We start from the raw sequence: 57,444 nt of genomic DNA, 5'->3' as shown, positions 1-57,444 counted from the left end.
CACCGACCAGGCGCGCTACTCGCTGTTCCGCAGGAAGCTGCTCGACCGCATCGAGGGCATCGTGCGCGAGAGCGTCAAGCCGATGGAGAAGATCGAGGGCATCCGCATCCTCCAGGTCGACGGCCTCAACGGCAACGGCCATGGCGGCAACGGCGGCCGCAGCGCCACCGACGAGGTGATCGATTCGGCGCTGCGCTACCGCGTGCAGGCGCCACTGATCGACTCCATCCTGGCGGATATCGGCGTCGAGGGCGGCAGTTTGGCAAAAATGCCGGGTCTGATGCGCGAGGCCCGCGACATGCAGGGCATCAAGGAGTCCGCGCGTAAGAGCGGCGGTGGCGGCGACAAGCCGGCGGCCTCCCCGCCTGCCACGGAGGGCGGCGGCGAACCGCCGGCCGAGCGTGGTCCGCGAAAGAAGAGCTGAGGTCTGATCCATGCCCCGCGTCTACGTCTCCACCGTCGTCAATGCGCGCAATGACCGCGTCTGGGCCCGTGTGCGCGACTTCAACGGCCTGCCGAACTGGCATCCCGCGATCGCCGAAAGCCGGATCGAGGGTGGCGAGCCATCCGACAAGATCGGTTGCATCAGGGACTTTCGCCTGCGCAACGGCGATCGCATCCGCGAGAAGCTCCTGGGCCTGTCCGACTACGACATGTTCTGCACCTACTCGATCCTGGAATCCCCGATGGGCGTCGAGAACTACGTCGCGACCCTGCGGCTGACACCCGTCACCGACGGTGACCAGACTTTCGTCGAGTGGACGGCCGAGTTCGACTGCCCGGCGGAGCGCGAGACCGAGCTCGTCGGCAATATCGGCGGCGGTGTGTTCCAGGGTGGGTTCGATGCCCTGAAGCGCGTGTTCGGAGGCTGATGGCTTTGCCGCATATCGTCAAAAGCACGATCCTGGACGCGCCGACCGATGCGGCGTGGGCGATGCTGCGCAATTTCAATGGGCACGATCGCTGGCATCCCGCTGTCGCGACCTCCTCGATCGAGCGCGCGCACGCGTCCGACAAGATCGGCTGCGTCAGGCGGTTCAAGCTGAAGGACGGCGCCGAACTGCGCGAGCAATTGCTGGCGTTGTCCGACCTCGAGCAGAGTTTCAGCTATTGCCTGCTCGATACCCCGATCCCGATGTTCAACTACGTCGCCCATGTCCGCCTGCTGCCGGTGACCGACGGCGACCGCACCTTCTGGCACTGGGAGTCGCGTTTCACGACCAGGCTAGAGGACCGCGACCGCATCACCCACATGGTCGCCGAAGACATTTACCAGGCCGGATTCGAGGCGATCCGCCGGCATCTGAAGGAGGCCGCTTAAGCCATGGCCGTGACAGTGAAGAATTTTGCGAGCGCCAGCGAAGCCGCCGGGGCGCTGTCCTCGGACCGCAGCGCACGCTATCTCGGCGGCGGCACGCTGGTGATGCGGGCGCTGAACGAGGGCGATGTGTCGATCTCGACCGTCGTCCGCGCCCAGGACCAGGCGCTGACCCGGATCGACGCATCCGGCCCCCGCATCACGCTGGGCGCCGGCGTCACCTTCGCACGCGTGCTCGCCGAACGCGACCTCGGCTTCCTGCACGCCCCGGCACGTTCGATCGGCGGCCCCGCTGTGCGCAACATGGGGACTGTCGGCGGCAATCTCTTCGCGCCAAACCCTTACGGCGATTTCACCGTCGCGCTGCTGGCGCTCGACGCCACCGTCGCCGTGCAAGGCGGTTTCGGTTCGCGCGACCTCCCGATCGAAGAGTTTTTGCAGGCACGCGAGCGGCAGGCGGGGACATTGGTGCTGTCGGTATCCTGCGCCCGGCCGGCGAGCACTGAGGCGTTCCGCTATCGCAAGATCGCGCGCATCAAGCCGAAGGGCGGCTCGGTGATCACGCTCGCGGCGCATCTCCCGGTCAGCGGTGGACGGATCGCAGGAGCGCGCATCGCGCTGGGCTCGATGGCGCCGACGCAGATCCGCGCGCGCGCCGCCGAACGCGCGCTCGAGGGCCGCTCGCTCGACGCTGCGACCATCGCGGCCGCAGCATCCGCCGTGACCGAAGGAACCTCGCCATCCGACAACGCGCTCGGCAGCGCCTGGTATCGCCGTGAAATCGTCGGCGTGCATCTGCGCCGTCTGCTGTCAGGACAGGAATAGAGCCCCATGTCCAAGATCCCCCTGCAATTTCGTCACAATGGCCGCGACGTCGCGATCTTCGTCGATGGCGGCACCAATCTCCTGATCGCCCTGCGCGAGCTGATCGGCGACATGACGCCGAAATTCGGCTGCGGCCAGGGCGGCTGCGGCACCTGCAGCGTGCTGATCGATGGCGAGCTTCACCTCTCCTGCCTGACGCTGGCGGAAACCGTCGCCGGCCGCTCCATCGAGACGCTTGACGGCATGAAGCAGGGCCCGAACCTGCATCCGCTGCAGCGTGCCTTTGCCGACAATTTTGCCGCCCAGTGCGGCTATTGCACGCCGGGCATGCTGATGGCCGCCAAAGCCCTCCTCGACCGCAATCCCTCGCCGAGCCGCGACGAGGTGATCGAGGCGATCTCCGGCAACATCTGCCGCTGCACCGGCTACGAGCCGATCATCAACGCCATCCTCGCCGCCGCCGGCGGCCGGGTCAGCGCGTAAGGGAACGGGACCATGCTGGAACTGCGCAAGGACATTTTCGCCGACGAGCGCGACGACAATCTCAAAGAGATCGGCAAGGGCACCCAGCGGCAGGACATGCTCGGCCATGTCACGGGGACGTCGCCGTATTTCAACGACCACAAGCTCCAGGGCATGCTGCATCTGAAGGTGGTCCGGTCGACACAGTCCCATGCCCGGATTCGCCGCATCGACACCACCGAGGCCGAGCGCTCAGCCGGCGTGCGCCGGATCATCCGCGGCGCCGACGTGCCGGTCAATCTCAACACGCTTCTCAGCCTGATCAATTTCGGCAAGGACGACGAGCCGTCGCTGGCGGTCGACAAGGTCCGCTACAAGGGCGAGCCGATTCTTGCCATCGTCGCCGACACCGAGCGCGAAGCGTTCGAGGCGATCGCAAAGGTCAAGGTCGACTATGAGCCACTGCCGACGGTGTTCGACGTCGAGGATGCGCTGAAACCGGGCGCGCCCGTGGTCAACGAGACATATCCGAAGAACACCTTCACCTATCACGATATCTATGACCACCAGAAGCTTCGCTTCGGCGATGCCGACGCGGCGCTCGCGACCGCCGATCACGTGCTGGAGCAGCGCTACCAGATGTCGCCGATCGAGCACGCGCCGACCGAGACCAACGGCGCCATCGCCGCGCCCGACACCAACGGGCGCTACGTGGTCTACACCTCGACCCAGGCGCTGTTCTTCTCGGTCGACACCTGCGCCAAGATTCTGGACGTGCCCTCCAACACCTTCCACTTCATCGGCGGCACCGTCGGCGGTGGCTTTGGCGGCAAGGTCGACACGCTGACCGAGCCGCTTGCGATCATCGGCGCGATGCTGACCGGGCGGCCTGTGCGCTACGTGTTCGGGCGCGAAGAGGAGATGCAATACGGTCCGCCGCGCGGTGCCGAGCGCATCTACATCAAAGACGGCGTGATGCGCGACGGCCGCATCGTCGCGCGAAAGATCCGCGCCTATTTCGACAGCGGCGCCTACACGCGGCTCTCCAGCTACGCCGCCGTGAAATGCGCCGCGCATCTGCCGGGGCCCTACACCATCCCGAACGTCTACGGCGACGTCTATTGCGTCTTCACCAATCGGACGCCGGCGACCGCGATGCGCGGCTTCGGCGTCACCGCGATGGATTTTGCGATCGAGTGCCAGATGGACAAGCTGGCGCAGCTCATCAACATGGATCCGATGGAGTTCCGAATTCTCAACGCCTATCGCGACGGCGACATGAAGGCGCACCGGCGCGAAGCGAAGAACACCGCATTGATCGAATGCGTTCAGGTCGCGGCCGAAAAAGCAAAATGGCCGCTCCGCGAGGAGTTCAAGCGCGCATCCTCGCGCAAGGATGGCGGCGGCAGCCGTGCCGTGATCCCGCCGACGTCTACGGACTCTTCGCGTACCAGACCCACGGCTCCAGCGCAGCAGCGCACCAGCTATGACCGGCTTCCGCCCACCGTCACCCGCGAACCACCGCGTGAGCCGCCACCACCTGCTCCGCCGCCGCCCCCATCGCGGCCGGCCGCGCCGTCTCACGGCGCGACCCGTTTCTCCTCCGTCTTCGGCACCAGGAGGCGCTAGATGACCCGGCATCGCGGACGCGGCATTGCGTCGATCAACTATCCCATCGGCATGAATCTCGGCGGCGACCCCAGCCAGGCCCTGGTCCATTCCAACTCGAGCGGCAAATTCACCGTGGCGCTGTCGTCGATCGATCTCGGCCAGGGCATGAAGTCAGTGACCCGGCAGATCTGCGCGGAGACGCTGGGCGTACCCGTGGAGGACGTCTATGTCGACACCGCGGATTCCGACACCGGCCCGCACTGCATGGGCTCGTTCGCCTCGCGCGGCACCCACCGCGTCGGCAATGCCGTGATGGCGGCGGCCCGCGAGGCTCGCGGCGTCATGATGGAGGCCGCGGCCGAGGAACTGGAGGTCAACGCCGCGGACCTGGAGACCGACGGGCGCGGCAACATCCACGTCAAGGGCGCGCCGCACCGCTCGATTTCGACCAAGGACGTCGCGATCGCAGCGCAGTTCAAGCAGGGCAAGACCATTTCGGGGCGCGGCATCTTTCTGGTGCCGCTGTCGAACGTCGATCCCGAAACCGGCGAAATGTCGCCCGCGACCTGCTATGCGCACGCCTGCCTCGTCGCCGAGGTCGATGTCGATGACGAGACCGGCGAGGTCGCGATGGTGCGGATGGACTCGGCTTATGAGCTCGGCCGCGCGCTCAACCCGCGCCTCGTCGAGCAACAGCTCGTCGGCGGCGCCTGGATGGGCGTCAGCCACGCGCTGTACGAGACGCCTGAGCCGTATTACCCCGAGCCCGTTCACGGCCCGCGCGACTTTGTCGAATATCTGATGCCCGGCCCTGGCGACATCTGTCCGCACGATATCGCCGTGCTGGAGCGCCCTGCTCCCGATGGTCCCTTCGGCGCCAAAGGACCGGGCGAGATGTGCGCCAATCCGGTGCTGCCGGCCGTGGCGAATGCGATCTTCAACGCCGTCGGCGTGCGCATGGACGACCTCCCCATCACCCCGGAAAAAGTGCTGCGCGCGATAAAAGCCCAGGGCGGCGCGCGGCCGCAGGCGCGGCGCTAGAGGTTTCGTCCATGGCGGTCCGCAGCAACATCGTCGGAATCGACAGCCCGGAGGCACTGGAGAAGGCGCTGCGCGCGGCCTATTACCTCGCCGACGAGGGCCTTGCGACCGCCGCCTATCTCGGCCTTGCGCTCGGCAAACCGCTACTACTCGAAGGCGCGCCGGGCGTCGGCAAGACCGAGGCTGCCAAGGCGATCGCCGCCGTGCTCGGCCGCCGTCTGATCCGCCTGCAATGCTACGAGGGCATCGACGCCTCCGCCGCGCTCTACGAGTGGAATTATCCGCGCCAGATGCTCGCGATCCGCCAGGCCGGCGACGAAAGCATCGATATCTATGGTGAAACGTTCCTGATCGAACGTCCGATGCTGGCCGCGCTGCGTGCGCCCGACTCCACTGTGCTGCTGATCGACGAGATCGACCGTTCCGACCAGGAATTCGAGGCCTTCCTGCTCGAATTTTTGTCCGACTTCCAGATCTCGATCCCGGAGCGCGGCACGGTGCGCGCCGTAGAGCGTCCCGTCGTCGTGCTGACCTCGAACCGGACGCGCGATTTGCACGAGGCGCTGCGTCGCCGCTGCGTCTATCACTGGATCGATTATCCCACCGAGGAGCGCGAAGCACGGATCGTGATGCTGCGGGCCTCCAGCGTCGCCGAGGCGACCGCGCGGGCCGTCGTCGCCGCCGTCGGCAAGCTCAGGCGCGAGCCGCTCAGCAAGGCCCCGGGCATCGCCGAAGCCGTCGACTGGGCCGAAGCTGCGACGCTGCTCAACAAGGGAGGCGCGCGCTGGCCGGATGCCTTCAGGCGGTCGATCGGCGTGGCGCTCAAGGACGAGGAGGACCTGCACTTCATCTCGCCCCGGCTCGACGCCATGCTCGCGGAGGCAACCGCATGAGCGCCGAACCGCAGCTTCCGCGCGCCGCCCGCATCTTCATGTCCTTTGTTGCGCTGCTGCGCGCCAACGGGTTTGCCGTTGCGCCAGAGCAGACCACTGCGTTCCTCACCGCGATCGAGCTGCTCGGCCCGCGCGACCTCAGGGATATCAGGCTGGCGGCACTGGCCACCCTCGCCCCGCCGCCGGAACGACGCGCGACCTTCGACCGGCTGTTCGACCTGCACTTCCGCGGCAGCGAGGCCATCGAGCACGCCGACGACGGCGAAGATGACGAGACGGCTCGGCTTCAGGAGGAAGGCCGTGGCGACGAAGAGCCGCTACTGTCCGACGAGGCCAGCGAGTCCGGCCTGACCGCGACCCGCACCGAGGCGCTGGTCGAGCGCCGCTTCGCCCAGCTCTCCACGACCGAGGCGCTGCGCCGCCTGACGCGTGAGGCGCCACGCCGCCTGCCCCGGCGGCGTGGCCATCGGCGCATGCGCGCCCGCCGCGGGCCGTTTGCCGATCTCCGCCGCACGTTGCGCGACTCTGTCCGCAGCGACGGCGAGATCCTGCGGCTCGGACACATGAAGCGGCGCCAGCGCCCGCGAAAATTCCTGCTGCTGATCGACGTCTCCGGGTCGATGAAGAGCCGCACCGAAGAGAACATGAAGCTCGCGCACGCGCTGGTGCAGGCCGCGCCCAATGTCGAGGTCTTCACCTTCGGCACGCGGCTGACCCGCGTCACCCGCGCGCTCCGGCTGAAACGGCGCGAGCAGGCTCTGAACGCGGCCGCAAATCTCGTCAGCGATTGGGATGGCGGCACCCGCATCGGCGATGCGCTGCAGGCCTTTCTCGCGGTGCCCCGCTTCGGCGGCTATGCGCGCGGGGCGGCGGTGGTCGTCGTCTCCGACGGGCTGGAGCGCGGCGAAGTCGATGCGCTCCGCGATGCGGTGGCAAAGCTGTCGCGGCGGGCCTGGCGCGTGAGCTGGCTGACGCCGCTCGCAACAGGGCCGGGTTTCCGTCCGCAGACCGAAGGGCTCATTGCGATCGCGCGCCATGTCGACGACCTCGTCGACGGCGGATCGAGCGCGTCGATCGTCGCGCATGTGCTGGCACTGGGACGAAGGAGAGTTGCGTGACCGCGATTGTCGACGGGCATCACCACATCTGGCGGCAGGCCGACCTGCCCTGGCTGACCGGTCCCATGCAGCCCCGCATCTTCGGACCCTACGAGCCGATCCGGCGCGACTATCCGATCCAGGAGTATATCCACGACCTCAAGGGCACCGGCGTCACCCGCTCCGTCTACGTCCAGACCAACTGGGCCAACGACCGTTTCGAGGACGAGACCGCCTGGGTGCAGCAGACCGCCGACGAACATGGCTGGCCGCACGCGATCGTCGCCTACGCCAATTTCGCCGTGGACGACGTGCGCCCGCAACTCGACCAGCTGAAGCGTTATTCCCTGGTGCGCGGCGTCCGCATGCAGCTGCATTGGCATGAGAACCCGCTCTATCGCTTCGCGGCCAAGCCCGACCTCTGCATCGATCCCGTGGTTCGCCGCAACATTGCGCACCTTGCCGACTATGGCTGGAGCTTTGATCTCCAGGTGTTCACACCACAGATGCCGGATGCGGCGCAGCTCGCCGAATCTTGTCCCAAGGTCACGTTCATCCTCCAGCACGCCGGCATGCTCGAAGATCTCTCCCCCGCGGGGCGCGCGGCCTGGCGCGCCGGGATGGCGCGGCTCGCGGCCTGTCCGAACGTGGTCTCGAAGCTGTCGGGGCTCGGCACCTTCATCCATCGTAACGACCCCGCCCATATCGCCGCCGTGGTCATGGATACCGTCGCAATCTTCGGCGCTGAACGCTGCCTGTTCGGCTCCAATTTCCCGATCGAGAAATTGTGGACCAGCTACCGCGAGCTCGTCGATGCGTTTCGCGCCGCGGCTGCGCCACTCACGACTGAACAGCAGGACGCGATCTTCAGAGGCACCGCCACGCGCGTCTATCGGCTTTGACAGACAAGAAACAGATCAGGGAGGGCAACGAATGGCGCTGGAGATCAAGATCCTCGACTATGGCGATATCGAGCTGGAATCGAGCTTTCTGGTGCTCGGCCGCGACTGCGGCCGCACCCGCCGCGTCCTCACGCTCGGCTTTTTGATCCTCGGCGGCAAATATCCGGTCGTGGTTGACACCGGCTATCGCTCCAACCAGATCATGGAGACGCTGGGCATGCGCGGCCTGCAGTACCACGAGCACATGATCGAGAACCAGCTCGCCCGCCACGGCGTGCGCATGGGCGACGTCCGCTTCGTCTGCCACACCCATCTGCACATCGACCACGCTGGCAAGGACGATCTGTTCCCGATGAACACGACCGTCGTCCTCAACCGCAAGGAGCTGGAATATTCGGTCTCCGGCCTGATGCACCCGCAATATCCGGCGCCCGACATCAAGCACCTGATCGACCGCCTGCACACCAGAAGCGCGCTGCGCTTCCTCGACCTCGAGATCACCGGCCCGATCGAGCTGATGCCCGGCGTCTATTGCGACGCCGCCAACGCCCATACCGAGGGCTCGATGAACGTCATCGTCGAGACCGCCGACGGCATCGCCACCATCTGCGGCGACGTCATCTACGACTTCAACGACCAGATCGTCACGCCCTTCAACGAGATCCACGACTGGGAGCCGCGCACCACCGGCAATCACGGCACCAGCAAGCGCGCGGAGAAGGCCTCGATCAAGAAGCTGCTGAGCAATTCGCGCTATCTGCTGCCGGTGCACGATCGACCGGCGAAGATCGAGGGCGGCAATGTCGTAGGGCGACTGCACGACCAGGTCCCCGGACCGATCGTGCAGTCGCTGCCTCCGCGCAACTGGTTCCCGGCTTGAGATCAACCGATGACGCACGTCACCTTGCGCTCCGAATTCGAGACCCTGATCGACCCCTACGCACCGGTCGCGCAGGTCGGAACAGGCTTTGACTTCACGGAAGGCCCGATCTGGCATCCGGTCGATCATTATCTCCTGTTCTCGGACATGCCTGCCGACGTGCGGCGGCGCTGGGATGCACGGCGGGGCGTCGTCGAGGTCAAGCGCCCGTCGAACAAATGCAACGGCATGACCTATGATGCCGAGCTCAACCTGATCGTCTGCGAGCACGCGACCTCGTCGCTGGTCCGGGAGCGGCCGGACGGGCGGCGCGAGGTGCTGGCCTCGCACTTCCAAGGACAGGAGCTCAACAGCCCCAACGACGTCTGCGTGCACTCATCGGGCGCGATCTTTTTCTCGGATCCCTGGTACGGCCGCATGCCGGTCTATGGCGTCGAGCGGCCGCGCCAGCTCGGCTTTCAGGGCGTCTATCGCCTCGTGCCGGGCAGCGAGCCGAAGCTCGCGGTCGAGCGCAACCTGTTCGATCAGCCCAACGGGCTGTGCTTCTCGCCGGACGAGAAGCTGCTCTATGTCAACGACACCGTGCAGGCGCTGATCCGCGTGTTCGACGTCAATGCGGACGGCACGCTGTCGAGCGCACGCGTGTACGCAAGCGGCATCCGGTCCGAGCTCGAGCCCGGCCTGCCCGACGGCATGAAGTGCGACCAGCACGGCAATGTCTGGGTCACCGCGCCCGGCGGCGTCTGGGTCTATTCGCCGCGCGGCGAGCTGCTCGGGAAGGTCCGCGTGCCCGAGCTCGTCGCCAACCTTGCCTGGGGCGGGCCGGATTTCCGCACGCTGTACCTGACCTCGACGCACTCGGTCTATGCCATCCCGACCAAGGTAGGCCCGCGCCACGAGCCCTATATGAGCGGCAGGCGCAGCAGCGGTGCGGCCCCGAACGCCGGCCCCGCGGCCGCGGCGCCCATCCTCGCCGACGGCGAGATGCGGCTCGATCCAAACCGCTGCGCCATGATCATCCAGGATCTTCAGAACGACGTCATCATGGACGGCGGCGCATTCGCGGACTCCGGTGCGCCAGGGCACGCGAAGCAGCAGCATGTGGTCGAGAATGTCCGGCGCCTTGCGGAGACGGCGCGGGCCCGCGGCGTTGCCATCATCCATGTCTTGTTCGTGGTCGAGCCCGGCGCACCGGGCGTGACGTTGAACGCCCCCCTGTTCGAGGGTCTCGTCGACAGCAAGGCGATGGTGCGCGGCAGCTGGGGCGCGGCACCGGTCTCAGGTCTGGAGCCACGTCCCGGCGATTTCGTGGTCGAGAAGATGCGGATGAGCGCCTGGGAAGGCACGCGGCTGGAGACGATCCTGAAAGCCACCGGCCGCGACATGATCATCAACACCGGCGCCTGGACCAACATGTCGGTCGAGCACACCGCGCGCACCGGCGCCGACAAGGGCTATTTCATGATCGTGCCGGAGGACTGCTGCTCGACCATGAATGCCGACTGGCACTCCGCCTCGATCAACTTTGCCATGCAGAACGTCGCAATCGTCACCCGCGCGGATGCCGTCATCAGAGCGCTGGGATGAGCGGTGGCAAAGCTTTTGCACCTCTCCTGTTCGCCGCGCGCCGACTCCGAGTCGAGCGCTGGCGCGCGCGTCTTCGTTGACGGTTTTCGCCAGGCGCGGCCGGACTGGGACATCGATGTTATGGACCTCTGGCACGAGCGGCTGCCGGAATTCGCCGGCCCCATCGTCGAGGCCAAATATGCCCGCATGAACGCGCAGGCCTTCAACGACGCTCAGCGCGAGAGTTTTGCCGAGGCCGAGCGGATGGCGCTGCGCTTCTCACTGGCCGATCGCGTGCTGATCTCGACGCCGATGTGGAATTTCGGCATCCCCTACCGACTGAAGCAGTGGTTCGACATCGTCATCCAGCCCGGCCTGACGTTCCGCTTCGACCCGGCGCAGGGCTATCTTCCGCTGCTGAAGGACCGGCCGACCATCGTCATCCTCGCCTCCGGCGGCGATTTTGCCACCGGCATGAACCGCGGCCGTATCGACATGGCGACGCCCTATTTGCGCGAAGCGCTCCGCTTCATCGGCGTCAGCGACGTGCGTTTCGTGCCGATCGGGCCAACGACCGGCCCGGCCGAGCCGATCCGCGCCGCCCGCGAGACCGCGCGCCGTCGTCTCGCCGAGATGGCGAAGCGGTTTTGAGCTGCATTCACTCGTCCAGCAGGGCCAAAAACTCCTCGATCCGGTCGAACGGATCGTCGTGCCCGCGGGCAGCGTAGACGACGCGATCGCCGTCGCGCTGGAGCGATCGCGCCCTGGATTTCCGCAAGCGTCCGGGGAGGAATGTCGCGGCGACGGCCTCGGGCCCGAGATCGAGCCTGACGATGCCGCGCCGCTTGCAATCGATCCTGAGTCTGGCGGCGGCAAAGAAGTCGCGCGCCTCCGGCGGGAGCCTGCCGAAACGCCGCGAAATCTCCTCCTCCAGGTCTTCCAGATCGTCATCGCTCCGGCACCGGGCGGCGCGGCCGTAGATCTCGAGCCGCATCGCTTCCGATTGCACATAACCTTCAGGCAGCATGTCGCCGACGGGGAGATTGAGGTCCGGCACCCACAGAAAGGCGCCGGAGTCGTTGATCCTCTCCGAGGCGAGCTTCAGGAGATGGCTGTACAGCACCGGCCCGAACACTTGCACATGTCCGGACTGCTGTTCCGAGAACAGGTCGCCGGCGCCCCTGAGATCCAGATCGCGCTCGCTGATGGCAAAGCCCGCGCCGGGCTTGCTGAACTCCTCGAGCACGGCCAGACGCTTCTCGGACTGCTCGGAGGTCGACTCCGTCAAGAGATACGCGAAAGCGCGTATGCCGCCGCGCCCTACCCGCCCTCTGAGCTGGTGGAGCTGCGCGAGGCCGAACTTTTCGGGCCAGCACACCACGATGGTGTTCGCGCGCGGAATATCGAGACCGCTTTCGACGATGTTGGTCGCCAGCAGCACGTCCGCCTCGCCATCGACGAAACTCATCATACGGTCGTCGAGTTCGTCGACGGGCATCTTGCCGTGAAGACAGACGATGCGGAGGTCGGGTGCCAGCGCCTGCACGCGCGCCAGCATCGGCTCCAGATCCTGGATGCGCGGGCAGATCAGAAAACTCTGCCCATGCCGCCGCCGCTCGCGCAGCAATGCGCCGGCGATGGCCGCATCCGAAAGCGGCGCGATCTTGGTCACGATCGGAAGCCGGTGAACCGGCGGCGTTGCGATCACGCTGAGATCGCGGAAGCCGGCAAGGCCTGCGGCGAGCGTGCGCGGGATCGGCGTGGCGCTCATCCAGAGCGTATGAGCATTCTTTGCCAGCCCTGAAAGCTTCGCCTTCTCTGCCGCCCCGAAATGCTGTTCCTCGTCGATGATGACGAGGCCAAGGTCGGCGAACTTCACATCCTTCGCAGAGAGCGCCTGCGTGCCGACAACGACTTTCAGCCTGCCGTTTCGCAAGCCTTCTTTGGTTTCTCTCGTCGCCGGCCCCGAAGTCGCCCGCGACAGGCTTCCGACTTCGATACCGAGCGGACCGAAGCGCTTGCGAAAGGTTTCGACGTGCTGCCGGGCCAGCACGGTCGTCGGCACGGCGATCGCCACCTGCTTCCCCGACAGCGCCACGGCGGCCGCCGCGCGCAACGCCACCTCGGTCTTGCCAAATCCGACGTCGCCGCAGACCACTCTGTCCATGGGGTGACCTGCCGCCAGATCGTCGAGGACGTCCTGAATGGCCTTGGCCTGGTCCACCGTCGGGAAATAGGGAAAACGCGCGACGAACCTCTCATACATCGACCCCGGCGCGACCAGCTTGGGTGCGCGGCGACGGTGGCGCTGGCTAATATGCTTGGCGAGCGCCTTGGCAGCAGTCTGAAGTTCTGCCTCCGCCTCGGTCCGCCGCGCCCACCATGTGCTTCCGTCCGCCTTGTCGAGCGTCAGCTTGCCGGGTTCCCCGGCATAAGGCCAGATCACAGCAAGATCGGCCGGCGGTACGAGAACGGCATTTTCGCCGGCAAAAACGAGCCTGACCATCTCGCGGCGCGATCCCTTTCCCATCTCGAGGGTCTGCAAGCCACCGAGCACAGCCAGCCCGCGCTGCAGGTGAACCACCGCCGTGCCGCGTTCGGGCACGTCAGGATGATCGAAAGCGGCCGTCCAGGCTCTTGCCATCGGCTGCGGATGATGGGCTCTGCTGCCGAGCACGTCGGACGCGGTCACGACAACCAGAGGCTTGCGCCCGGACCCGACGAAGCCGGTGTCGAAGTCGGCCAGGAACGCCGTCTCGCGATCCCGACCATTGGTAGCCTCGCTCCAATCCGCACAGCGCTCCGCCTTGATGCCGCTCATCCGCTCCATCGCGCGAAGATCATCCTCGATCGCCGCGACGAACAGCAGCCGCGACCCGGCGCGTTGCATGTCGGCGATGAATGCTCGAAGTATCTTTCTTGGCGAGGTGGCCTTCGAGAAATCCGGCGTCGGGGTGAAGGCCGATTTCTGCGGCAGCACGCTCATGCGCTTCTTCAGCAGTTTCCATTCCGCCCGTCCGAGATATTCGCGCTCGGCATCCTTGCGGCCCGCCGCCTCCTCGATCGTGCCGAGCCAGCTATCGGCATGGGCCGGCACGCCGGCATCCACGATCCACCGCGCGCGGCTGCAATAATCCGGCAGCGTCGCCCGTTGTCCGCGCTTGCTGCCCAGCGCGATCTGTTCGGACATGGGATCGACGAGCAACTCCTTCGTTTCGTAGACGACCTCATGCTCGATCGGATCGACGGCGACGATCTTGCGCAGAACCCCGTCAGAATGCTCGATCCTGAACGGGCTGAGCGCACCCGCGGGGAACACTTCGAATGTCTTGCCGTGGAACAGGGCGCCGCCGGGATATTCCGCCTCTTCGTCGAGATCGTAGCCGAGCGCTTCAAGACGGCTCTCCAGCCCAGCTTCCGAAAACGCTCCGCCCACCTTCAGGCTGAGACTGGTCTTCGACCAGCTCGCCGGCAACGGCAGCCGTTCCATGATGGCCTCTGCGGTCGACACGACGAAGACCGGCTTCTTCGTCCTGGCAAGGCGCCGCAGCACCGAACTCCGCCGGCCAGCGATCTCACGCGATGGTGCCAGACCATCAAATGGTAGATTGTTCAGTCGCGGGAACACCAGCACATCGACCGCAGGATCGAGCGCGTGGATCACGCCGCCCAGACGCTCCGCCCTGTTCTCGTCGTTGCAGAGGAACACGAGGCCGTCGCGGCCGGACTTCTCCCATTGCTCGAGCAGATGGAGGGCGAGCATGCCGAGAGGCGATGAGGACGAGACCGCGGAGCGCGATGAGCTCTTGCCTTTGACGCTCTTGCTTTTCGAGCTCGTGCTTTTTTTCGCGCCGGTCGTGGCCCGGGCTTTCCTGATGGCCGCCAATGTGTATCCAACTTTGTTTCGCAAATAGAGGCGCGCGTCGACGAGCCCTCCCGTTGAGCTCCGTCGATAACGCGCACCGGGCCTAAGTGCCCAAGGACGTCATTACAATTTCGCGATTGTGTTGAAAAGCACGGATGCAGGCCCGGACGACCGGCCTGCACGCCAAATAAGGGTTACTGCAGCACCTTCGGCAGCACCACGACGACGTCCACGCTCTGCCCGAGAACCTGGGTCGCAACCACTGCGAGGTGGTGCGAGAATTCATCCTCGATCTCGGCCGCGCAGTCTTCGTCCCTGGCAACGGCGAACAGCAGATTGCCGTCGATCTCGTCGAAGCGGATACCGGCGAACAGACGATCGAACGTCTCGGCGCCCGCGATGAACGCGATTCGCGCCTGGATGGCCTGGTCTTCGACGAGTGACAGCTTCATCATGAACGGGAACATGGGGGCGCATCGTCCAAATGCAAGAGCGCCGGCGCGCTGGCGCGGCCTGCCGGGCACACTATATTGGTGGTGTCCTACCGCCTGACTGCGTCCGCCCCTTGAGGAAACTCTTGATTCTCTTTCTTTTGCTGATTGTCGTGCCGATCGGGTTGTCGGCCGGACGTTATTACTTGTTTGGCGATGGCCGCGGCAATTGGCAGACGGCCGATCGCTCCAGTGCAGGACTGTTGCCGCCGGCATCCGCCAATCCGGAGGCGCTGATCCGGGTCTTTGCCGCGCGTACGGTGCGGTGGCGCAGCATCTTCGCCGTCCACACCTGGATCGTGGTCAAGGAAAGGGGCGCCAGCACCTACAGCCGATACGACTACACGGCGTGGGGCGACCCGATCCGCAGCAACGGATTTGCGCCTGACGGCCGCTGGTTCGGCGCCCTGCCGGAGACCGTCGTGGCGGTCGACGGGGCGCGGGCCGAACAGCTGATCCCGAAGATCCGTCACGTCATCGAGACCTACAAGTTCCGCGCCTATGGCGATTACAGCGCCTGGCCCGGACCAAACTCCAACACCTTCGTGCAGGCGGCGCTGGACGCCGTTCCCGAGCTTCGCGCCGTCCTGCCACCGACGGCGGTCGGCAAGGACTATCCCTACAATGGACGCTGGGCCGGCATCACCGCTTCCGGCACCGGCCTCTATGCCTCGCTATCGGGTTACCTCGGCATGACGATCGGCTGGGTCGAAGGAGTCGAGATCAACTTTCTCGGCGCCGTGCTCGGCATCGACATCCGGCGGCCGGCGCTCAAGCTCCCTGGCATCGGCCGCCTCGGATCAGCGGCCGGCTTGTAGAGCGGCCGCCAGCGACCGCCGAACCAATTAATCCTGGCTCGCCAGCGCCGGAATATTTTCGCGAAGGATGATCTCGCTGCGCGGCGCCTCGATGCCGTGCATGGCGCTGCGGCCGGCGCGCAGATTGTCGAAGATGCCGACACAGCACATCATCGTGTTGAGCTGATTTTGGGTGATGACGGCATCCATCGTCCCGTCGAGCAGGAAGCTGCGCGTGTCCGAGGTCAGGCCATGACCGATGAAGGCCACGTCGCGCGCCCGGTTCATTTCCTTCAGGGCCCGGGCGACGCCGTCGGCGGCGCCGCCGATGTTGTAGATTCCCGCCAGATCCGGATGCTGGCCGAGCAGCATGCGCGTCTGGCGATAGTTGCGGTCGGCGTCATCGTGGCCTTCGCGCAGGCCCACGACCTTGATCGCGGGGAATAGTTCTTCGAAGACGTGCAGGAATCCCATTTCGCGCTCTTCATGCGCGCGATAGCTGCGGCTGCCCGCGATCATCGCGACCTTGGCCGCACGCTCGCCCAGAAAGCGCGCGATCAGATAGCCGGCGGTGCGGCCGATCGAGCGATTGTCCAGTCCTATATAGGCCGCGCGGCGCGCATTCAGGATATCCGAGATCAGCGTCACCGTCGGCACGCCGTGCTCCGCCAGCCTGTCGACGGCTTCCCTCACGACGGGATGCTCGAGCGCCATGAAGGCGATGCCGTCGGCCTTGTCGCGGGACTGCCAGAGCCGGCGCGCCAGCAGCTCGGGATTGAAGCTCTTGATGGTGTCGACCTGACAATGGACGTTGAAGGGAGCGAGCCGGCCGTCGGAGCGCGCGATCAACTGCCCAAGAGTCGACAGGAAACGGTTGGTGCCCGACGGCAGCAGGAACAGCAGCCGCATCGGCTTGGGCCGCATCGCCGCCAGAAGATTCTCGGCCGGCATGTAGTCGAGCTCGGATGCGGCGGCGAGCACGCGCTGCTGCGTCATCGCCCGCACGCCGGGCCTGCGATTGAGCACGCGATCGACGGTCGCCGTGGAGACGCCGGCCCGGCGCGCCACGTCGACGATGCGGCTCAGCGGGGAAGCGACCGGTTTGTCCATCTCAGCGCCCGAACGTCAGACACATCAAAAACCATCATCATTTCCGTTTGACACCGTAGCGTGAAGTCGCAATTTTCGCATCAACATTATCTCAGAAACATCAAATAACATCAAATCGCCATTGGAGGAGAAGCCCATGTCCCTGACCCGTCGGCGCGCCTTGCAAGCCCTGTCCGCCCTTCCCGCGGCGGGTTTGATCGGCGGCCTCCCGCGCCCGGCCCGGGCGGCTGAATTTTCGTTGAAATACGGCAACAACTTGCCGCTGACTCATCCCCTCAACATCCGCGCCCAGGAAGCTGCCGATCGCATCGCCAAGGAAAGCAACGGCCGGGTCGAAATCGTCATCTTCCCGAACAACCAGCTCGGCGGCGATACCGACATGCTCGCCCAGGTGCGCAGCGGTGCCCTGAACTTCTTCACGCCCTCCGCGCTCGTGGTGGCGACCCTGGTGCCGGTCGCCGCGATCAACGCCGTTGGTTTTGCCTTTGCCGATTACGATCAGGTCTGGAAAGCGATGGACGGCGCGCTTGGCGCGCATGTCCGTGCCGCCATGACCAAGGTCGGCCTCCATACATTCGAGAAGATGTGGGACAACGGCTTCCGCCAGATCACCAGCGGCGCCAAGCCGATCGAGAGCGCCAAGGACATGGACGGCCTCAAGATCCGCGTGCCCGTCTCTCCGCTCAGCATCTCCATGTTCAAGGCGCTCTCGTCATCGCCGACCAGCCTGCAATTCAGCGAGGTCTATTCGTCGCTCCAGACCCGCATCGTCGATGCGCAGGAAAATCCGCTGCCGATCATCCAGGTGGCGAAGCTCTACGAGGTGCAGAAATACTGCGCCATCAGCAACCACATCTGGGACGGCTTCTGGTTCATCGCCAACGCCCGCGCCTTCAACGCCCTTCCCGCCGACCTCAAGACCATCGTCAGCAACGCCATCAATGACGCCGGGTTGAAGCAACGCGACGACATCAAGGCGTTCAACGCGACCGTGCAGGCCGATCTCCAGAGCAAGGGAATGAACTTCACTAGGCCTTCGCCCGACTCCTTCCGCGCCAAGCTGCGCGATGCTGGGTTTTACGGCGAATGGAAGGGCCGCTTCGGCGACGAGACCTGGGCCCTGCTCGAGGGCGCCGTCGGCAAGCTGGCTTGACCGCGATGACGATCGCAGAGCATCGGATGACGGACTATCTGGAGGCGGCCGCTCAGCCTGCCCCCCATGCGAACGCACGGAGATCCGCGAGGGCCTTCGGCACGGTCGACCGCTGGCTCGGCGCGGCAGTCGAGACGGTCGCGGCCGGCCTCGTGCTGGCCGAAATCGGAATCATGCTCGCCGGCGTCATCATGCGCTACGTCTTCCACAATCCGCTGATCTGGTCGGATGAGCTTGCTTCGATCCTGTTTCTCTGGCTCTCGATGCTGGGCGCGGTGATCGCGCTGCGCCGGGGCGAGCACATGCGCATGACGGGGCTCGTCAGCCATGTAGGCCCGGGCGCACGCGCCTTTCTCGATACGATTGCGGCGGTGGCGCCGCTGGCCCTGCTGGCGCTGATCCTGCATCCCGCCTTCGACTATGCGAGCGAGGAACAGATCATCGTCACCCCGGCGCTGGAGATCAGCAATGCCTGGCGCGCAGCCGCAATCCCCGCCGGGATGACGCTGATGGCGGTCGTCGCCGCGATCCGGCTCGCGACGCATCATCGCCCCGCGCTGATCGTCGCGGCCTTCATCACCACCGCCGTCCTGATCGCCGCATTCTGGCTTGCCGGACCGCTGCTCGCCCCCCTCGGACGGTACAACCTCGTCATCTTCTTCGTCGGCGTGGTCGCAGCCAACGTGTTCGCCGGTGTCCCGATCGCCTTCTCTTTTGCGCTTGCGACGTTCGGCTATCTGGCGCTGACCACGAACACACCAATGATGGTGATGGTCGGCCGTCTCGACGAAGGCATGTCGCACCTGATCCTGCTCGCGGTGCCGCTGTTCATTTTGCTCGGCGCGTTGATCGAAATGACCAGCATGGCCCGGGCCATGATCCAGTTCCTGGCAAGCCTGCTCGGGCATGTCAGGGGTGGACTGTCCTATGTGCTGATCGGCGCCATGTATCTGGTCTCCGGCATTTCCGGTTCGAAGATCGCCGACATGGCCGCGATCGCGCCGGTGCTGCTGCCGGAAATGCAGCGGCGCGGCGCCAAGCCCGGCGATCTCGTCGCGCTGCTCTCGGCCACCGGCGCGCAGACCGAGACCATTCCGCCGAGCATCGTGCTGATCACCATCGGCTCGGTGACCGGTGTCTCGATCGCCGCGCTGTTCACGGGCGGTCTGCTGCCGGCTTTAGTCGTCGGCACCGCGCTCTGCGTCGTGGTCTGGCGGCGCTACCGGCATGAGGATCTGAGCCATGTGCGGCGCGCTTCGAAGCGCCAGATCGCAAAACTCACCATCGTCGCGCTGCCCGCCATCCTGCTCCCCTTCGTGATCCGCACGGCCGTGGTCGAAGGCGTCGCCACCGCCACGGAGGTCTCGACCATTGGCATCGCCTACGCCGTGCTGATGGGCCTTGTGGTCTATCGCCAGTTTCCCTGGCGGCGGCTGAAACCCATGCTGGTCGAGACGGCCTCGTTGACCGGAGCGATCATCTTCATCATCGGCTGCGCCACGGCGATGGCCTGGGGCCTGACGCAATCCGGCTTCTCGCAGCAACTGGCGAAGGCGATGGCGACGATCCCGGGCGGCGCCTACGGCTTCCTCGCGATTTCGATCCTCGCCTTCGTCGTGCTCGGCAGCGTACTCGAGGGGATTCCGGCCATCGTGCTGTTCGGCCCGTTGCTGTTTCCGATCGCCAAGCAGGCCGGCGTGCATGAAGTGCATTACGCGATGGTCGTGATTCTCGCGATGGGCATCGGCCTGTTCGCACCACCCTTTGGCGTCGGCTATTACGGCGCCTGCGCGATCAGCAAGATATCGCCCGACGAAGGCCTCAAGCACATCTGGGGCTATGTCGCAGCGCTCTTCATCGGCCTCGCCATCGTCGCGGCGGTGCCGTGATTGTCGACCGGCTTCCTCAAATTCTGAACACAATGGGAATCATGCAATGAGCCGTTTTTTTGGCGAGGTCCGGCAAGCCGGCTATGTCGTCGACGACATCGAGAAGGCGATGGACTATTGGAGCCGCGAGCTCGGCATCGGGCCGTGGTTCTATAATCCGCGCGTTCCGATCGTGAACTACCATTATCGCGGCAAGGCCTATGAGCCGCACAATTCGGTGGCGCTGGCCAATTCAGGGCCGTTGCAGATGGAGCTGATCCAGATCCGCAATGACGTGCCGTCAATGTATGCCGACTTTCTGAAGGCCGGGAACAAGGGTCTGCAGCATGTCGCCTACTGGACCGAGGATTACGATTCGGATCTGGCGCGCCTCGAAGCCGAGGGTTTCGAGCCGGTCATGAGCGGCGAAGTCGGCGCGCGCGGACGCTTCGTCTATTTCGACACCGAATATCATCCGGGAACGGTGATCGAATTGTCGGAGGTCGCGGGCCCCAAGGGGAAGATGTTCGACCTGATCCGCGCAGCGGCCAAGGACTGGGACGGGCGCGACCCCGTGCGGCCGTTCCCCGATCTCACCAAGCTCTAGACTGCCGTGATTCCGTGATACCAAATCCTGTTCGGATCGAAGCCGACTATCTGATCGAGACGCCGGTCGATCCGCGGCTCGCCGCGGAGACCATGGCGGGCGAGCAGTCGAGCGGAACGTTCGTCGCGGTGCCCGGCGAGACGCCCGAGCTGAAGGCGCGTGCGGCCGCGCGGGTCGAGAGCCTCGAGCTACTTGATACGGTCCCCGCACCGTCGCTCCCGGTCGCCCGTCCGGTCAGCGCCGATGGCCCCTGGCAACGCGCGCGCGTGACCTTGTCGTGGCCGCTCGACAATATCGGTGCGTCGCTGCCCAATCTCGTCACGGCGATCGCCGGCAATCTCTGGGAATTGCGCCAGCTGACGGGCCTGCGACTGCTCGACCTGCGGCTGCCGCTCGCTTTCGCCTCGGCCTATCCCGGACCGAAGTTCGGCGTCGCCGGCACGCGCGAGCTGAGCGGCGTCAGCGGCCGTCCGCTGATCGGCACTATCATCAAGCCGAGCATCGGGCTCAGCCCGGCCGAGACGGCCAGTCTGGTTGCCACGCTGTGCGAGGCTGGCATCGACTTCATCAAGGACGACGAGCTGCAATCGGACGGCGCCTATTGTCCGTTCGACGAGCGCGTGCGCGCCGTGATGCGCGTCGTCAGCGACCACGCGGACCGAACCGGCAAGAAGGTCATGATCGCCTTCAACCTCACCGGCGAGATCGACCAGATGCGCCGCCGTCACGATCTGGTGCTCAGCGAAGGCGGCAGCTGCGTAATGGCGAGCATCAACTCAGTCGGGCTTGCCGGCATGATCGAGCTCGGCCGCCACACCCAGCTTCCGGTTCATGCCCATCGCAACGGCTGGGGGGCGCTCAACCGTCATCCCGCGCTCGGCTGGGATTATACGGCGTGGCACAAGATCTGGCGGCTGGCTGGCGCCGACCACATGCATGTGAACGGCATCGGCAACAAGTTCAGCGAGACCGACGACAGCGTAATCACATCTGCAAAGGCCGCGCTGACGCCGATGTTCGCGCACAAGCCGTGCATCGCGATGCCGGTATTTTCGTCGGGCCAGTCGCCGGCCCAAGCCGCGCCGACCTGGCGCGCGCTTGAAACGACCGATCTGATCTTCGCGGCCGGCGGCGGCATTCTCGCCCACCCCGACGGACCAGCCGCCGGCGTAGCCGATCTGCGCGCGGCGTGGGACGTCGCGATCGCGGGACCGCAGCAATGAGTGACGCGTCCGCCCTGCCCGACGGACCGCTCGTTGCCTTCTATGGCGACGATTACACCGGCTCGTCCGCGGCGATGGAGGCGCTTACCTTTGCAGGTCTGCCGACCATCCTGTTCCTCGAGATTCCAACGCCCGAACGTCTCGCTTCTGTCAGGCAGTTCCGTGGCATCGGCATCGCCGGCACGGCGCGGGCGAAGGATCCTGCCTGGATGGAGCAGAATCTTCCACCGGCCTTCGACGTGCTCGCCGGCATCGGCGCGCCGATCGCACATTACAAGGTGTGCTCGACATTCGATTCCGCGCCGCATGTCGGCTCGATCGGGCGCGCCATCGATCTCGCCGTGCCGCGGCTCGGCGGCAGCTGGCATCCGCTCCTCGTCGGCTCGCCGGCAATGGGCCGCTATCAGATGTTCGGCCATTTGTTCGCGACCGTGAATGGCGTCGGCCACCGCCTCGACCGGCATCCGACGATGTCACGTCATCCGGTGACCCCGATGGACGAGTCGGATCTCCGCCGGCATCTTGCAAGGCAGACGGCCCGATCGATCGGGCTGATCGACTTCGTCACGATGGCCAATGGCGGCGCGGATCAAGCGCTCGCGCGCGCGCGAGCCGCCGGCACCGAGATCATCTCGCTCGACGTGCTCGACGAGGCATCGCTGATCGAAGCCGGCCGCCTCATCTGGGAGCATCGCGGGAAACGTCTCTTTGTCGCCGGCTCCCAGGGTGTCGAGCAGGCACTGGTCGCCTATTGGCGTTCGGCAGGCCTGATCGACCACAGCAAGCCCGATCTGCGCCTTGCCGGCGTCGAACGTATCGCGTGCGTCTCCGGCTCCTGCTCTCCCGTCACCGCCGCGCAGATCGCTCATGCCGCAGGCAATGGATTCGATGTCGCACGGCTCGATGCGACGCGCGCGGTCGACGCGGCTGAATGGCCGAGGGAAATCGGCCGAGCCGCCGAGCGCGGACTCGGTGCGCTTTCGTCGGGACGCGATACCCTCCTGATCACCGCAAGCGGCCCCGACGATCCGGCGATCGGTGCCCTCAACGCCGCGATCGAGGCGAGCGGCGCAACCGCAGGCGCAGTGAACGAGCGCATCGGCGCCGGGCTCGGCCAGGCGCTGGACTCCATTCTCGAGATCGCGCAGCTGCCGCGCACCGTGGTCGCCGGCGGCGACACTTCCGGCCATGCGTTGCAGGCGATGGGCATCTACGCGCTGACTGCGATAGCTCCCCTCGCGGAAGGCGCGCCGCTCAACCGCGCGTCCTCGGATCGCGCACATGCGCAAATCGAGATCGCACTCAAGGGCGGACAGGTGGGCGGAGTTGATCTGTTCTGCCGTGCCAGAGACGGCGAATAGCGCACGCGGCCTTTCCGCCGCGAGGCCTAGTCCGGATCAAGCTTGCGTTATCGCTCCGGGCCGATCGGCCGCAAAGCGTGTTAATCATTTGAAAGCGCGGATTGGAGCCCCAGGAGCGAGCGAATCGCGGCGTTTAACGGTTCGATAACGATATAAACCTGCTTCAATCGCGTTAATGCAAATCGCACGCCGCCAGTGTCTCGGCCGTCGCGACCCTGCTATAAGAGCGCGGGATCCGGCTCGATCGACTTTTCCGGGTTATTGGTTTCCTGGTCGCCCATGAACAAGCCCAGCAATACATTCGATATCGCCATCGAGGAGGCGTTCGACTTCCTGTCTGCGGAATACGCGGCGCTGTTCGACAGCTCTGCCGCTACTGCATTTCAGCATCCGCTCTGGCTCGATAGTCTCTACGCCAAGCTCGCTTCCCATGCGGGGGCCGAGCGGCTGGTCGTCGTGGCTCGCCGGCGCGCGAGCGGTGCACTGGCGATGGTGCTGCCGCTGCTTCGAATCCGGCGCGGTCCAATCCGCACCATCGAATTCGCCGATCTGCGTGTCTCCGACTATCTGGCGCCAGTCTGCAGTCCCGAATTGTTTACCGACCTGCTGGAGGACGAGCATGCATGCGCGCAGATCCGGCGCCTCGTCCGGCCGTTTGACCTGCTGCGGATCACCAAGCTCCCCGACGGACGGCTTCCGATCGAAAGCCTCCTAGGCGCGCCCCGCCGGGTCTCGATGGAGACGAACGCCTACGCGACCGTTCTCGTCGCTCCGTTCGAGCAATGGCGCGCCAGCGCGCTGGATCGCTCCTATCAGAAGGAGCTCGCCAAGAAATCGCGCCAGCTCCAGAAGAAGGGAGCATTGAGCTTCTCGTGCTGCGACGACAGCGTCTCCGTCTCCGAGGCGATGGACGCGATGAAGCAGTATCGCGGCCCGCGCTTTCAGGCCCAGGGCGACGGAGATCTGCTCCAGCGCCCCGAATATTATAGCTTCTATTCCGACGTGGCACTTCGCGGTCTCGGCTCATTTGCCCGGCTCTATGCCATGAAGATGGATGGCGCCGTAATCGCTGCCGTGCTCGGCCTCAGCCATCGCGGCAGCTTCCTGGTCATCATGAGCGCGTTCGATATCGACGGCTACAAGAGCCAGTCCCTGGGCTCGCTGATGTTCGAGCAGGTCGCCAGGGACTGCATCGAGCGCGGCGACCAGATGCTCGACTTTACGATCGGCGACGAGCCATACAAGAAACTGTTCGGCGGACAGCCTTCACCGATGTGGATGGTGACGCAGGCCGGCAGCACCGCGGGCGCCATCAGCCTGTTCGCGCTGCGGCAGGCGCCCTGGCTCAAGCTGGCGGCCAAGCGGCTCTCGGATGTCAGGCTATTGCCCGCCCGCACCCCAACGCCAACGCGCTGATCGACACGTCGGCGAAGCGACGCAAGAATTCAGGCGCGCAGCGCGCCGCGAACACGTCCAAGCCAGCCCGGATGCATCTGATCGACACGATGCGTGAGGCTGCGTCGCAGGAAATGCAACCGGCGCCGCACATCCCACCCGATATCGTTGCGCGACGTCAGTGCCTGGCGAAAGCGAGCCATTTTCAGCGAGCGCTGGTCCGCCGCGAGCTTGTCGGGATCGGAATAGAACTGCGAGATCTTCTCCGTATCCATGCCCGGAGTTGCGAGCCAGCGCGGCCCATATTCGTTGCACAGGCGATCGACGTCCACCAGCAGGCGGGCGACGCCCGTGCCGGCGGCGGGACAGTTGGTCTGGAACGCATCGCCGATCAGAACGACGCCGGGCTGAGGGTGCCCTTCCACCACGGTCAGGTCCATCACCCAGTTCTGCACCTTGTCGATCACGTGGAAATCGCCGAGATAAGGCCGCAGTCCCGGCAGCAGGCGCAGCACCGTCGCTTCCGGCTCACGACGCAGCTCGCGCATGATCGGATCGGTCGGGTCGCGGAACATGAAAAGGTTGGCGCGCATGCCTGCGCGCACGGGAAACAGGCTGAGATAGTCGATGCCATCCGCCGTGCGCTCGCCGTAACAGGTCAGCGCCTCGAAATCGAACGGCGTGCCATCGCGGCGGGCGATCGTGAAGCCGAACGAGACCGAATGGCGCTCGGCCAGCACGCGCCGCTTGATGCCCAGCTTGTAGCCGAGCGCTCCCGCCATGCCTGTGGCGAGCACGACGAGCCGCGCGTCCAAACGTCGTCCGGACGCGAGCTCGATATGCTGGACATCGGCGCTGGGGTTGATTGCGGTGACTTCGTCGACGATCAGACTGGACGGATCCGGCAGCTGGCTGCGCGCCATCGCGACGAGGCTGCCATAGGAAAAACCGTACGCCTGGCCGACGCTGACATCGACCACCTTGCCTTCCCGGATATTGAGCACCCGGTCATACCGGCAGGCGACGTTCTCGAGCGCATGAAGGAAGCCCAGCTTGCGGAACATCTCCAGTTGCTGACCGCCGATCTTCTCGACCCGGAATTCGTCCGGATGCACCGCGCGCTTGTCGACGAGAGCGACGCGATGCCCTGCCCGCGCAAGCACCGCAGCGGCGAGCGATCCCGCAAGGCCGCCGCCGACGATCGCGACGTCAACAGCGATCGCCTCGGTCACGGTCTGGTCCGTCGTCATGATTTCGGGCTCCACGGTTAACGATGGTTCCATGTGCAATTCTCTCGCCTGATGTCGCATCAACAGGCCGAACGCGATCGTTTCCGGAGATTGAGGTTAACGGAGCGCAGGACTGTCTGCCGCGCGGCACGCGCCTTGCTCGGAACGGTCTCGAAATCCCGCGCTCGCGTCAGACCGACCGTCCGAATCCATTCCGAAGAGGCCATTCCGATGCACGAACAGCCACAGGACCGCCGGCTTCGCGTCTCGTCGAGCGCCGGCGCAGCGTCCGCATTGGCCCTCGATCGAGCAGGTGCTTGCTCAATTCGGGACATTGGGAACGCAGCTGTTCCACAGTGAGGCAGCAGCGTACGACCTTCGTCGGGCACGGTCGGCGGGATCAGGCGACCGTGCATTAACACTCGCCGTGTTGCGGCATGCTAGGCTGGCGCCGCACTTGCAACAGGCATATCCGGGGGACGCCCCGCATCTTCGATGATCGATTCCATTGTTCAATTTCTGCGGCGTGACGTCACGCGCGGTGTCGTCGGGACCATCCTTCTCAAGGTTGGCAGCGGCGCGCTGGCGTTTGCGGTGTTCTCGCTGGCAGCACGAACGATGACGCCCGACGGATTCGGTATCTTCGCGACCTGGCTTTCGGTGGCGCAGATCGCAGCGGTCATGGGACTGGCCGGTCAAGAATCCCTGCTGGTGCGTTTTCTGAACGAGTATCAAGTCGACGACAGGCCCGACCTCACCAAGGGTGTCCTGCTCGAAAGCTTCAAGATCGCCTCGGTCGCGATGCTGATCGCGATCGCCGCAGTCGCGCTGGTCGCACACTTCCGCGGCGACCTGTGGATGCTGATTCTTGCAGTCTCGGCCTACACCGCGGTGAGCGCCGGACTGATGCTCGGCAGCCAGATCGCACGCTCGCTGGTCAGCATTCTCATGGGCGAAGGCAACCGCGAGTTCTTCTGGCGGGTCATCGTCGTTCTGTTTCTGCTCGCCATGCTGTTCGGGCATCGGCAGCTCGATCCCGCTGAGTTGATTGCGGTGATGACAATTGCCATGTCGGTGGGCCTGATCGCGCAGATCATTGCGATTGCCCGGGCGCTGCCGGATTTGCGCGCTACGCCGGCGCGCGCTGAAACGTCGCGCTGGCGGTCGAGCGCGCTTCATTTCTGGCTCGCATCCATCCTCGAAGTCGCGAACCAGTATTTCGACGTCATTCTGGTCTACTGGATGCTGGATCCGGCGACCGCCGGCATTTACTTCGCTGCCTCGCGCCTCGCCAACATCTTCGCCATGCTGTCCGCGGCGCTGTACACGTTCGGCGCGCGCCGGCTTCCTTCGCTGTACTTCAGCAAGAACCATCAGGAGTTCGAGCGGACGTTGCAGCTCATGGCGGAGGTGACCGCGCTTTGCGTGGTCGCCGGGCTCGCTTTGATCTGGATTGGCGGCCCCGTCCTTCTCAACCTGTTCGGACCGCATTTCGCCGCGCAGCACTTGGTGCTGATTGTGCTCGCGATCGGAACGGCGATCCAGGCCGCAGGCGGTCCGTCCGCGGCGATCCTCCAACTGACGGGCCACGAGCGCATCTATGTTCCCGTGATTGCCGCGAACGTCGCAGTGCGGCTGGCCGGGTTCCTCGTCCTGATCCCCTGGCTCGGCGTGCTCGGCGCGGCGGTTTCGGCCACAGTGTCGCTGGCGCTCACGACAATCGCTCTCAACATCCTGTGCCGGCGGCGAACCGGGGTCGATCCTTCCATTCTCGTGCTGTTGCGCGTCTCGGCGTGGAAACGCCGCATCTATGCGGTCCGCAGCGCCGATTCGGCCGAATGAGCGTCAATTGCGCCATTGGCTTGGTTAACCCGCAACTGCCGCGCATTAACTCCGTTTGTTGCTAGCCGATGTCTGCCCGAGGCCTGCGTGGTAGGTACGGGGTCAAGAAGGTGAAGATTTCGTTTCTGTAGCGGGTCGGGATCAGTTGCTCCACTATCAGCCTAACAGGGAATTGGCCGAGACGACCGCGACGGCATTCGCGCGCCCGAACGACGGCGGACGAAAGCTGCACGTGCTTCTCGTGCAGACCCAGGCCGAGAACGCGGGCGCACAGGAGATCTCCCGGCTGCTCGGCGCCGGCCTCGTCGCGCGCGGCCACCGCGTCTCCAACCTGTTCTTCTTCCGCAAATCGGATTCGTTCGACGAGCCGCCCGAGACGTTCTATTGCGCCGCGAGCCGGCCCGGCAATCCGCTGGCGCTACTGCGGATGCTGTGGACGCTGGGTGGTCATATCAGGACGATCAGGCCCGACGCAGTCCTCACTTTCCAGCATTTCGGCAACGTGATCGGCGCAGGCATGACGCGCCTCGTCAGCCGCGCGCCTGTTATCGCCAACCAGGTTTCGTCCGCGCTGGCGATGAGCCCGCCGGTCCGCGCCGCCGACATCGTCATGGGCAGCGTCGGCTTCTTCGACCGCATCACGCTCAACTCGCATGACATGGAGCGCGAATATTCGCGCTACCCGCAGGCCTACCGGTCGCGCATGGTGCATGTCCCGCACGGCTTCGAGGACAAGGCGCTCATCCTTCCGAAGAACGCCGCGCGACAGAACTTCAATCTGCCGACGGACCGGATCCTGCTCGGCTGCGCGGCGCGGCTGCATCCGCACAAGCGGCTCGATGCGGCGATCCGCCTGCTGCCGGATGAACCGGCCTGGCACCTTGCCCTCGCCGGCCAGGGCGCCGACGAAGCGCGGCTGCGGCAGCTCGCAGACGAGCTGAACGTCTCGGACAGATTACATCTGCTCGGCGAAATCGCTCCACGCCAGATCGCGGACTTTCTCGCCTGCCTCGACATCTTCGTGTTTCCGACGCAGGCCGAAACCTTCGGCCTTGCAGCCGTCGAAGCCGCCAACGCGGGCGTTCCCTCCGTCGTCACTGATCTGCCCGTGCTGCGTGAGGTGCTGTCCTTCGAAGGAAGGCCCACGGCCCTGTTCGTCGATGCTTCAGATCAAGCGAAGCTGTCGGCGGCCGTCTCCAGACTCCTGACCGACCAGGCACTGAGCGACGAACTGCAACAAAACGCCAAAGGCCTGAGGTTGCGCTATTCGGTCGATGCGATGGTTGAGGAATACGTCAGAATCCTCGGCGAGGTCATCTGACCCGATGCGCCGGAATAGGTTGGCTCGACATGATCATCGAGTTTCGCTGCGAGCGTGATTATGCGCGGCGGTGGATGCACCGCCAGACGCTGTCGATCGACGGCCGGGACGTTGCGGTTCAGATCGCCTGGACCTCGACGGCGGAGCCGCGGCCCGCAGGTCTCGACGCGCTGTTCGAGCTCGAACGCATCGTGCTCCGCAAGGGCAAGCCCGGCGGCGCGGACCGACTGAAGGACATTCCGGAACAGATTCAGGCGCGCAACGGCACGGCCGACGTCATCGTCGATTTCACGGGCGCCGCACGGGACTTGAACAGCCCTGCCCGGCTCTATCTCCGCCCGCTGTTCAATGGAGCCGCGGGCGAAAGCGCCGCGCTCGCCGCCATTCTCGCCGGCGACCTGCCCGTGATCGAGATCGTCAACGAGATCGACGGTGCGGTGCTCGATCGCGGCCAGCCTTCCGCAGAGATTGCGGCCGGCTTGAGCGGCGGGCTCGAAACCGTGATGGCGCGAACCCTGACCATGCTGGCGGCCATCCTGTCGGAACGGCCGCGCCTCGTGCCGCAGCTCGCACGCCCGGCCCAGGCCGGCAGCGGCAAGCAGCCGGCGGCATATGTGATGCGCGGCCTTGCCGTGTCGATCGCCAAGGAGATCTATCGCCTGTGCTGCTACGCCCCGCATTGGCATGTCGGATGGCGCTTCAATGACGACGCGGGCGTCTGGCAGACCGGCGACCTCACGGGGCCCGGCTGGAACGTCCTCGCAGATCCCGGAAACCATTTCTACGCCGATCCCTTCCCCATCACATGGCAGGGACGGACGTTCGTCTTCTTTGAAGATCTCGATCACCGCGTCGGAAAAGGCATCATTTCGGCGATCGAGTTCGGCGAGACCGGACCGATCGGAGAGGTCGTGCCGGTGCTCGAGGAGTCCTGGCACCTGTCCTATCCGTTCCTGATCGAGAACGACGGCGAGCTGTGGATGATCCCGGAGAGCTCGCTCCATGGCGACGTCGCGCTCTACAAATGCGTCCGGTTTCCGGACAAATGGGAGCGGCACGCGACGCTGCTGTCAGGCCTCGAGCTCGCCGACGCGACGATCACGCGGCACAACGGGCTGAACTATCTGTTCGGCGCCTGGCGCGACGGCACAGGCGGCTATTCGGATGCGCTCGCGATCTATTACGCCGAGCATCTCCTCGGTCCCTGGGTGCCTCACGCCAGCAACCCGGTCCTGATCGATCGCGCGAGCACGCGGCCGGCGGGGAATTTCGTCACCATGGACGGCAAATTGTGGCGGCCGGTGCAGGATTGCGCCGACGGGTACGGCGCAGCCCTCGGCCTGGCGGAAATTGTCGAACTGTCGCCGACGACTTTCAAGCAGGTCGTCCGTCACTCCCTCAGACCCGGACCGGCATGGCCGGGCAGGAAGCTGCACACGCTGAACCGCTGCGGCCGGCTCGAGGTGATCGACGGATCGCGCGTTCAACCCAAGACCAGCGCCTTCGCAAGTCAACTTACATCGCCCATCCTGTCCTCGCGGACCAGTCCGTCGACGGCCTGCTGAATCGCCGCCGGTTGCAGGCGGCGGCTCAGCCTGCTCGATAGACAGCCGCGGCAGATGATCTGTCGACGTCGGCGTCCAGGCGTCGCAACGGCTAGAATTGCACCCCGCGCGTCAGGGCACCATCGACAACGAGATTCGTGCCCGTGATGAAGCTTGCGGCGCGGCTGGCGAGAAAGACCACCGCGTTGGCCATCTCCTGCGGCGTGCCCATCCGCCCCGTCGGATTGAGCGCCAGTGCAGTCTTGTAGAGCTCGGGATTATTGTCCTTAATCATGTTCCAGACCCCGCCGTCGAAATAGGTGTTACCCGGCGAGACCGAGTTGGCGCGGATATTCTTGCTCGCGAGCTGGTTGGCGAGCCCCTGGGTGTAGTGGATGATCGCCGCCTTGAAGGTGCCGTAGGGACCGGCGGCGAAATCGACCTCGCGCCCGGAGACGCTCGATATGGTGACGATCGCGCCGGCAGCGCTCTTCTCCAGATAGGGCATGGCCGCATTCACCAGCCGCACCGTGCCCATCATGTCGGTGGAAAATTCCTTTTCCCAGCTCTCGTCGTCCTGCCCGATCGCAAGCGCGCTGACATTGGCGACGACGACGTCAATGCCGCCGAGCCTTGCCGCCATATCGCCGACCCAGGCCTTCAGCACGGCAGCGTTGGCAACGTCGACCGCGCCGCCAAAAGCTGCAACGCCCTTGGCCTTGAGCGCGGCGACCGTGCTCTCGACCTCGGCCAGATTGCGCGAGCATACACCGACGTCGGCGCCCTCGGCGGCAAATGTCTCGACGATCGCGCGGCCGATCCCCTTGGTGCTTCCCGTGACGAGAACCTTTGCGCCCTTGAGTCCGAGATCCATGGCTGGTTTCCTTTTCTTGGTTCAGTAGTTGTTGGCGACCGCCTTGACCAATCCACGATAGCTGTGCGGCATGCGCATCGAAACCAGATCCTTTCGCCGCACGACATTGGTCGGATAGACGCTGTCGAGATTCATGGTGTCGACCAGCGCGGTAGCAAGGCCCGTGCCGCCGGCCGCGATCGCCTCCCGCCGCGGGAACTCGAATGTATCGGGGCCGAACACGCCGCTCAGCCCGGGATAGAAGCGATCGGGATCGACGACATTGGCAAAGGCGAAGAACAGGTTGTTTTCACCCGCGCGAACGCGGAAATGATGCCAATGATGCGGATCCGGACCGGTCGGAATCGGCTTCGGCTGCCCGACTTCCGTGCCGGCATGCGACGAACTGAAGCGCCCTTTGATCGCGGCTGGACATGCGATGAGATCGCAGCCGCGCAACGCCAGCACCCGCCCCGCTTCCGGGAAAGACGCGTCGTGACCGATCAACAGCCCGATGCGGCCGATCGGCGTGTCCACGACGGTCCAATCGTCACCTGCCGTCGCCCAGCTCCGCTCGTCGGCAGTGAGATGCGTCTTGCGATAGACCGAGATGTCCCCATCCGGCGCGACGAGACAGGCGCTATTGTAGACCAGATCGCCGTCGCGCTCGGCGAGGCCGCACACCAAATAGAGGCCGAGTTCCTTTGCAAGCATGACAAGGCTGTCGGTTGCCGCACCGGGTATCGGTTGCGCTGATCTCGCGGGATCGACAAGCCCTGTCAGCGCAAGCTCCGGAAAGACAACGAGCTCCGCGCCGCCGGCTTTGGCCTTGCCCGCGAGTGCTGCGATCTCTCCGAGATTTTGGCTGACGTGATCGCCAGGCGCAAATTGCGCGACACTGACCCGCGCGGTCTTGCCGGCCGGCCAGGGTTCGTGGCCATAGAGGCCGAAGAAGTCGCGCGGATTCCAACTAAACGTGTCGGTGAGCAGTTCCGGATAGAGCTCCGGCCTGCGCTGCGCGAACACGGCCTCGCCAAGCACGCGGCGCGCGCGTGCGGCTTCGAGATCGATCTCGGACAGCAAAACACCGTCGCCCTTGTCGAGCACGGCGATCACCTGCCCGTCCGGTACGATCACACAGCTTCCGCCGCTGAACTGCACGGTGCGCTCCAGCCCCCATCGATTGCTTTCGATGACGTAGCAGCTGTTCTCGAAAGCGCGGCTGATCCAGTAAGGCGCCGGCGTACGCTCGGCCAGCCAATTCGAGATGTGACAGATGATGTCCGCGCCGCCGAGCGCCATCAGCCGCGCGGTTTCCACGAAGTGGATGTCCATGCAGATCAGGACCGCGATGCGCCCGATCGGCGTCTCGAACACCTGATTGTGCAGGTCGCCCGGCGCCGCCCATTTCGGCTCGGAGATGTAGGGATGCGTCTTGCGGTGGCGGCCGACAATGCCGTCGGGTCCGATCAGGACTGCGGTGTTGAAGTAGATGCCATCCTGATCGACCTCGGGCATACCGATCACAATGTAGCAATCGTGCCGGCGCGCCAGCGTCGCAAAGCTGCTCGTGGTGGGCCCCGGAATCGTCTCGACGAACGGAGCGACCTCGGCGCGGTCGAACCAGCAATAGCCGGTGGTTCCCATCTCCGGCGTGACGATGAGCCTTGCGCCGGCCGCCGCCGCCTGCTCGCAGAGTTCGAGCAGGCGCGCGACGTTTCGCTCCTTCTCGAACATGGTCGGCTCGAACTGGACGGCGGCGACCTTGTGCATGGTGGACATGATTCGGCCGTCCTCAAACGAGATAGGATTTCTTGATCGAGGCGCCGAGCGTATATTTGGGATCGACCATGTTGCCGAGGCGGACACGGCCGGCCTGGGTCAGCAGCATGTAGGCGTCGATCTCCTCGAAGCCATAATCTGCTGCCATCCAGCGGCAGAGTTCGCGATAGGCAATGCGGGCCGCATCCTCCATCGGCCGCGCCGAGCCGATGGTCATGATGAAGTCCTTGGTCTCGAGCCGGGGCCAGGCGATGGTCCAGTTCTTGATCAGGTCGATCTGCACCGTGGTCACGGTCGGATGCTCGATGGCGACGCCGCAGAGCTCGCCGTCGCCCTGCGCGGCATGACAGTCGCCGAGATAAAGCAGCGCGCCCTTGGTGTTGACCGGCAGGTAGACGACAGCGCCGACGCCGACATCGGGCAGATCCATGTTGCCGCCGTAGTAGTCCGGGACCAGCGAGGAGATCGCCTCGATCTCCGGCGAAGTGCCGATGGTGCCGATGAAGGGTTCGTACGGGAGCGTGATCTTGTCGTTCCACTTCGTACCCGTCTTGGCATCGATCACAAGCTTCTTGACGCGCTCCGGCAGCGCCGGGTTGAGCAACGCGGTCTGTCCCGTAGAGACCAGGCCACCGAAATCCGGCATGATCACGGTGGTGCCGCAGGGTTGCGGCCCGCGCGGCACGATGCTCTCGATGTAGACCGCGAGCGTGTCGCCCTTCTCCGCGCCATTGACGTGGATCGGCCCGTTCTGCGGGTTGAGGAACGGGAAGTTGAGGATCTTCGACGGGCTGTCGGTCTCGTGCTTGATCGCGCCCTCGAACGCATCGTGCGTCTCGGCGGAGACGACCGCGCCGGGATCCACCGTCAGCGCCGGATTCACATAGGGACCGTAGACATAGTGGTACTTGCCCTGCTCGGTCTCCGTGATCGTGTATTCCTTGCCGCGCTCGCCCCTGGCGATGCCTTTGCGTGCCATGATGGAATCGTTCTGCCAGGCCATTGCTGTTCTCCTTGGTTGGGCGTCTTTTTTTCAAACTGCCAGATGCCGGCGCATCTCCGCTTCGTCGCCAAGCGACGAGCGGTCGAGACTTGCGACGATGCGCCCCTTGTCCATGACGTAGCAGCGCTGCGCCATGGCGCGGATCATGTCGAGATTCTGCTCGACCAGGATGATGGTCACGCCCGTCCTGCGGTTGAGCTCGACCATGTTGCGCGCGATGTCCTGGACGACGTTGGGCTGGATGCCCTCCGAGGGCTCGTCGAGCAGGATCAGATTGGGATCGGCGATCAGCACCCGCCCGATCGCGAGCTGCTGCTGCTGTCCGCCCGACATGGTACCGGCCCGCTGATGCCAGCGCTCTTCGAGGATCGGAAACGCCTCGACGATCCTGCGCCGGCCCGCCTCGGGAATGCCGCCGCGCTTGATCGCAGCGCCGACGGCGACGTTCTCGCCGACGGTCAGGCGCGGAAACACGTCGCGCCCCTGCGGCACGTAACCCATGCCGAGACGCGCCCGCTTGTGCGCCGGGAGTGTTTCCACCGCTTCGCCGCGATAGACGATCGAGCCGCTCATCGCCGGCACGAGCCCGATCAGGCTCTTCATCAGCGTTGACTTGCCGACGCCGTTGCGTCCGATAACGGCGACGATCTCGCCTTCGCGCACCTCGATCTCGAGCCCCTGGAGCACCGGCTTGCCGCCATAGCCCGCGCGCAAGGCCAGCGTCGACAGGATGACTTCCTTGCGCGGCATATCAAGCATGCGCCTGCCCCAGATAGATCGCCGCGACGCGCTCGTCGGCCACGATCTCGTCGATCGAGCCTTGCGCAAACACCTGGCCGAGATGCAGCACGGTGACGCGCCGGGCGACCTGGCGCACGAACGCCATGTCGTGCTCGATCGCCAGCACCGTCATGCCGTCGGCGTTGAGCCGCTGCACCATTTCGCCGGTCATGCGGGTTTCCTCGGGCGACATGCCGGCGGTCGGCTCGTCCAGCAAGAGGAGGCGCGGCTTCAGGCTGATCGCCATGCCGATCTCCAGCCATTGCTTCTGGCCGTGACTGAGATTACCGGCCGTCTGCGCTTGCTCGGATTCCAGGCCAAGGAAGGTCAGCAACCGGCCGATCTCGCTCTCGAGCTCGGTACCGCGATGCCGGCTTTGCAAGGCGATTTCGAGGTTCTGGCGGACGGACAAGCCCTTGAAGACGCCCGGCACCTGGAACTTGACCGACAGGCCGCGGTGAATCCGCGCAAAGGATTTCAGCGCGGTGATGTTCTCCCCAGCGAACAGAATGTCGCCGCTGCCGGGATGATGCTCACCCAGGATCAGGCGGAACAGCGTGCTCTTGCCGGCACCGTTCGGGCCGATCAGGCAATGGATCTCGCCAGGTTCGAGCGTGAGGTTCACGGCATTGGTGACGTGCAGCCCGCCAAAGTGCTTGTTCAATTCGCGCAGCTCGAGCAGCGACATCAGCCGGCCCTCTGCGTGAAACGGGCCGCGAGCCGGCCGAGCCAGTTCATCGCGCCGAGCACGAGGCCATTCGGAGCGATCAGGACCGTGAGCACTAACAGCACGCCCATGAAGACGAGCGCATATTGGCTGCCATAGATCGTCAGTGCCTGGAATGCGGCGAGCACCACCAGCGTTCCGATCACGGTCGAGGTCAGGTCGCTGCGGCCACCGACGGCGACCCAGATCAGCGGCAGTGCCGCCGCCGTCATGCCCATGCTCGAAGGGGTAATGTACTGGCCCCATGCCGTGTAGAGCACGCCCGAGATGCCCGCGAGCGCTGCGCCGATGACGAAAGTGATGAGCTGGTATTTTCGTATGTCGTAACCGAGCATCTCCGCCCGCTCAGGGTTCTCGCGGATCGCGACGATGACGTTGCCGAACGACGAGTTCATCAGGATGCGCAAGGCCAGATACACCAGGACCAGCAAGCCCAGAACGAAGTAGTAAAGGCCGATATCGGCGAACAAGACGATCGGCTCGCCCGGCCACGGGATGGTCAAGGGCGGCATCGCACTCATGCCGTTGAAGCCATTGAGCCGCGCACTGCCGATGTGCCACTCCGGTCCCGCGGTCTGCGCCATGAAGCGCTCCAGCATCAGGGTCACGGCAAGCGTGACGATGCCGAGGAAGACGCCGGCGATGCGGCCGAAGAACATGAAGTAGCCGAGCAGCACCGCAAACAGCGCGGCGATCGCCACCGCAATCACCAGCGCCACCAGCGTGAAGCCGTAGGCCGAGCCGAAATTGAGGGTGAGGACGCCATAACCGTAACCCGCGATCCCGAAAAACGCCGTCTGGCCAAAGGACAGCGAGCCACCATAGCCCCAGATCACGCAAAGGCTGAGCGCGATGAAGACCCAGACGAAGAAGTAGACGGTGTTGCCGACCGTGTAACCGTCACTGAACAGCGGATACGCGAGCGCGGCCGCGAGCACGACGGCAAAGAGGCTCCAGAAGGCCGGCCCCCGACCGACGGTCTGCGGGCCTTCGAGACGGCGAAAGAATGAACCGAGACCTGTCACGAGACCATCACTCCGTCAGGTGCGCTCGCGCAGCACGAAGCCCGAGATGCCCTTCGGCAGGACCCGGACGACGATGATGACGGCGACCAGCAGGCCGATCTGACCGAACAACTGCCCCTGCCACGACGTCATTACCGATTTCACCACCGCGAGCACGCCGCCCGCCGGCGCCGTGCCGAGAAAGACGTCGGCGCCGCCGATCACCACCGTGACGAAGGCCTCCATGATGAAGGTCGCGCCCATGGTCGGCACCAGCGTCATGGTCGGCGCGTACAGCCCGCCGGCAAGGCCGGCGAGCCCGGCGCCGCAGGCGAAGGTGAGGCTGTAGACCAGGCGCGTATCGACGCCGAGCGCCGCCGCCATGTGCGGCACCTGGATGGTGGCCCGCGCCAACACGCCGAAGCGCGTCCAGTTGAACAGCGCATAGAGCGCGGCGAGCACGCCGAGAGCGGAGCAGAACAGCACGATGCGATAGATCGAGTAGGAGTAGTCACCGACCTGGAAGCTGCCGAATGGCGTGCCGACCCCCGCCATCGTCGAGCCGACCATGATCAGCGTGCCCTGCGTGGCGATCAGGCTGAGCCCCCAGGTGGCGACGATGGTGTCAAGCGGCCGGTCGTAGAGATGGCGGATGACCGCGAGCTCGACCAGCACGCCGACCAGCGCGGATACGATCGTTCCAGCCAAAATGCCCAGCGGCAGCGGCAGACCGGCATGCACGGTCGCCGCAGTGACATAGGCACCACACATGATGAACTCGCCGTGGGCGAGATTGATCACGCCCATCATGCCGAAGATCACCGCGAGCCCGCAGGCCGAGAGCACCAGGAACGCGAAGGCGTCGCCGAATTGATAGAGTCCCGAAAAGACGTGGGTCGCGATGTCCATGAACCAACCAGTGTGAGGGAAGACGCGAAATTGCCGTCGCAGATGTCCGTGATCGCCCCGGCCCGCCGGCAATGCCGGGGCGTGCCCGGAGGGCCGGAGCGATCAGCCGCCGGGTCAGGGCTTCGGCGGCGGATTCGACGGCGTGTACTGGGCCATCGGATCTTTCTTGGTGAGATCGCAGCCGGCCTCACCGAGCCAGTACGGCTTGATGTCCTCCCAGGTCTTCGGGAAGGAGATCGCGTGATCGGCACCTACCTTGGCAAGGTAGATCGTGTGCGACATGTGCTGGCTCTTCGGGTCGATGCAGACCTTGCCCTCAGGCGCGTCCATGCAGACGTCGCCCATCGCGATCACCTTGCGGATGTCCTCGCGCTTGGTCGACTTCGCCCGCTCCACCATCTGCTTGTAGAGGTAGACGGCGAGATAGGAGTTTTCCGCCTCCTGGTTCACGTAGGGTTCGCTCGGAAACTTCGCCTTGAACTTGGCGTAGAACTCCTTGCTCTTGGGCGAGTCGATCTCCTCGATGTAGTTGGTGGTCACGTACATGTCCTTCAGGCTCGGCGGCTTGAAGCGCTTGTGCTCGTAGCCCTGCCCGACATTGACCGAGGACGCCATCGGCAGGTTGACGTTGGCGGAGGCTGCCTGCTCGTAATAGGAGGCCTGCGCGGTGCCGACCAGCAGCGTGACCACGAAGTCGGGCTTGGCCTTCTGGATGTTCTGGACGCTCTGCGAGAATTGCGACACGCCAAGCGGGATGAACTCCTCGCCGGCCATCTTGCCGCCGTTCTCCTTGACGATCTTGCGCACCCATTCCGCCGAGATCTGGCCGAAATTGTAGTCGGCGGCGAGCGTGTAGACGTTCTTGCCGTACTTCTCCATCATGTAGGGAATCAGCGTCGAGAACTGCTGTTCCGGCACCGCGCCTGTCACGATCATGTGGCCGTCGCAGACACCGCCTTCATACTGGTTGTTGTAGAAGGCAAAGCCGTTGAACTGATCGACGATCGGACGATACGCCTCGCGCGAGGCCGAGGAGAAGCCCGCAAACACCACGTCGACCTTGTCGCGCTGGAGCACGCGGCGCATGAACTCCTGGTAGCGGGTGTTGTCGGATTGCGTGTCGTAGGGAACGAGCTCGAGCGGCCGGCCCATGATGCCGCCTGCCTTGTTGATCTCGTCCGCGGCGAGCTGGATGGCGTGGACCTTGCCGATCGTGGCCGCGGCAAAGTCGCCGGACTGATCCTCCAGCACGCCCATCTTGATCGGGTTTTCCGCCGCGAGTGCCGGGTGTGATCCGATGGATGATCCGAGGACAAGCGTCCCCGTGAGGGCTGCGGCACGCAGCCCCCGCAATACAGACTTGCTCATTTTGCTTCTCCTAGATGGCTTGCTTGTTGCCGCCTTGCAGCATGATGCCGGTCGTGCGGCCGGACGTGTCGGGCGGCTTCGCCCGCTTGCTCAGGAACTCCTCGCAGTAGAATTCCATGTTCTGCCGCGCGCGCATGCTTTCGCGACGGAGCTGGGAATAGGCACCCTCCTCGTCGAGGCCGCCCTGCTGCATCAGCAGGATCACGGCCCGGATCACCGCGCGGCGGCCGCGGCGGCGTTCCTCGAGGTCCTGCAGGCGCTCGCTCATTTCGGCGCGCAGCAGGAACTGGTTGATGCCCATGAACAGGGATGTGTAGACCGCGCCGCCATGCACCGGCTTACGCAGAAACGAGGTCGCGCCGAGATTGACGAGCGCCTTCAGCCGGCTCGGCGCCTCGACACCGACGAGGCCGATCACCGGCACCGGCGGCAACCGGGAGGCCGGATGAATCTCGATCGCGACGGCGCCTTCGAGATCGCCGTCGACGAACAGGATGTCGCGGTCCGCCTGGAGGCTGGCGATGTCGATCTGCGCGCGGCCGTCGGTGATTTCAGGATACTCGGTCGAGACGCCGAGCTTGGCGAGCGTCGTTTCGAGCGTGCTCTCCCACCCGCCTCGCCTGGTGACGACGATGGCGCGGCCGCCCTTGAAATTCTGAAGCAGTCGAGAGCTCATGATTGCACCACTTTCAACAGCGGAGAGCGCATTGCGCTGGCAAAGCGCGGCGACGACTGGACGAGATAGGGATCCGGCGCGATCGGTTCGCGGGATTCCAGCAGCACTTCGAATTGGCCGTTGGCGGCCGAGCGGCCGATGCGCGGCGTGAGCCAGGCGTGAAAGGTCTGCCGGTCGATCCGGACCTCCCCTTGCGGTGCACGCAGCCGCTGATCCGCCACGGCGGCGCGCACGGTGCGCGCGTCGTCAGTCCCGGCCTGGGACAACGCGGCCGCGAGCAGCTTGACCGCGATGTAGGAGGACTCGGCATCGGCCGACGAGACCGGTCCATCCGGAAAGGAGCGCATATAGGCTTCGATAAAGGCGGCATTCTCCGGTGAACTCAACGACGAGAAATAGACGCTCGAGGACAGATGCCCGTCGATCGCATCCGGTCCGATCTCCGGCAATTCCGGCTCCGACAACGTGCAGCTCGCAACGGGAATTTCCGCGGCCTGGTCGATGCCGCGCGCCCGGCAGGCGGCGCGCAAGGCGCGGAAGAACGCATAGGCGCTGGTGCCGATCAGATTGTTGAAGACGAAGTCCGGCCGCTGGTCGATGATGGCCGCGATGACCTGGTCGACCTCGGTATCGCCAACCGAAAGATAGCGCTCGGCGAGCACGCTGCCGCCCCGTGCATTCAGCGCCTCGCGGAAAATGCGGTTGTTCTCCCAGGCCCAGATGTAGTTGGAGCCGATGCAGAACGCACGCGAGCCGACCCGCGACGCCAGATAGTCGACCAGCGGCAGAACGTGCTGGTTGGGCGCTGCGCCGGTGTAGATGACGTTATCGGAGCTCTCGAACCCCTCGTAATGTGAGGGATACCACAACAGCCCGTCGAACTTCTCAAAGCACGGGATCACCTCCTTGCGGCTCGACGAGGTGTAGCAGCCGACCACCTGACGGATGCCGGAATCGAGGAGCTCGAGACTGAGCGAACGATAGCGCGCGAGATCCCCCGACGGATTGACCACGAGCGGCTCCAGCTCGATGTCGCGGCTGCTCGCATTGACCTCCTGAAGCCCCAGCAACGCGCCATTGAGGATCGAACGCGCGACGACGCTGTAGGAGCCCGTCGTCGAGAACATCACGCCGATCCGATAATGCTTCCGCGTCATCACTCGATCCAAAAACAAAAAAGGCGCCCGCCGGCTGTCAAGCCGAGGGCACCCTCGCCGCCAACCAAACACGCTTACGCGTGGTGTTGGAAATGGTTTGAACTTGTCGCGTTGACGGGCCATCTTGCCCGACGCTTGCGCATTACGGTCGTTGAGATCGATTGCGATGTCAAGCGCGTTGTTGCAGCGGAAATTGCCGCAATTCGTGCCGACCTGTAGCAAAACTGTGCAGTGTGCGTCCCCGGCTGGACGACGACCGTTACGTGGACCGGATCAAGCCGCTGACATGAGCCCGCCGGTGCAACTATGGCCGACGCAGAGAATTACCTGGGATGGCTGAAGAGATCCGTCGTGGCGTCGTCGATCGCCAGCTCGATCAGCGCCGGACCCTTTGACGCCAAGGCTTCGCTCAGCATGTGATCGATATCGTCGACGACGGTCACGCGTCCGCCCGGGCAGCCCATTCCCTTCGCAAGCGCAACGAAGTCGAGCCCCGGCAAATCAATTCCAGGTGGCCGATGCGCCTGCATGAGCTGGCTGAAGGCACGCATCGCGCCATAGCCCGAATTGTTCATGATCACGAAGGTGATGGGCAGACCGCGTTGCGCGGCGGTCCAGATCGCTTGGATGCAATACATCGCCGATCCGTCGCCGATCAGGACGACGATGCGGCGGCCGGGCCGCGCAAGCGCCACGCCAACGGAAGCCGGCAGGCTGTAGCCAAGTCCTCCGCTCGCCATCGTGTAGAAGCTGTCCGCGCCCGGCCGCGGCAGGAACTGTTGAATGGCGGGACGATGCGACGGCGCCTCCTCGACCACGATCGCATCAGCCGGCATCAGCGCGGCCAACCGGCTCAGCGCATAGGCGGGAGGAATCGGGTTCTGCGCGGCGGGAGCGGCAGGCCGCACCGGCGCCGGCGGCAGCTCGCGCTCCGCTCTATCGGGCAGCGCCGACCGAAGCGCGGCGAGCGCTTTCGGGAGCGTACTGATGATGGCGTCGCCGACGACCGCGAACGCGGCTTCGGTCGGATCGTCAGTGATCTGCCAGACCGGCGTTCCGCCGTCGAGCAATTCGCATTGCCCTTCGACGTGGAAGGTGAACACGGGCGCTCCGACCACGACGATCAGATCCGCGCCGCGCAAGGCGCGAGCGAGCCCTCCTGGTGCTGCCGGAAGAAAGCCTGCGAAGTGCGGATGCAATTCCGGAAAGCTCGAACGGCTCGACATCGGGCTGGCCCAGACCGCCGCTCTCGCCTGTTCGGCGACCGCGACCATCGCGTCGACGCAGCCGCTACGATCGATTTCGGGACCGACAACGAACACAGGCCTCTTGGCCGCTGCGACGGCTGCGCCGAGCCGAACGATCGCCGCCGGATCAGGCGCGAATTCCGTCGCGATGCGGCGGACCGGCGGAGCGGCTGCGGGACGCGCCCAATCGTCCGACGGAACCGACACGAATGTCGGGCCGCGTGGATGCTGCATGGCGATGAGGAAGGCCTGCGCAATCGCCGCGGGGACATCCTCGGCGCGCGCAGGCTGCGCACTCCATTTCACGTAGGGCTTTGGAAACTGCTCGGCATCTTCGGCAAAGAGATAGGGCCGCATCCGCAGCAGGCTGCGCGCCTGCTGCCCCGCCGTCACGACCATCGGCGTCTTGTTGCGGAACGCGGTGAAGAGATTGCCGAGCGCGTGGCCGAGCCCGGCCGCCGAATGCAGATTAACGAACGACGGACGTGCGGTCGCCTGTGCGTAACCATCCGCCATGCCGACGACGCAGCCCTCCTGCAAGCCGAGCACGTAGTCGATGTCGTCAGGCCAGTCACCTAGAAAAGCGAGCTCCGTCGAGCCCGGATTGCCGAACACACGGTCGACGCCGAAGGAGCGCAGCACATCGAGGGTCGCTTCCCGAACCGTCAGGATCTTGGAGTTCATTGGCAGATGTCCTTGGGTGCTTCGCTTTCGGGCGCCATCAGAACGGATAGTGCTGAGGTTGCGTCTCGATGGTGATCCAGCGCAGATCGGTGAACTCCGCGATCCCCGCCTGGCCGCCAAAGCGGCCGTAGCCCGATCCTTTCACGCCGCCGAACGGCATCTGGGCCTCGTCATGCACGGTCGGACCGTTGACGTGGCAAATGCCGCTCTCGATACGCTGCGCCACCGTCAGCGCACGCGCGACGTCGCGGCCGAACACGGCGGCCGAGAGGCCGTACTCGGTGTCGTTGGCAAGGCGCACGGCCTCGTCGATACCGCGCGCGCGGATCACCGAGACGACGGGACCGAAGCTTTCCTCGGCGTAGATGCGCATGCCGGGCACGACGCGGTCGAGCACGGTTGCCGGGACGATCGTGCCGGTACGGTCGCCGCCCGCGAGCTTGACGGCCCCCTTTCCGATCGCGTCATCGATCAGCGCAACGACATGCTTGGCCGGGGCTTCATCGATCATCGAGCCGATGACCACCGGGCCGGATCGCGGATCACCGGCCGGAAGGGAGCTTGCCTTCTTCGCCAGCTTCTCGATGAACGGCGCGGCGACCGCCTCGTCCACGATCACGCGTTCGGTCGACATGCAGACCTGGCCCTGGTTGATGAAAGCGCCGAACGCCACGGCCGCGACGGCAGCGTCGAGATTGGCATCGTCGAGCACGACCAGCGGTGCCTTGCCGCCAAGTTCGAGCAGCGCCGGCTTGAGGCGGCGCCCTGCGAGCTCGGCGATGACGCGGCCGACGCGCGTCGAGCCGGTGAAGTTGATCCGCCGCACGGCGGGATTGGCGATGAGGCGTTCGACCACGGCGGGCGCATCGGCCGGCGCATTGGTCAGGACGTTCACGACTCCCGGCGGAAAGCCCGCGTCTCTGAACACCTCGCCAACCAGCCGGTGCGTGCCCGGGCAGACCTCGGATGCCTTGAGCACAACCGTGTTGCCGCAGGCGAGCGGCGTCGCCACGGCGCGGACACCGAGAATGATCGGCGCGTTCCACGGCGCGATGCCGAGGCACACGCCGGCCGGCTGGCGAACCGACATGGCAATGCATCCCGGCTTGTCGGACGGGATCACTTCGCCGGCGATCTGCGTGGTCAGCGACGCCGCCTCGCGCAGCATGCCGGTCGCGAGCTTGACGTTGAAGGCCGACCAGACCTCCGTGGTGCCGATCTCAGCCATCATGATCTTGATGAAAGCATCGCGCTTGGCGTCGAGCACATCGGCCGCCTTCAGGAGCAGGCCGCGCCGCGCGTTCGGGCCGAGCGCGGACCATGCGGGCAGCGCGGCGGAGGCCGCCGCCACCGCGGCGTCTGCGTCGGACACCGTCGCGGCAGCCGCGCGGCTTGCGACCTCTTGCGACAGCGGATTGCGCCGCTCGAACACCTTGCCGGTTGAAGCGGCCTGATCCTGGCCGTTGACGAGAAGACTGACGTCCATGAGAACCTCCCTGATATTGTGGCCAGCTCAGCCGAGCAGCCGCGATTTGCCGGTTTCGTGCGCGAAGCCGAGCGCGATCATCGCCGCGAGTGCGAGCGCGACGTAGTAGCCGGTGATCGCGTAGGTGGAGCCGGTTTGGGCAAACAGGCTGGTAGCGACGAGCGGCGCGATGCCGCCGCCGAACACCGTGCCGAACTGCTTTCCGATCGATACGCCAGTGAAGCGGATGCGGGTCGGAAACAGCTCCGGGAAATAGCTCCCTTCGCTGCCGAACATCAGCGGATGGATGATGCCCGCGGCGAGGATTACCGCACCTGTTATCAGCAAGGTGTCACGGCTCGCGATCACGCCGTAGAACGCAAACATCGAGATGGCTGCGAGCACGACGCCGGCCAGGAACAGGCGCTTGCGTCCGATCCGGTCGGACCAGGCGCCGATCAGCGGCATGGCCACGAGCCCGACAAGATTGGCAAACAGCACCGCCTGCGTGATCACGTCCTTCTGAACGCCGAGCTGACGGGTCGCGAAGGAGATGGTGAAGATGGCGGTCAGATAGAAATAGGACGTCTGCGCCATCTCGGCGAAGAACACGATGAGGATCGGCCGCCAATGTTCCCGCAGTGCTTCGACCACGGGCGCTACTTCAGTCACCTTCGCCTCTCGGAACGTCGCGCTCTCCTCGATGCGCAGGCGCATATAGACGCCGAGCGCGACGAGCACCGCGCTGATCAGGAACGGGATGCGCCAACCCCATGACAGCAGGTCCGCCTCCGGCAACCGCGAAATCGTGAGCGCCGCAAACGAGGCGAGCACGACGCCGACAGGTCCCGCGGCCTGGATCACCGCGGCCGAGAAACCGCGCCGGTGGCCGGGCGCCGTCTCGATGGCCATGAGGATCGCCGCGGTCGATTCGCCGCCAAGCGCAAAACCTTGCAAGAAGCGCAGCACGACAAGTGCGACGGTCGCGGCCAAGCCCGCGCTGGCATAGGTCGGCAGCAACCCGATCGACATCGTGGCAAGCCCCATCATGAGCAGCGTGCACAACAGGACGGATTTGCGGCCCAAGCGGTCGCCGAAATGACCGAACACGAGCCCGCCGAGCGGACGCGCCAAAAATCCGACGGAGAAGGTTGCGAACACCGCAATGGTCGCCGTGAGCTGGTCGAACTTCGGGAAGAACAGCTGGTCGAACACCAGCGGCGCGATCAGCCCATAGATGAAGAAGTCGTACCATTCGATCGCCGTGCCGATGGTACCGGCGATCAGAATGCGCCGGCGGCTGCTCGCAGTCTGCCCGGCGCCGATGGCGGCATGATCGTCGTAGTGTTCCAATGCTCTTGTCGTCACGGTTCCCTCCTCCGGTGTCATTGTCGTTTTATTATTGTTGGCCGCGCAGCCGCTGATCGGATGCGACGGCGAGAGTCGATCAGCTTGCCAGGCGCGCGCTGTCGTTCGCGCTGTGTCCGAGTGCGCGGGCAAGGACGCGTCCGATCATCCCGACCTGTGACGCGCTGCCGCGCCAGGCCACGATCTGGTCGGGGCGTATCAGGACGAGATCCGCCTCGTAGAGATCGCGCAGCGATTTCGGCAGCGTGACGAGCTTCACGTCGGCCCCGATTGCGCGGACGGTCTCGGCGAATGACGCATGAGCGGACATGACCTCGCCGAACTGGAGCAGCGTCCATTCGAATCCGAACAGATCGTACAGGGACACGCCGTCTTCGAGCCACGCATGCGGTGCGCGGCCACCCGGGCAAGCGCTAGGAACATAGACATTCGCTGCATCGGGCGGCGGCTGGCTGCCGTCGGAGACGATGATCGGCGAGCCGTCGTAGCGCCCACCGAAGGTGACGCCGGGGATGTTGAATTCGGCGCGGGCGTGTTGTTCGAGATAGACGCCCGCGATCCGCCGCGCCTCGTCGCCGGCGTCGGTTGCGTCCTCGATGTCAGGCGCCGGCGCGAACAGACCTAGGGAATCGGCAAAGCGCCGCGCATAATCGGTGTTGCGAAGCGCCACCGGACGCCGCTCGACCTCGTAGCTGTCGAGCAGCCGCGCCGGACTGACGCCTTTGACGACGCTTGCGAGCTTCCAGCCGAGATTGACCGCATCCTCGATCGCGGTGTTGTAGCCGAGCCCACCGGTCGGCGTGAACAGATGCGCGGCGTCGCCGCCGAGGACCACTCTGCCCCGCTGCATCCCGTTCGCCACCAGCGCGTGACCGGCGGTCCAGGTCAGGAAGGACAGCACCTCGCATTCGATCGGCGCGCCGCAAGCGCGCTGGAACGCGAGCTTGGCCTCGTTGATCGTGATCGCACTCTCATCTTCCCCCGGCCGCAGCTGCGTGTGAAACGCGAATTCGTCGCGGCCGTTCACAGAGGCCATGAAAGCGCGGCGATCGCCGTTGAAGCAATTGTACATCCACGCCTTGGCGTGCGGGCTGCTCGCGTAGAATTCCGGTGCGCGGAGATAGACGGCCAGCATGCGGCCGCCCATGAAATCGCGCTGCGTCCCGGTCTCGCCGCCATAGACGATCCCGAGCGATTGCCGAACCATGGAGCGCGGCCCGTCCGCCCCGATCAGGAAGTCGGCCCGGACCTGAAAACGGCTTCCATCATCGAGACGTTCGACCTCGCCAACGACGCCGTCATCGGTTTCGACGTAGCCGGTGAGCCTATGGCCATAATTCAGCTTTATGCCGGGAAGCCGTTCGGCATGGCGGCACAGCACGGCCTCGACATATTTCTGCGAGACCCGATGCGGCAGCTCCGCCGCACTCCAGGAGCCCGACATGCCCCGGATGAGTTCACCCGCGCGCGACGACGACGGCAACTGAAACCGCGCCAGCTCGTAGCCGGTGTAACGGGTGAAGTATGCGACGTCGGTCGGGTAATCGGCGGGCAGACCTTCGCGCCTGATCTCGTCGGCAAAGCCCAGCCGCCGGTAGTGCTCCATCGAGCGCGCCTGCGTCGCATTGGCTTGCGGATTAAATGCCGTGCCCGGCTTTTCGTCGACCAGGATCGCGGACACGCCGCGCCGGCCGAGCTCGTTGGCCAGCATCAGCCCGCAGGGCCCGCCACCTACGATGAGCACCGAGGCCGTCAGACGTGGTTCCAAGTCGCTTCTCCCTACCAGCATTACCCTGCATGGTAAGGTAACCTGACGATGTCGTCAAGTTGCCTGACTAATCCACATCATCGAGTGTGTCGAACGTCGCGCCATAGACCGCCAGCCCCCTCAGGATTGCGTCCATGGTGGCCTTGCCGAGCTCGGCACGCATCTCCTGCTCGGCGATGTCGACGGCGTCCCGAAACGCATCCAGCCATTTGCGCCCGGCCGGCGTGAACATGACGATGCGCGCGCGCCGGTCGGTCGGATCGGCGATACGATCGACCAGGCCGAGCTCGGCGCATTGATCGACCAGCTCGCCCATCGCCTGCTTGCTCATGGAGGCGCGGCGAGCGAGCTCCGTGAGTCTGGTCCCTTCCACGTCGAGATTGCGGGTGAGGCCGACATGCGCAATCCGCGTTTCGTCGTGGCCCTTCTCGCTCATCAATTCGAGCACGCGACCTTCGAAGCGCCGCACGGCGTTGTTGAGCAGACGACCGATATTGGCATGCCGCCACGCGGTTCCGGATGTCGTGGCTTTCAATGGATGTACCTTCTATGAAGCCGTTTGAGTACGCAAATGTCGCTCACTTCGTCGCGTCGATCCAGATCCCGGGCTCGGAACGCTCGCGGATGTGGGTGACGAGGAAGTCGGAAAAGACCCTGATCTTGGCCGGCAGCCTGACGCGGTTCTGATATGCAATGTTCATGGTGAGCAGCGGCAGCTCCCAGCCCGTCAGCACCGGCACCAGCCTGCCGGCCGCGATGTCGCTCTGCACGATGTAAAGCGGCTGGATCAGGATGCCGAGCCCTGCGCGCGCGGCGCCACAGATGATCTGGCCGTCATTGCTGTCGAGCGTCGGCGCGATCCGAACCGTCTGCATCGTGCTGCCCTGGCTCAGCCGCAGGGAATAGGGATCGTTGGCGAGATTGTAGATCAGCATGTTGTGGCGGGCCAGATCAGCCGGGTGCTCGGGCCGGCCGTGCTTCTCCAGATACGAGGGGGCCGCTGCGAGCACACGATGCATCTGGCCGATGCGGCGGACGATTATATTGGAGTCCGGCTCGTGCTCGCGCGTGCGGATGGCCACGTCAATGCCGGCTTCGATGAAATCCAGATAGCGGTTGGCGCTGATGATCTGCACGCTGAGATCGGGATAGAGCGCGCGGAAGGCCGGCAGCATCGGCGCGAGATAGATCATCGCGAAGGACAGCGAAGACGTCACGCGCAGCATGCCCTTCGGCGACAACGCGCGGTCTGAGACGGCGTCCTCGGCTTCGGCGAGCTCGTTCAACAGCGTGCTGCAACGCTGCAGCAGTTCCTGCCCAGCCTCGGTCAGCCATTGCCGGCGCGTGTTGCGCTCGATCAGCCGGACCGCAAGCCGCTCCTCCAGCGCGCTGAGGTGGCGGCTGGCGGCCGCGTTCGACATCCGCAGGATTTCGGCGGCCTTGGACAGGCTGCCGAGTTCGGCGGTTTTGGAGAAGACTTCGAGTTGGAGCAGTCGGTCCATTTTTGCGTATATCGGAAAAGAGACTTACAAATTTTGTCCTTTATTTCCGTTTTCTGCAAGGCAAAATGAGCCCAACCAAAGAGAATGGCAGGCGAGGAAATCAGGAAATGTCGGGCCCGATCAGGCACATCGTGATGTGGCGGCTGCGCGGGGAGACCCCCGAGGAGCGCTCCGCCGCCCGGGTCAAGGTCAAAACCCTATTCGAGGGCCTGCGCGGCCGGATCGACGGCCTCACCCATATCGAGGTCGGCGTCGATGTCAGCGATGTCGACTACGCCTGCGACGTCGTGCTGTTCTCCGAATTCACCGACCACGCGGCCCTTGCGGCCTATGCCAATCACCCCGAACATTTGCGCGTCCGCGAGGCTCTTGGCGACTTGCGGATCGGTCGCTTCCAGGTCGATTATCCCATCAAAGAGACCGGCGCATGATCGGTTCGTTCACTTTTGAAAACCTGCCCTGCCGCGTCGTGTTCGGCAGCGGAACGCTGGCTGAAGCTAAGGCCGAAATCGAGCGGCTCGGCGGCAGGCGCGCGCTGGTGCTGACCACGCCGCAGCAGGAGGCGCAAGGCAAGAGCCTCGGTGCCGCGCTCGGCTCGCTTTGTGCCGGCATCTTTCCGGGCGCGACGATGCATACGCCGGTCGAGGTGACCGAGCGCGCGCTCATTGTGATGAAGGCGTGCGATGCCGATTGCGTCGTCTCGCTCGGCGGCGGCTCGACCACCGGCCTCGGCAAGGCGCTGGCCTTGCGCACCGGAATCAACCAGCTCTGCATTCCCACCACCTACGCCGGCTCGGAGATGACGCCGATCGTCGGCCAGACCGAGAACGGCCTCAAGACCACGGTGCGCGACGCGGCCGTGCTGCCGGAGACCGTGATCTACGATGTCGATCTGACCTTGACGCTGCCGGCAAGTCTGGCCGCGACGTCAGGCATCAATGCGATCGCGCACGCCGTCGAGTCGCTCTATGCGCGCGACGCCAATCCCGTCACCTCGCTGATGGCGGAGGAAGGCATCCGCGCGCTGGCACGCGCGCTGCCTGCCATCGCGGCAAAGGGCGACGACCGCGCCGCCCGCACAGAAGCACTCTATGGCGCCTGGCTGTGCGGCGTGTGCCTCGGCACCGTCGGCATGGCGCTGCATCACAAACTCTGCCACACGCTCGGCGGCACCTTCGATCTGCCGCACGCCGAGACCCACACCATCGTGCTGCCGCATGCGCTCGCCTACAACGCACCGGCCGTGCCGGATGCGGTGGCACGCATCGCGCGCGCAATCGGCGCGGCCGATCCATCGCAAGGACTATTCGAACTTGCGAAGCGGCTGGGGGCAAAGCTTGCGCTGCGCGACGTTGGCATGCCCGAAAGCGGCATCGACAAGGCCGCGGACCTCGCCGTCACCAATGCCTACTGGAATCCGCGGCCGATCGAGCGCAATGCCATCCGCGACCTGATCGCGCGCGCCTGGGCCGGTGAGCCGCCCGACGCGATTAAAACGGCGGCTTGAGGCGATGCGGCGCACGCTGATCAAATCTGCCACGATCATCAGCATGGATGATACAATTGGCGATCTACGGATCGGCGACGTGCTGGTCGAGGGCAAACGTATCGTCGAAGTCCGCCCCTCGATCGACCTCGGCGACGGTGCGGCCAAGACCGAGATCGTCGACGGCAAAGGTCGCATCGTCATCCCCGGCCTGATCAACGCGCATATGCACACCTGGCAGACGGGCTTGCGCGGCTATGCGGCGAACTGGACGCTGCTGGAATATTTCCGCCGCATGCACGCCGGGCTCGCCACCGTGTTCAGGCCCGAGGACATCCATATCGCGACCCTCGTCGGCGCGCTGAACCAGATCAATTGCGGCACCACCACGCTGGTCGACTGGTGCCACAACAATCCGACACCTGGTCATACCGACGCCGCCGTGCGCGGCCTGATCGAGAGCGGCATCCGCGCCGCCTTCTTCCACGGCTCGCCGAAGCCGGAACCAAGACCGGGCGAGCCGCATTTCTCCGAGGTCCCGCATCCGCGCCGCGAGGTCGAGCGGCTGCTGGCCGGTCCCCTCGCCGACCCCGACGGCCTCGTGACGCTCGGGCTTGCCATTCTCGGCCCTCACTATTCGACGCTCGACGTCGCGATGCACGATTTCCGCATGGCGCGCGAGCTCAAGCTGATCGCGTCGATGCATCAGGGCGGCGGTCCGGCCAAGACGTCCGATGGCTGGGAGAAGCTGATCGAAGCGGGTCTCGTCGGCAAGGGCATCAACATCGTCCACGGCAACGATCTGCCGGACGATCTTCTGGACCGGATGATCAATCTCGGCGTGTCGTTTTCGGTAACGCCGGAGAACGAGATGATACAGGGCCACGGCTTCCCGATCACTGGACGTCTGCTCAAGCGCGGCGTTCGGCCGACGATCGGCATCGATCTGGAATCCGTGCTGGCCGGCGACCTCTTCTCCGCCGCCCGCGTTGCATTGTCGATGCAGCGGTCGCTCGACAATGCGGAGTCGCGCAAGGCCGGCGGCACCATTCCGCCGACCACCACAATCCCCGTGCGCGAGGCGCTGCGCTGGATCACGATGGAAGGTGCCCGCATGCTCGGCCGCGAGACCCAGATCGGGTCGCTGACGCCGGGCAAGCTCGCCGACCTCGTCATCATCAGCGCCTCCGATCTCAACCTCGTCCCGGTGCACGATCCCGTCGCGACCGTCGTCATGCAGACGAGCCTTGCCAACGTCGAGGCCGTGATGATCGGCGGCGCCTGGAAGAAACGGGACGGCCGGCTGCTGGTCGAGGGGCTGGAGGCGAAGAAGGAACTGCTGGCGCAATCCGGCCGGCGGCTGGTGCAGGATATCGAACGACAGGGACGTGCCGCCTAGGCGTCCCAAGGACAAGACCAATGACAGACACTTCGAAGAATGTTGCTTTCATCGGGATCGGGAAGATGGGGCTGCCGATGTCGGTGCTCGTCGCCAAGGCCGGTTACGCCGTGACGGCGTTCGACCGCAGCGCGGCAAGGATTAACGAGGCGCGCGCGCAGAACATTTCGATTGCCGCCTTACCGGCCGAGGCCGTGACCGGCAAGGCCGCAATCATCACGTCCCTGCCCGATGACTCAGCCTTGCGCGGCGCATTGCTCGGCCCCACCGGCCTCATTGCTGCGATGGCGCCCGGAGCCGTCTTGATCGAGACCAGCACCGTGAGCGTCGAGGCGTCCGCCGAAGTTGCGGCCGCCGCGCGGCCGCGCGGCATTGCCTATCTCCGCTCACCGGTGTCCGGCAACGCCAGCATCGTTCACACCGGCGCGCTGACCTGCTTCGTCTCGGGGCCGAAGGACGCCTTCGACAACGCAAAACCGCTGTTCGCCGCCTTCACCCGCGCCCAGACCTATCTCGGACCGGCCGAGGAAGCGCGTTACGCCAAGCTGTCGGTCAATCTGATGATCGCGGTGTCGGCGGCGATGATGGCGGAGAGCCTGGCGCTGGCGCGCAAGGGGGGCATCGCCTGGCAGGACATTCTGAAGGTGCTCGACGACAGCGCGGTGGCATCCCCCATGGTGAAGTACAAGACAGCACCGCTGCGCAGCCGAGATTTCGAGTCCACCTTCTCCTGTAAGCAGATGGCCAAGGATCTCGACCTCATCCTCAGTGCCGGACATGCCGTCGGCGTGCCGCTTCAGCTCGCAGCGCAAGTGCGCGAGACCTACGGCTCGCTGGTCGCGCAAGGTGAAGGCGAGGCCGACTTCATCGCCACCGTCAAGCATCTGGAACGGCTGTCGGGACTTGGTGAACCGAAACTCTGATCGGCGGAGACACCCATGCGCAACTTCAACGAGAACACGATCACGGACGCAGTGCTGGAGCGGATTGCTGGCGCTGCCGATCCCCGGATCAAGCAAGTCAGCGAGGCGCTGGTGCGGCATCTTCATGCTTTCGTCCGCGAGGTGCGGCCGACCCAGAAGGAATGGGAATACGGCATCGACTTCCTGACCCGCACCGGGCACATGTGCGACGACAAGCGCCAGGAGTTCATCCTGCTGTCGGACACACTCGGCGTCTCCATGCTGGTCGACGCGATCAACCATCCGGTGCCGGAGGGCGCGACCGAGACCACTGTGCTCGGCCCGTTCTTCGTGCAAGCCGCGCCAGAGAAGGACAGCGGCGCTGATATCTCCGGCCCCATGGAAGGTGATCCCATGCTGGTCACCGGCTCGGTCTCCACCGTGGACGGAAAGCCGCTTGAGGGTGCGACCGTCGACGTCTGGCATTCCGACGACGACGGCTATTACGACGTGCAGCAGCTCGACAAGATCGGCGATCTTGCGATGCGCGCGCGCTTCCACACCGACCAGAATGGCCGCTTCAATTTCTGGTCGATCAAGCCTGCGGCCTATCCGATCCCGCATGACGGCCCGGTCGGCGAGATGTTGGAGGCGCAGAGCCGCCATCCCTGGCGTCCCGCCCATGTGCATTTCATGATCGCGGCGCCCGGCTTCGAGCAGCTCGTCACCCATGTCTTCGTCGCCGACGACAAATATCTCGATAGCGACGTGGTGTTCGGGGTCAAGGACAGCCTGATCCGAGAATTTGTGCGCTGCCCGCCCGGCCGTGCGCCCGATGGTCGCATGGTGGACAGCGAGTATTTTCATCTCAACTATGATTTCGGCCTGAAGCAGGTCGCAAGCAGCGCAAGAGCCGCTTAAGCTCAAGCGAGGGCGGACCAACAAGAGTCCGACAACAAGAGCCAGACAGGGAGCAAGGATGGGACCGCGGGTCAGCACGAGCATATTGGCCGATCGCCTCACCGGCATGATCGGCCCGCGCGCGAGCGTCGCACGCGGCCTGCTTGACCAGCATGGTCAGAGCGAGTCGCATTATCAGAGCCTGCCGCCCGACATCGTCGTCTTTCCAGAGACGACGCAGGAGGTCGCGGAGATCGTCAAGCTTTGCGCCGGTGCGGGCATGCCGATGGTCCCGTTCGGCGCCGGGACCTCGCTGGAAGGCAATGCGGCGGCGGTGGCCGGCGGCGTCTGCTTCGACTTCGCGCGCATGAACAAGGTTCTTGCCGTGCATGACAGCGACATGGATGTCGTCGTGCAGCCCGGCATCACGCGCAAGCAGCTCAATGCCGAGTTGCGGACGACAGGACTGTTCTTTCCGATCGATCCCGGCGCCGACGCCTCGATCGGCGGCATGACGTCCACGCGCGCCTCTGGCACCATGGCGGTTCGCTACGGCACCATGAAGGACAATGTCATGGCGCTGGAGGTGGTACTGGCCGATGGCCGGGTCATCCGGACGGCCAGGCGCGCCCGGAAGTCGGCCGCCGGCTACGACTTGACGCGGATGTTCGTCGGCGCGGAAGGCACGCTCGGAATCATCACCGAGGTCACGTTGAAGGTGCATCCCGTGCCGCAGGCGATCTCGGCCGCGGTCTGCAGCTTCGACATCCTGCACGATGCCGTCGACACCGCGATTTCCGTGATCCAGTCCGCGATCCCCGTGGCCCGCATCGAGCTCGTCGACGACGTCATGATGCGCGGCATCAATGCCTACGCAAAGCTCGGCTATCGCGAAGCCCCCACTCTGTTCTTCGAATTCCATGGCTCCGAGGCCTCCGTTGCCGAACAAGCCGAGACCGCGCAAGCCATCGCAGCCGATCATGGTGGACACGGCTTTGCCTGGGCGAAGGCGCCGGAAGACCGCAGCAGGCTCTGGCACGCCCGCGACAACACGCTCTATGCGGGCCTTGGCCTCCGGCCCGGAGCGCGCGCCGTCATCACCGATGTCTGCGTACCAATCTCGCGGCTGGCGGAATGCCTGACCGAGACGCGGCGCGATGCGGACGAGCACGGGTTCACCGCGCCGATCGTCGGCCATGTCGGCGACGGCAATTTCCACATGCTGATCCTGATCGATCCTTCGAAACCGGAAGAGACCGAGAGCGCCAAGGCGCTGCAGGCCCGGATGGTCGCTCGCGCCATCGCCATGGACGGCACCTGCACCGGCGAGCACGGCATCGGGCTCGGCAAGATCGACTATCTCACCGACGAGCTCGGCGAGGCCGTCGATGTCATGCGCTCGATCAAGACCGCACTCGACCCCAACGGTCTGATGAACCCCGGAAAGATCTTTGCAAGCGGAGTGCGCGCATGAGCAACGCCGCATTGACCATCGAGCCCGTCACGCCCGCGCCGCTGCTCGAGCTGCGTGGCATCAGCAAGGAGTTTCCCGGCGTCAAGGCGCTGGATGACGTGTCCTTCGCCGTCTATCCCGGCGAGGTCCACATGCTCCTGGGGGAGAACGGCGCCGGCAAATCGAGCCTGATGAAGGTGCTGTGCGGCGCCTACCGCGCCGACGCCGGCGAGTTCTATTACAAGGGCGACAAGGTCGCGATCGACTCGACCGCGGATGCGCAGAAGCTCGGCATTGCCGTGATCTTCCAGGAATTCTCGCTGGTTCCCCATCTCGACATCGCCCAGAACATCTTCCTCGGCCGCGAGCCGAAGGGCCGCATCCCCGGCACCATCGATCGCCGCAAGATCCTGGCCGATGCCAGGCGCGTGCTCGGCACCATCGGCTTCGACATCGATCCCTCCACCACCGTCGACAAGTTGGGGGTGGCACAGCAGCAGATGGTCGAGATCGCAAAGGCGATCAGCCAGAACGCCCGCATCCTCGTCATGGACGAACCGACCGCGGCGCTGTCCGATCGCGAGACGGAGCTGCTGTTCGCATTGATCGCACGGCTGAAGGCTGACGGCGTCTCCATCGTCTATATCTCGCACCGCATGGCCGAGGTGTTCGCACTCGGCGATCGCATTACCGTGCTGCGCGACGGCCGCCGCATCGACGGCGTGCGTCCCGCCGACGTCACGCCGGACCAGCTCGTCCGCATGATGGTCGGCCGTAACGTCGACATGACCTATCCGCGCAATTTTGCCGACAAGCCCGGCGAGCTGCTGCTCGAGGTCAAGGGCCTGAGCGCTGCCACCGGCATCTCCGATATCAATATCGAGGTCCGGCGGGGCGAGATCGTCGGCCTGTGCGGCCTCGTCGGCTCGGGCCGCAGCGAGGTCGCGCGCGCCATCTTCGGTGCCGATCCCGTCAGCTCCGGCGAGATCGTTTTCGACGGCAAGACCATTTCCGGCGAGCCCGACCTCGCGGCACGCCGCGGCATCGCGTTGATCCCGGAGAGCCGCAAGAGCGAAGGCCTCGCGCTGCTGCGCTCGGTGAGCGATAATCTGGTGGTATCGGCGCTGCGAAAGCTGTTTCCGAGCGGCCTGTTCGACCAGCGCGTCGCACAGCGCACCTCCGACAGCCTGATCCGACAGTTGCGCATCGCAACGCCCAGCGCGCGCCAGACCGTCGGCCTGCTCTCGGGTGGCAACCAGCAGAAGGTCGTGATCGGCAAATGGCTGGCCGCCGGCTCAAAGCTCTTCATCTTCGACGAGCCGACCCGAGGCATCGACATCGGCGCCAAGTCGGAGATATTCGCCCTGATCGACCGCCTAGTGGCCGAAGGCGCGGCCGCTTTGATGATCTCGTCCGAGCAGATCGAGATCTGCCATGTCTGCGACCGCGCCTATGTGATGCGCGGGGGCCGCATTGCCGGGCACCTGACGCGCAGCGAACTGACCGAGGAGAACATCGTGCGACTGGGGATGCATCATGCGTGAGGCCGCGGTCGCCTCGGAGCCCAATCCGCTGCAACGGATTCCCGGCGTTGCCATCGTGCTGGCGCTGCTGATCGCGCTGTTCAGCGCGATCGCGCCCGGCTTCCTGTCGGTCGCAAACCTCTCCAATGTGCTGGTGCAGTCGACCATCCTGACCATGCTCGCGCTGCCGATGACCTTGATCATCATGACCGAGGGGCTGGACCTGTCGATGGGCGCGGTGCTGACGCTGACCTCGCTCTGCGTCGCCATCGTGTCGCTCGCGACCCACTCGATGTTGCTGGGCTTAGGTGCCGGGCTGCTGGTCGGCGCCGCCTTCGGCTTCATGAACGGCTGGCTCGTTGCCAATGTCGGCATCCCGCCCTTCGTCGCGACGCTCGGCACGCTCGGCATGGCGCAGGGTCTGTCGCTGATCGTCAGCGACGGACAGAGCGTGGTCGGAATCCCCCACAGCGTGCGCGACATCTATTCGGCAACGCTTCTGGGCGTGCCGGTGCCGATCGTGATGGCGCTGGTCACCTACGCGGCCTTCCACGGCCTGCTCTATCACACCCGCTTCGGCACCTACATCTTCGCACTTGGCGGCAATCGCGAGGCGCTGCGCTATGCCGGCCTGTCGCCGAATCGGCTCCTGATCGCGGTCTACGCGATCGGCGGCGCCATGGCCGGCATCGCGGGCCTGCTGATGACCGCGCGGATGAATTCCGGTCACCCGACGGCCGGCCTCGGCCTCGAATTCGATGCCATCGCGGCCGTCGCGGTCGGCGGCACCTCGTTCGAGCGCGGCAACGGCTGGCTGCTCGGCACCCTGCTCGGTGTCCTCTCAGTCGGCGTGCTGCGCAACGGGCTGAACCTGATCTCGATGCCGTCCTCGGTGCAGGTCGCAAGCGTCGGCGTCCTCGTCATCGTTGCCCTGTTCCTCGATGGCCTGCGGAGCCGCGCATGACCGACATCAGCAAAGAGGCGATGATGCCGCCCCGCTCGTTCCTGTCGCAAGACGCGATCCAATTGTTCCATCGCCTGCTCGCGGCGCTCTTGATCTGCGCGGTGCTCGCCATGCTCAGCGATT

At 65.1% G+C, this 57,444-nt stretch carries 53 protein-coding genes (2 of these 53 only partly in view); 33 read left to right on the top strand and 20 right to left on the bottom strand.

From position 1 onward, the window contains the following. The 13 genes in view from QSV46_RS01305 to QSV46_RS01245 are tightly spaced (at most 31 nt apart) and all read left to right on the top strand, a layout consistent with a single transcriptional unit that may run on beyond the window. Nucleotides 1–424: the final stretch of a flotillin family protein gene (locus QSV46_RS01305; protein WP_314945229.1), read on the top strand. Its footprint begins 2,483 nt before the window's first position; only the last 424 of its 2,907 coding nucleotides appear in the window; its start codon lies off the left edge, out of view; the stop codon is at nt 422–424. A gap of 10 nt (nt 425–434) precedes the next feature. Beyond that, nucleotides 435–872: an SRPBCC family protein gene (locus QSV46_RS01300; RefSeq protein WP_314945228.1), complete on the top strand. Its 438-nt coding sequence runs from the start codon at nt 435–437 to the stop codon at nt 870–872. 5 nt (nt 873–877) lie between these two features. After that, nucleotides 878–1,321: an SRPBCC family protein gene (locus QSV46_RS01295; RefSeq protein WP_314946444.1), complete on the top strand. Its 444-nt coding sequence runs from the start codon at nt 878–880 to the stop codon at nt 1,319–1,321. Between the two features lie 3 nt (nt 1,322–1,324). Further along, complete coding sequence (locus QSV46_RS01290) at nt 1,325–2,143, top strand: FAD binding domain-containing protein (RefSeq protein ID WP_314945226.1); 819 nt, start codon at nt 1,325–1,327, stop codon at nt 2,141–2,143. A 6-nt stretch (nt 2,144–2,149) separates the two neighbouring features. Next, complete coding sequence (locus QSV46_RS01285; RefSeq protein WP_314945224.1) at nt 2,150–2,626, top strand: (2Fe-2S)-binding protein; 477 nt, start codon at nt 2,150–2,152, stop codon at nt 2,624–2,626. Between the two features lie 12 nt (nt 2,627–2,638). Beyond that, nucleotides 2,639–4,234 carry a xanthine dehydrogenase family protein molybdopterin-binding subunit gene (locus QSV46_RS01280; RefSeq protein ID WP_314945222.1) on the top strand — a complete coding sequence of 532 codons (1,596 nt, stop codon included), beginning with the start codon at nt 2,639–2,641 and terminating at the stop codon, nt 4,232–4,234. Next, complete coding sequence (locus tag QSV46_RS01275; RefSeq protein ID WP_314945220.1) at nt 4,235–5,257, top strand: xanthine dehydrogenase family protein molybdopterin-binding subunit; 1,023 nt, start codon at nt 4,235–4,237, stop codon at nt 5,255–5,257. 11 nt (nt 5,258–5,268) lie between these two features. Then, the gene (locus tag QSV46_RS01270) at nt 5,269–6,150 is read left to right on the top strand and encodes a MoxR family ATPase (protein ID WP_314945218.1); all 882 of its coding nucleotides are present in this window, start codon (nt 5,269–5,271) and stop codon (nt 6,148–6,150) included. Then, a complete protein-coding gene (locus tag QSV46_RS01265) occupies nt 6,147–7,268 on the top strand; it encodes a vWA domain-containing protein (protein WP_314945215.1) in 1,122 nt (373 codons plus the stop codon). The genes QSV46_RS01270 and QSV46_RS01265 overlap by 4 nt, the downstream gene beginning before the upstream one ends. After that, nucleotides 7,265–8,149, top strand: a complete 885-nt coding sequence (locus QSV46_RS01260; RefSeq protein ID WP_314945213.1) for an amidohydrolase family protein — start codon at nt 7,265–7,267, stop codon at nt 8,147–8,149. The genes QSV46_RS01265 and QSV46_RS01260 overlap by 4 nt, the downstream gene beginning before the upstream one ends. 31 nt (nt 8,150–8,180) lie before the next feature. Then, nucleotides 8,181–9,029: an N-acyl homoserine lactonase family protein gene (locus QSV46_RS01255; protein WP_314945211.1), complete on the top strand. Its 849-nt coding sequence runs from the start codon at nt 8,181–8,183 to the stop codon at nt 9,027–9,029. A gap of 9 nt (nt 9,030–9,038) precedes the next feature. Then, a complete protein-coding gene (locus tag QSV46_RS01250; RefSeq protein WP_314945209.1) occupies nt 9,039–10,616 on the top strand; it encodes an isochorismatase family protein in 1,578 nt (525 codons plus the stop codon). A 3-nt stretch (nt 10,617–10,619) separates the two neighbouring features. Beyond that, nucleotides 10,620–11,246 carry an FMN-dependent NADH-azoreductase gene (locus QSV46_RS01245; protein ID WP_314945208.1) on the top strand — a complete coding sequence of 209 codons (627 nt, stop codon included), beginning with the start codon at nt 10,620–10,622 and terminating at the stop codon, nt 11,244–11,246. Nucleotides 11,247–11,253: 7 nt separating this feature from the next. On the opposite strand, the gene QSV46_RS01240 is transcribed toward QSV46_RS01245, so the two are convergent. Further along, complete coding sequence (locus QSV46_RS01240) at nt 11,254–14,358, bottom strand: DEAD/DEAH box helicase (protein ID WP_314945205.1); 3,105 nt, start codon at nt 14,356–14,358, stop codon at nt 11,254–11,256. On the opposite strand from QSV46_RS01240, the gene QSV46_RS01235 reads away from it, so the two are divergent. Beyond that, complete coding sequence (locus QSV46_RS01235; RefSeq protein WP_314945203.1) at nt 14,357–14,509, top strand: hypothetical protein; 153 nt, start codon at nt 14,357–14,359, stop codon at nt 14,507–14,509. The two genes, QSV46_RS01240 and QSV46_RS01235, sit on opposite strands and share 2 nt — an antisense overlap. A gap of 145 nt (nt 14,510–14,654) precedes the next feature. Here QSV46_RS01235 and QSV46_RS01230 read toward each other — a convergent pair whose 3' ends face one another. Then, nucleotides 14,655–14,915: a hypothetical protein gene (locus QSV46_RS01230; protein ID WP_314946443.1), complete on the bottom strand. Its 261-nt coding sequence runs from the start codon at nt 14,913–14,915 to the stop codon at nt 14,655–14,657. A 122-nt stretch (nt 14,916–15,037) separates the two neighbouring features. Between QSV46_RS01230 and QSV46_RS01225 the strand changes: the two genes are divergently transcribed. Continuing rightward, the gene (locus QSV46_RS01225) at nt 15,038–15,769 is read left to right on the top strand and encodes a DUF3750 domain-containing protein (protein WP_314945202.1); all 732 of its coding nucleotides are present in this window, start codon (nt 15,038–15,040) and stop codon (nt 15,767–15,769) included. A 27-nt stretch (nt 15,770–15,796) separates the two neighbouring features. On the opposite strand, the gene QSV46_RS01220 is transcribed toward QSV46_RS01225, so the two are convergent. Next, nucleotides 15,797–16,858 (bottom strand): LacI family DNA-binding transcriptional regulator, encoded by a 1,062-nt coding sequence (locus QSV46_RS01220; RefSeq protein WP_314945200.1) that lies wholly within the window; start codon nt 16,856–16,858, stop codon nt 15,797–15,799. A 136-nt stretch (nt 16,859–16,994) separates the two neighbouring features. Between QSV46_RS01220 and QSV46_RS01215 the strand changes: the two genes are divergently transcribed. The 6 genes from QSV46_RS01215 to QSV46_RS01190 all read left to right on the top strand — a co-directional run bounded on the left by QSV46_RS01215 (nt 16,995) and on the right by QSV46_RS01190 (nt 24,486). Beyond that, nucleotides 16,995–18,011, top strand: a complete 1,017-nt coding sequence (locus QSV46_RS01215; protein ID WP_314945197.1) for a TRAP transporter substrate-binding protein — start codon at nt 16,995–16,997, stop codon at nt 18,009–18,011. 26 nt (nt 18,012–18,037) lie between these two features. Continuing rightward, complete coding sequence (locus QSV46_RS01210; RefSeq protein WP_314945194.1) at nt 18,038–19,900, top strand: TRAP transporter large permease subunit; 1,863 nt, start codon at nt 18,038–18,040, stop codon at nt 19,898–19,900. A gap of 46 nt (nt 19,901–19,946) precedes the next feature. Then, on the top strand, nt 19,947–20,486 hold the full coding sequence (locus QSV46_RS01205) for a VOC family protein (protein ID WP_314945193.1): 540 nt from the start codon (nt 19,947–19,949) through the stop codon (nt 20,484–20,486). A gap of 17 nt (nt 20,487–20,503) precedes the next feature. Then, nucleotides 20,504–21,709, top strand: a complete 1,206-nt coding sequence (locus QSV46_RS01200) for a ribulose-bisphosphate carboxylase large subunit family protein (RefSeq protein WP_314946442.1) — start codon at nt 20,504–20,506, stop codon at nt 21,707–21,709. Further along, a complete protein-coding gene (locus QSV46_RS01195; protein WP_314945191.1) occupies nt 21,706–23,070 on the top strand; it encodes a four-carbon acid sugar kinase family protein in 1,365 nt (454 codons plus the stop codon). The genes QSV46_RS01200 and QSV46_RS01195 overlap by 4 nt, the downstream gene beginning before the upstream one ends. A gap of 279 nt (nt 23,071–23,349) precedes the next feature. Then, entirely contained in the window at nt 23,350–24,486 is a 1,137-nt protein-coding gene (locus QSV46_RS01190; RefSeq protein WP_314945189.1) for a GNAT family N-acetyltransferase, read from the top strand. A gap of 29 nt (nt 24,487–24,515) precedes the next feature. Here QSV46_RS01190 and QSV46_RS01185 read toward each other — a convergent pair whose 3' ends face one another. Next, complete coding sequence (locus QSV46_RS01185) at nt 24,516–25,715, bottom strand: NAD(P)/FAD-dependent oxidoreductase (RefSeq protein ID WP_314945187.1); 1,200 nt, start codon at nt 25,713–25,715, stop codon at nt 24,516–24,518. Between the two features lie 474 nt (nt 25,716–26,189). On the opposite strand from QSV46_RS01185, the gene QSV46_RS01180 reads away from it, so the two are divergent. From QSV46_RS01180 to QSV46_RS01170, 3 genes are all read left to right on the top strand, one after another. Next, nucleotides 26,190–27,536, top strand: coding sequence for a lipopolysaccharide biosynthesis protein (locus tag QSV46_RS01180; RefSeq protein WP_314945186.1), 1,347 nt, complete (start codon nt 26,190–26,192; stop codon nt 27,534–27,536). A 145-nt stretch (nt 27,537–27,681) separates the two neighbouring features. After that, a complete protein-coding gene (locus QSV46_RS01175; RefSeq protein ID WP_314945184.1) occupies nt 27,682–28,857 on the top strand; it encodes a glycosyltransferase family 4 protein in 1,176 nt (391 codons plus the stop codon). Nucleotides 28,858–28,886: 29 nt separating this feature from the next. Beyond that, complete coding sequence (locus QSV46_RS01170; RefSeq protein ID WP_314945182.1) at nt 28,887–30,422, top strand: hypothetical protein; 1,536 nt, start codon at nt 28,887–28,889, stop codon at nt 30,420–30,422. Nucleotides 30,423–30,513: 91 nt separating this feature from the next. Here QSV46_RS01170 and QSV46_RS01165 read toward each other — a convergent pair whose 3' ends face one another. The 16 genes from QSV46_RS01165 to QSV46_RS01090 form a co-directional block, all read right to left on the bottom strand. Further along, nucleotides 30,514–31,275: an SDR family NAD(P)-dependent oxidoreductase gene (locus QSV46_RS01165; RefSeq protein WP_314945179.1), complete on the bottom strand. Its 762-nt coding sequence runs from the start codon at nt 31,273–31,275 to the stop codon at nt 30,514–30,516. 21 nt (nt 31,276–31,296) lie between these two features. Continuing rightward, nucleotides 31,297–33,036 carry a nitrilase-related carbon-nitrogen hydrolase gene (locus tag QSV46_RS01160; RefSeq protein ID WP_314945177.1) on the bottom strand — a complete coding sequence of 580 codons (1,740 nt, stop codon included), beginning with the start codon at nt 33,034–33,036 and terminating at the stop codon, nt 31,297–31,299. A 13-nt stretch (nt 33,037–33,049) separates the two neighbouring features. Continuing rightward, nucleotides 33,050–34,039, bottom strand: coding sequence for an acetamidase/formamidase family protein (locus QSV46_RS01155; protein ID WP_314945175.1), 990 nt, complete (start codon nt 34,037–34,039; stop codon nt 33,050–33,052). Between the two features lie 30 nt (nt 34,040–34,069). Further along, entirely contained in the window at nt 34,070–34,789 is a 720-nt protein-coding gene (locus QSV46_RS01150; protein WP_314946441.1) for an ABC transporter ATP-binding protein, read from the bottom strand. A 1-nt stretch (nt 34,790) separates the two neighbouring features. Continuing rightward, a complete protein-coding gene (locus tag QSV46_RS01145) occupies nt 34,791–35,507 on the bottom strand; it encodes an ABC transporter ATP-binding protein (protein ID WP_314945173.1) in 717 nt (238 codons plus the stop codon). After that, nucleotides 35,507–36,571, bottom strand: coding sequence for a branched-chain amino acid ABC transporter permease (locus QSV46_RS01140; RefSeq protein WP_314945171.1), 1,065 nt, complete (start codon nt 36,569–36,571; stop codon nt 35,507–35,509). Before QSV46_RS01140 ends, QSV46_RS01145 begins: the two co-directional genes overlap by 1 nt. A gap of 15 nt (nt 36,572–36,586) precedes the next feature. Then, a complete protein-coding gene (locus QSV46_RS01135) occupies nt 36,587–37,459 on the bottom strand; it encodes an ABC transporter permease subunit (RefSeq protein ID WP_314945169.1) in 873 nt (290 codons plus the stop codon). A 114-nt stretch (nt 37,460–37,573) separates the two neighbouring features. Next, on the bottom strand, nt 37,574–38,827 hold the full coding sequence (locus QSV46_RS01130) for an urea ABC transporter substrate-binding protein (protein ID WP_314945168.1): 1,254 nt from the start codon (nt 38,825–38,827) through the stop codon (nt 37,574–37,576). Between the two features lie 10 nt (nt 38,828–38,837). Continuing rightward, nucleotides 38,838–39,503 carry an ANTAR domain-containing response regulator gene (locus QSV46_RS01125; protein WP_314945166.1) on the bottom strand — a complete coding sequence of 222 codons (666 nt, stop codon included), beginning with the start codon at nt 39,501–39,503 and terminating at the stop codon, nt 38,838–38,840. Next, the gene (locus tag QSV46_RS01120; protein WP_314945164.1) at nt 39,500–40,660 is read right to left on the bottom strand and encodes a transporter substrate-binding domain-containing protein; all 1,161 of its coding nucleotides are present in this window, start codon (nt 40,658–40,660) and stop codon (nt 39,500–39,502) included. The genes QSV46_RS01125 and QSV46_RS01120 overlap by 4 nt, the downstream gene beginning before the upstream one ends. Nucleotides 40,661–40,983: 323 nt before the next feature. Continuing rightward, complete coding sequence (gene mdlC, locus QSV46_RS01115; RefSeq protein WP_314945162.1) at nt 40,984–42,591, bottom strand: benzoylformate decarboxylase; 1,608 nt, start codon at nt 42,589–42,591, stop codon at nt 40,984–40,986. A 37-nt stretch (nt 42,592–42,628) separates the two neighbouring features. Beyond that, nucleotides 42,629–44,077, bottom strand: a complete 1,449-nt coding sequence (locus QSV46_RS01110; protein WP_314945160.1) for an aldehyde dehydrogenase — start codon at nt 44,075–44,077, stop codon at nt 42,629–42,631. 27 nt (nt 44,078–44,104) lie between these two features. Beyond that, a complete protein-coding gene (locus tag QSV46_RS01105; RefSeq protein WP_314945157.1) occupies nt 44,105–45,424 on the bottom strand; it encodes an MFS transporter in 1,320 nt (439 codons plus the stop codon). Nucleotides 45,425–45,503: 79 nt separating this feature from the next. Then, the gene (locus tag QSV46_RS01100; protein ID WP_314945154.1) at nt 45,504–47,213 is read right to left on the bottom strand and encodes an FAD-dependent oxidoreductase; all 1,710 of its coding nucleotides are present in this window, start codon (nt 47,211–47,213) and stop codon (nt 45,504–45,506) included. Nucleotides 47,214–47,259: 46 nt separating this feature from the next. Then, nucleotides 47,260–47,727 carry a MarR family winged helix-turn-helix transcriptional regulator gene (locus QSV46_RS01095; protein ID WP_314945153.1) on the bottom strand — a complete coding sequence of 156 codons (468 nt, stop codon included), beginning with the start codon at nt 47,725–47,727 and terminating at the stop codon, nt 47,260–47,262. 43 nt (nt 47,728–47,770) lie between these two features. Next, the gene (locus tag QSV46_RS01090; RefSeq protein ID WP_314945152.1) at nt 47,771–48,694 is read right to left on the bottom strand and encodes a LysR family transcriptional regulator; all 924 of its coding nucleotides are present in this window, start codon (nt 48,692–48,694) and stop codon (nt 47,771–47,773) included. Nucleotides 48,695–48,801: 107 nt separating this feature from the next. Here QSV46_RS01090 and QSV46_RS01085 point away from each other — a divergent pair, with 107 nt between their 5' ends. The 9 genes in view from QSV46_RS01085 to QSV46_RS01045 are tightly spaced (at most 58 nt apart) and all read left to right on the top strand, a layout consistent with a single transcriptional unit that may run on beyond the window. After that, nucleotides 48,802–49,125, top strand: coding sequence for a Dabb family protein (locus QSV46_RS01085; RefSeq protein WP_314945150.1), 324 nt, complete (start codon nt 48,802–48,804; stop codon nt 49,123–49,125). Further along, nucleotides 49,122–50,201 carry a maleylacetate reductase gene (locus QSV46_RS01080; protein ID WP_314945148.1) on the top strand — a complete coding sequence of 360 codons (1,080 nt, stop codon included), beginning with the start codon at nt 49,122–49,124 and terminating at the stop codon, nt 50,199–50,201. The genes QSV46_RS01085 and QSV46_RS01080 overlap by 4 nt, the downstream gene beginning before the upstream one ends. Nucleotides 50,202–50,205: 4 nt before the next feature. Further along, on the top strand, nt 50,206–51,579 hold the full coding sequence (locus QSV46_RS01075) for an amidohydrolase family protein (RefSeq protein WP_314945146.1): 1,374 nt from the start codon (nt 50,206–50,208) through the stop codon (nt 51,577–51,579). Between the two features lie 20 nt (nt 51,580–51,599). Next, on the top strand, nt 51,600–52,502 hold the full coding sequence (locus QSV46_RS01070; protein ID WP_314945143.1) for an NAD(P)-dependent oxidoreductase: 903 nt from the start codon (nt 51,600–51,602) through the stop codon (nt 52,500–52,502). Nucleotides 52,503–52,517: 15 nt separating this feature from the next. After that, nucleotides 52,518–53,402: an intradiol ring-cleavage dioxygenase gene (locus QSV46_RS01065; RefSeq protein WP_314945141.1), complete on the top strand. Its 885-nt coding sequence runs from the start codon at nt 52,518–52,520 to the stop codon at nt 53,400–53,402. Nucleotides 53,403–53,460: 58 nt separating this feature from the next. Next, nucleotides 53,461–54,855: an FAD-linked oxidase C-terminal domain-containing protein gene (locus tag QSV46_RS01060; RefSeq protein WP_314945139.1), complete on the top strand. Its 1,395-nt coding sequence runs from the start codon at nt 53,461–53,463 to the stop codon at nt 54,853–54,855. Further along, nucleotides 54,852–56,378, top strand: a complete 1,527-nt coding sequence (locus tag QSV46_RS01055; protein WP_314945136.1) for a sugar ABC transporter ATP-binding protein — start codon at nt 54,852–54,854, stop codon at nt 56,376–56,378. The genes QSV46_RS01060 and QSV46_RS01055 overlap by 4 nt, the downstream gene beginning before the upstream one ends. Beyond that, nucleotides 56,371–57,321 carry an ABC transporter permease gene (locus QSV46_RS01050; RefSeq protein ID WP_314945134.1) on the top strand — a complete coding sequence of 317 codons (951 nt, stop codon included), beginning with the start codon at nt 56,371–56,373 and terminating at the stop codon, nt 57,319–57,321. The genes QSV46_RS01055 and QSV46_RS01050 overlap by 8 nt, the downstream gene beginning before the upstream one ends. Then, nucleotides 57,318–57,444 carry the beginning of an ABC transporter permease gene (locus QSV46_RS01045; RefSeq protein ID WP_314945132.1) on the top strand. It continues 851 nt past the right edge of the window, so the window shows 127 of its 978 coding nt (coding positions 1–127); its start codon is at nt 57,318–57,320; its stop codon lies beyond the right edge, outside the window. Before QSV46_RS01050 ends, QSV46_RS01045 begins: the two co-directional genes overlap by 4 nt.

Source organism: Bradyrhizobium cosmicum (genome assembly GCF_032290525.1).
Lineage (GTDB): Bacteria > Pseudomonadota > Alphaproteobacteria > Rhizobiales > Xanthobacteraceae > Bradyrhizobium > Bradyrhizobium cosmicum_A.
Note: the sequence above shows the minus strand (reverse complement) of the source record. Positions and strands in the feature narration are given on the sequence as shown.

What these genes read in the sequence shown, in the direction of transcription:
- QSV46_RS01300 (WP_314945228.1), top strand. Translation starts at nt 435, where the DNA reads ATGCCCCGCGTCTACGTCTCCACCGTCGTCAATGCGCGCAATGACCGC.
- QSV46_RS01290 (WP_314945226.1), top strand. Translation starts at nt 1,325, where the DNA reads ATGGCCGTGACAGTGAAGAATTTTGCGAGCGCCAGCGAAGCCGCCGGG.
- QSV46_RS01285 (WP_314945224.1), top strand. Translation starts at nt 2,150, where the DNA reads ATGTCCAAGATCCCCCTGCAATTTCGTCACAATGGCCGCGACGTCGCG.
- QSV46_RS01280 (WP_314945222.1), top strand. Translation starts at nt 2,639, where the DNA reads ATGCTGGAACTGCGCAAGGACATTTTCGCCGACGAGCGCGACGACAAT.
- QSV46_RS01275 (WP_314945220.1), top strand. Translation starts at nt 4,235, where the DNA reads ATGACCCGGCATCGCGGACGCGGCATTGCGTCGATCAACTATCCCATC.
- QSV46_RS01270 (WP_314945218.1), top strand. Translation starts at nt 5,269, where the DNA reads ATGGCGGTCCGCAGCAACATCGTCGGAATCGACAGCCCGGAGGCACTG.
- QSV46_RS01265 (WP_314945215.1), top strand. Translation starts at nt 6,147, where the DNA reads ATGAGCGCCGAACCGCAGCTTCCGCGCGCCGCCCGCATCTTCATGTCC.
- QSV46_RS01255 (WP_314945211.1), top strand. Translation starts at nt 8,181, where the DNA reads ATGGCGCTGGAGATCAAGATCCTCGACTATGGCGATATCGAGCTGGAA.
- QSV46_RS01250 (WP_314945209.1), top strand. Translation starts at nt 9,039, where the DNA reads ATGACGCACGTCACCTTGCGCTCCGAATTCGAGACCCTGATCGACCCC.
- QSV46_RS01235 (WP_314945203.1), top strand. Translation starts at nt 14,357, where the DNA reads ATGCCGAGAGGCGATGAGGACGAGACCGCGGAGCGCGATGAGCTCTTG.
- QSV46_RS01240 (WP_314945205.1), bottom strand. Translation starts at nt 14,358, where the DNA reads ATGCTCGCCCTCCATCTGCTCGAGCAATGGGAGAAGTCCGGCCGCGAC.
- QSV46_RS01230 (WP_314946443.1), bottom strand. Translation starts at nt 14,915, where the DNA reads ATGATGAAGCTGTCACTCGTCGAAGACCAGGCCATCCAGGCGCGAATC.
- QSV46_RS01220 (WP_314945200.1), bottom strand. Translation starts at nt 16,858, where the DNA reads ATGGACAAACCGGTCGCTTCCCCGCTGAGCCGCATCGTCGACGTGGCG.
- QSV46_RS01215 (WP_314945197.1), top strand. Translation starts at nt 16,995, where the DNA reads ATGTCCCTGACCCGTCGGCGCGCCTTGCAAGCCCTGTCCGCCCTTCCC.
- QSV46_RS01210 (WP_314945194.1), top strand. Translation starts at nt 18,038, where the DNA reads ATGACGGACTATCTGGAGGCGGCCGCTCAGCCTGCCCCCCATGCGAAC.
- QSV46_RS01205 (WP_314945193.1), top strand. Translation starts at nt 19,947, where the DNA reads ATGAGCCGTTTTTTTGGCGAGGTCCGGCAAGCCGGCTATGTCGTCGAC.
- QSV46_RS01195 (WP_314945191.1), top strand. Translation starts at nt 21,706, where the DNA reads ATGAGTGACGCGTCCGCCCTGCCCGACGGACCGCTCGTTGCCTTCTAT.
- QSV46_RS01190 (WP_314945189.1), top strand. Translation starts at nt 23,350, where the DNA reads ATGAACAAGCCCAGCAATACATTCGATATCGCCATCGAGGAGGCGTTC.
- QSV46_RS01185 (WP_314945187.1), bottom strand. Translation starts at nt 25,715, where the DNA reads ATGACGACGGACCAGACCGTGACCGAGGCGATCGCTGTTGACGTCGCG.
- QSV46_RS01180 (WP_314945186.1), top strand. Translation starts at nt 26,190, where the DNA reads ATGATCGATTCCATTGTTCAATTTCTGCGGCGTGACGTCACGCGCGGT.
- QSV46_RS01170 (WP_314945182.1), top strand. Translation starts at nt 28,887, where the DNA reads ATGATCATCGAGTTTCGCTGCGAGCGTGATTATGCGCGGCGGTGGATG.
- QSV46_RS01165 (WP_314945179.1), bottom strand. Translation starts at nt 31,275, where the DNA reads ATGGATCTCGGACTCAAGGGCGCAAAGGTTCTCGTCACGGGAAGCACC.
- QSV46_RS01160 (WP_314945177.1), bottom strand. Translation starts at nt 33,036, where the DNA reads ATGTCCACCATGCACAAGGTCGCCGCCGTCCAGTTCGAGCCGACCATG.
- QSV46_RS01155 (WP_314945175.1), bottom strand. Translation starts at nt 34,039, where the DNA reads ATGGCCTGGCAGAACGATTCCATCATGGCACGCAAAGGCATCGCCAGG.
- QSV46_RS01150 (WP_314946441.1), bottom strand. Translation starts at nt 34,789, where the DNA reads ATGCCGCGCAAGGAAGTCATCCTGTCGACGCTGGCCTTGCGCGCGGGC.
- QSV46_RS01145 (WP_314945173.1), bottom strand. Translation starts at nt 35,507, where the DNA reads ATGTCGCTGCTCGAGCTGCGCGAATTGAACAAGCACTTTGGCGGGCTG.
- QSV46_RS01135 (WP_314945169.1), bottom strand. Translation starts at nt 37,459, where the DNA reads ATGGACATCGCGACCCACGTCTTTTCGGGACTCTATCAATTCGGCGAC.
- QSV46_RS01130 (WP_314945168.1), bottom strand. Translation starts at nt 38,827, where the DNA reads ATGAGCAAGTCTGTATTGCGGGGGCTGCGTGCCGCAGCCCTCACGGGG.
- QSV46_RS01125 (WP_314945166.1), bottom strand. Translation starts at nt 39,503, where the DNA reads ATGAGCTCTCGACTGCTTCAGAATTTCAAGGGCGGCCGCGCCATCGTC.
- QSV46_RS01120 (WP_314945164.1), bottom strand. Translation starts at nt 40,660, where the DNA reads ATGACGCGGAAGCATTATCGGATCGGCGTGATGTTCTCGACGACGGGC.
- mdlC (WP_314945162.1), bottom strand. Translation starts at nt 42,591, where the DNA reads ATGAACTCCAAGATCCTGACGGTTCGGGAAGCGACCCTCGATGTGCTG.
- QSV46_RS01110 (WP_314945160.1), bottom strand. Translation starts at nt 44,077, where the DNA reads ATGGACGTCAGTCTTCTCGTCAACGGCCAGGATCAGGCCGCTTCAACC.
- QSV46_RS01100 (WP_314945154.1), bottom strand. Translation starts at nt 47,213, where the DNA reads ATGCTGGTAGGGAGAAGCGACTTGGAACCACGTCTGACGGCCTCGGTG.
- QSV46_RS01090 (WP_314945152.1), bottom strand. Translation starts at nt 48,694, where the DNA reads ATGGACCGACTGCTCCAACTCGAAGTCTTCTCCAAAACCGCCGAACTC.
- QSV46_RS01085 (WP_314945150.1), top strand. Translation starts at nt 48,802, where the DNA reads ATGTCGGGCCCGATCAGGCACATCGTGATGTGGCGGCTGCGCGGGGAG.
- QSV46_RS01080 (WP_314945148.1), top strand. Translation starts at nt 49,122, where the DNA reads ATGATCGGTTCGTTCACTTTTGAAAACCTGCCCTGCCGCGTCGTGTTC.
- QSV46_RS01075 (WP_314945146.1), top strand. Translation starts at nt 50,206, where the DNA reads ATGCGGCGCACGCTGATCAAATCTGCCACGATCATCAGCATGGATGAT.
- QSV46_RS01070 (WP_314945143.1), top strand. Translation starts at nt 51,600, where the DNA reads ATGACAGACACTTCGAAGAATGTTGCTTTCATCGGGATCGGGAAGATG.
- QSV46_RS01065 (WP_314945141.1), top strand. Translation starts at nt 52,518, where the DNA reads ATGCGCAACTTCAACGAGAACACGATCACGGACGCAGTGCTGGAGCGG.
- QSV46_RS01060 (WP_314945139.1), top strand. Translation starts at nt 53,461, where the DNA reads ATGGGACCGCGGGTCAGCACGAGCATATTGGCCGATCGCCTCACCGGC.
- QSV46_RS01055 (WP_314945136.1), top strand. Translation starts at nt 54,852, where the DNA reads ATGAGCAACGCCGCATTGACCATCGAGCCCGTCACGCCCGCGCCGCTG.
- QSV46_RS01050 (WP_314945134.1), top strand. Translation starts at nt 56,371, where the DNA reads ATGCGTGAGGCCGCGGTCGCCTCGGAGCCCAATCCGCTGCAACGGATT.